51 protein-coding genes and 2 pseudogenes are annotated in these 53634 nt (G+C 70.6%); 26 read left to right on the top strand and 27 right to left on the bottom strand.

What is annotated here, in order from left to right; translation table 11 throughout:
- The first annotated feature begins 618 nt into the window (after positions 1 to 618).
- From IF54_RS0136415 to IF54_RS0136425, 3 genes are all read left to right on the top strand, one after another.
- A complete protein-coding gene (locus IF54_RS0136415) occupies positions 619 to 1770 on the top strand; it encodes an inositol-3-phosphate synthase (RefSeq protein ID WP_030326775.1) in 1152 nt (383 codons plus the stop codon).
- A 315-nt stretch (positions 1771 to 2085) separates the two neighbouring features.
- Entirely contained in the window at positions 2086 to 3249 is a 1164-nt protein-coding gene (locus IF54_RS0136420) for a sugar phosphate isomerase/epimerase family protein (RefSeq protein WP_030326777.1), read from the top strand.
- Positions 3250 to 3458: 209 nt separating this feature from the next.
- Entirely contained in the window at positions 3459 to 5579 is a 2121-nt protein-coding gene (locus tag IF54_RS0136425) for a PQQ-dependent sugar dehydrogenase (RefSeq protein ID WP_030326779.1), read from the top strand.
- 70 nt (positions 5580 to 5649) lie between these two features.
- Here IF54_RS0136425 and IF54_RS0136430 read toward each other — a convergent pair whose 3' ends face one another.
- From IF54_RS0136430 to IF54_RS0136440, 3 genes are all read right to left on the bottom strand, one after another.
- Positions 5650 to 6102 carry a DUF1569 domain-containing protein gene (locus IF54_RS0136430; protein WP_030326781.1) on the bottom strand — a complete coding sequence of 151 codons (453 nt, stop codon included), beginning with the start codon at positions 6100 to 6102 and terminating at the stop codon, positions 5650 to 5652.
- Between the two features lie 260 nt (positions 6103 to 6362).
- Complete coding sequence (locus tag IF54_RS0136435) at positions 6363 to 6920, bottom strand: hypothetical protein (RefSeq protein ID WP_030326783.1); 558 nt, start codon at positions 6918 to 6920, stop codon at positions 6363 to 6365.
- Between the two features lie 130 nt (positions 6921 to 7050).
- Positions 7051 to 8694, bottom strand: a complete 1644-nt coding sequence (locus tag IF54_RS0136440; RefSeq protein ID WP_030326784.1) for a serine hydrolase — start codon at positions 8692 to 8694, stop codon at positions 7051 to 7053.
- Positions 8695 to 8997: 303 nt separating this feature from the next.
- On the opposite strand from IF54_RS0136440, the gene IF54_RS0136445 reads away from it, so the two are divergent.
- On the top strand, positions 8998 to 9660 hold the full coding sequence (locus IF54_RS0136445; RefSeq protein ID WP_030326785.1) for a hypothetical protein: 663 nt from the start codon (positions 8998 to 9000) through the stop codon (positions 9658 to 9660).
- Between the two features lie 86 nt (positions 9661 to 9746).
- On the opposite strand, the gene IF54_RS43735 is transcribed toward IF54_RS0136445, so the two are convergent.
- From IF54_RS43735 to IF54_RS0136475, 6 genes are all read right to left on the bottom strand, one after another.
- On the bottom strand, positions 9747 to 9965 hold the full coding sequence (locus IF54_RS43735; RefSeq protein ID WP_030326786.1) for a hypothetical protein: 219 nt from the start codon (positions 9963 to 9965) through the stop codon (positions 9747 to 9749).
- Positions 9966 to 10426: 461 nt separating this feature from the next.
- Positions 10427 to 11593 (bottom strand): homoserine O-acetyltransferase MetX, encoded by a 1167-nt coding sequence (metX, locus tag IF54_RS0136455; protein WP_199821292.1) that lies wholly within the window; start codon positions 11591 to 11593, stop codon positions 10427 to 10429.
- Positions 11590 to 12951: a bifunctional o-acetylhomoserine/o-acetylserine sulfhydrylase gene (locus IF54_RS0136460; protein WP_078852237.1), complete on the bottom strand. Its 1362-nt coding sequence runs from the start codon at positions 12949 to 12951 to the stop codon at positions 11590 to 11592. The genes metX and IF54_RS0136460 overlap by 4 nt, the downstream gene beginning before the upstream one ends.
- Positions 12952 to 13316: 365 nt before the next feature.
- Positions 13317 to 15563 (bottom strand): protein translocase subunit SecD, encoded by a 2247-nt coding sequence (secD, locus tag IF54_RS0136465; protein WP_030326793.1) that lies wholly within the window; start codon positions 15561 to 15563, stop codon positions 13317 to 13319.
- Positions 15564 to 16098: 535 nt separating this feature from the next.
- On the bottom strand, positions 16099 to 16764 hold the full coding sequence (locus IF54_RS0136470; RefSeq protein ID WP_030326796.1) for a response regulator: 666 nt from the start codon (positions 16762 to 16764) through the stop codon (positions 16099 to 16101).
- A complete protein-coding gene (locus IF54_RS0136475; protein ID WP_030326798.1) occupies positions 16761 to 17711 on the bottom strand; it encodes a HAMP domain-containing sensor histidine kinase in 951 nt (316 codons plus the stop codon). Before IF54_RS0136475 ends, IF54_RS0136470 begins: the two co-directional genes overlap by 4 nt.
- Before the next feature lie 339 nt (positions 17712 to 18050).
- Between IF54_RS0136475 and IF54_RS0136480 the strand changes: the two genes are divergently transcribed.
- The 4 genes from IF54_RS0136480 (at position 18051) to IF54_RS0136495 (ending at position 20436) form a co-directional block, all read left to right on the top strand.
- Positions 18051 to 18377, top strand: a complete 327-nt coding sequence (locus IF54_RS0136480) for a TraR/DksA family transcriptional regulator (RefSeq protein ID WP_030326800.1) — start codon at positions 18051 to 18053, stop codon at positions 18375 to 18377.
- A 166-nt stretch (positions 18378 to 18543) separates the two neighbouring features.
- Positions 18544 to 18918: a TraR/DksA family transcriptional regulator gene (locus tag IF54_RS0136485; protein WP_030326801.1), complete on the top strand. Its 375-nt coding sequence runs from the start codon at positions 18544 to 18546 to the stop codon at positions 18916 to 18918.
- Positions 18915 to 19763, top strand: a complete 849-nt coding sequence (locus IF54_RS0136490; protein WP_037821092.1) for a hypothetical protein — start codon at positions 18915 to 18917, stop codon at positions 19761 to 19763. Before IF54_RS0136485 ends, IF54_RS0136490 begins: the two co-directional genes overlap by 4 nt.
- Positions 19764 to 19815: 52 nt before the next feature.
- Positions 19816 to 20436: a hypothetical protein gene (locus IF54_RS0136495; RefSeq protein ID WP_030326804.1), complete on the top strand. Its 621-nt coding sequence runs from the start codon at positions 19816 to 19818 to the stop codon at positions 20434 to 20436.
- 120 nt (positions 20437 to 20556) lie between these two features.
- On the opposite strand, the gene IF54_RS0136500 is transcribed toward IF54_RS0136495, so the two are convergent.
- Positions 20557 to 21117 (bottom strand): DUF3291 domain-containing protein, encoded by a 561-nt coding sequence (locus IF54_RS0136500; protein WP_030326805.1) that lies wholly within the window; start codon positions 21115 to 21117, stop codon positions 20557 to 20559.
- Positions 21118 to 21330: 213 nt separating this feature from the next.
- Between IF54_RS0136500 and IF54_RS40030 the strand changes: the two genes are divergently transcribed.
- From IF54_RS40030 to IF54_RS43740, 3 genes and pseudogenes are all read left to right on the top strand, one after another.
- A complete protein-coding gene (locus tag IF54_RS40030; RefSeq protein ID WP_030326808.1) occupies positions 21331 to 22128 on the top strand; it encodes an SGNH/GDSL hydrolase family protein in 798 nt (265 codons plus the stop codon).
- A gap of 124 nt (positions 22129 to 22252) precedes the next feature.
- Entirely contained in the window at positions 22253 to 23104 is an 852-nt protein-coding gene (locus IF54_RS0136510) for an RCC1 domain-containing protein (RefSeq protein ID WP_030326810.1), read from the top strand.
- Positions 23105 to 23215: 111 nt separating this feature from the next.
- Positions 23216 to 23397: pseudogene (locus IF54_RS43740) on the top strand (protocatechuate dioxygenase); the annotation flags it as partial.
- Between the two features lie 257 nt (positions 23398 to 23654).
- Here IF54_RS43740 and IF54_RS0136515 read toward each other — a convergent pair.
- Entirely contained in the window at positions 23655 to 24728 is a 1074-nt protein-coding gene (locus IF54_RS0136515; RefSeq protein WP_051735676.1) for a medium chain dehydrogenase/reductase family protein, read from the bottom strand.
- 150 nt (positions 24729 to 24878) lie between these two features.
- Between IF54_RS0136515 and IF54_RS0136520 the strand changes: the two genes are divergently transcribed.
- Positions 24879 to 25580: a TetR/AcrR family transcriptional regulator gene (locus IF54_RS0136520; protein ID WP_030326814.1), complete on the top strand. Its 702-nt coding sequence runs from the start codon at positions 24879 to 24881 to the stop codon at positions 25578 to 25580.
- 280 nt (positions 25581 to 25860) lie between these two features.
- Here the strand turns inward: IF54_RS0136520 and IF54_RS0136525 are convergent, their stop codons facing one another.
- The gene (locus tag IF54_RS0136525) at positions 25861 to 26691 is read right to left on the bottom strand and encodes an oxidoreductase (RefSeq protein ID WP_030326816.1); all 831 of its coding nucleotides are present in this window, start codon (positions 26689 to 26691) and stop codon (positions 25861 to 25863) included.
- A 91-nt stretch (positions 26692 to 26782) separates the two neighbouring features.
- On the opposite strand from IF54_RS0136525, the gene IF54_RS0136530 reads away from it, so the two are divergent.
- Complete coding sequence (locus IF54_RS0136530) at positions 26783 to 27343, top strand: TetR/AcrR family transcriptional regulator (RefSeq protein ID WP_030326818.1); 561 nt, start codon at positions 26783 to 26785, stop codon at positions 27341 to 27343.
- Positions 27344 to 27437: 94 nt separating this feature from the next.
- Positions 27438 to 27965, top strand: coding sequence for a DUF6584 family protein (locus tag IF54_RS0136535; RefSeq protein WP_030326820.1), 528 nt, complete (start codon positions 27438 to 27440; stop codon positions 27963 to 27965).
- A 92-nt stretch (positions 27966 to 28057) separates the two neighbouring features.
- Here IF54_RS0136535 and IF54_RS0136540 read toward each other — a convergent pair whose 3' ends face one another.
- The gene (locus IF54_RS0136540) at positions 28058 to 29527 is read right to left on the bottom strand and encodes a non-reducing end alpha-L-arabinofuranosidase family hydrolase (RefSeq protein WP_030326822.1); all 1470 of its coding nucleotides are present in this window, start codon (positions 29525 to 29527) and stop codon (positions 28058 to 28060) included.
- A 468-nt stretch (positions 29528 to 29995) separates the two neighbouring features.
- Between IF54_RS0136540 and IF54_RS0136545 the strand changes: the two genes are divergently transcribed.
- Positions 29996 to 31432 carry an endo-1,4-beta-xylanase gene (locus IF54_RS0136545; RefSeq protein WP_030326823.1) on the top strand — a complete coding sequence of 479 codons (1437 nt, stop codon included), beginning with the start codon at positions 29996 to 29998 and terminating at the stop codon, positions 31430 to 31432.
- A gap of 76 nt (positions 31433 to 31508) precedes the next feature.
- Here IF54_RS0136545 and IF54_RS0136550 read toward each other — a convergent pair whose 3' ends face one another.
- The 4 genes from IF54_RS0136550 to IF54_RS0136565 all read right to left on the bottom strand — a co-directional run bounded on the left by IF54_RS0136550 (position 31509) and on the right by IF54_RS0136565 (position 35289).
- Entirely contained in the window at positions 31509 to 32153 is a 645-nt protein-coding gene (locus IF54_RS0136550) for a TetR/AcrR family transcriptional regulator (protein WP_030326824.1), read from the bottom strand.
- 28 nt (positions 32154 to 32181) lie between these two features.
- Positions 32182 to 32586, bottom strand: coding sequence for a PaaI family thioesterase (locus IF54_RS0136555; RefSeq protein ID WP_030326826.1), 405 nt, complete (start codon positions 32584 to 32586; stop codon positions 32182 to 32184).
- A 143-nt stretch (positions 32587 to 32729) separates the two neighbouring features.
- The gene (locus tag IF54_RS0136560) at positions 32730 to 34466 is read right to left on the bottom strand and encodes a GAF domain-containing sensor histidine kinase (protein WP_030326828.1); all 1737 of its coding nucleotides are present in this window, start codon (positions 34464 to 34466) and stop codon (positions 32730 to 32732) included.
- Positions 34467 to 34839: 373 nt separating this feature from the next.
- The gene (locus IF54_RS0136565) at positions 34840 to 35289 is read right to left on the bottom strand and encodes a pyridoxamine 5'-phosphate oxidase family protein (RefSeq protein ID WP_030326831.1); all 450 of its coding nucleotides are present in this window, start codon (positions 35287 to 35289) and stop codon (positions 34840 to 34842) included.
- Between the two features lie 347 nt (positions 35290 to 35636).
- On the opposite strand from IF54_RS0136565, the gene IF54_RS0136570 reads away from it, so the two are divergent.
- From IF54_RS0136570 to IF54_RS40035, 3 genes are all read left to right on the top strand, one after another.
- Positions 35637 to 36023 (top strand): STAS domain-containing protein, encoded by a 387-nt coding sequence (locus IF54_RS0136570; protein ID WP_030326833.1) that lies wholly within the window; start codon positions 35637 to 35639, stop codon positions 36021 to 36023.
- Between the two features lie 133 nt (positions 36024 to 36156).
- The gene (locus IF54_RS0136575; protein WP_030326834.1) at positions 36157 to 36738 is read left to right on the top strand and encodes a hypothetical protein; all 582 of its coding nucleotides are present in this window, start codon (positions 36157 to 36159) and stop codon (positions 36736 to 36738) included.
- A gap of 80 nt (positions 36739 to 36818) precedes the next feature.
- Positions 36819 to 37460, top strand: coding sequence for a universal stress protein (locus IF54_RS40035; RefSeq protein WP_078852238.1), 642 nt, complete (start codon positions 36819 to 36821; stop codon positions 37458 to 37460).
- A gap of 60 nt (positions 37461 to 37520) precedes the next feature.
- Here the strand turns inward: IF54_RS40035 and IF54_RS42855 are convergent, their stop codons facing one another.
- Positions 37521 to 37661 carry a hypothetical protein gene (locus tag IF54_RS42855; protein WP_159002283.1) on the bottom strand — a complete coding sequence of 47 codons (141 nt, stop codon included), beginning with the start codon at positions 37659 to 37661 and terminating at the stop codon, positions 37521 to 37523.
- Between the two features lie 41 nt (positions 37662 to 37702).
- On the opposite strand from IF54_RS42855, the gene ppk2 reads away from it, so the two are divergent.
- Positions 37703 to 38506, top strand: coding sequence for a polyphosphate kinase 2 (ppk2, locus tag IF54_RS0136590; protein ID WP_030326838.1), 804 nt, complete (start codon positions 37703 to 37705; stop codon positions 38504 to 38506).
- Positions 38507 to 38537: 31 nt separating this feature from the next.
- Here ppk2 and IF54_RS0136595 read toward each other — a convergent pair whose 3' ends face one another.
- Genes IF54_RS0136595 through IF54_RS0136605 form a run of 3 tightly spaced genes read right to left on the bottom strand, consistent with a single transcriptional unit; the run spans position 38538 to position 41343 of the window.
- The gene (locus tag IF54_RS0136595) at positions 38538 to 39395 is read right to left on the bottom strand and encodes a universal stress protein (RefSeq protein ID WP_030326840.1); all 858 of its coding nucleotides are present in this window, start codon (positions 39393 to 39395) and stop codon (positions 38538 to 38540) included.
- Positions 39396 to 39400: 5 nt separating this feature from the next.
- A complete protein-coding gene (locus IF54_RS0136600; RefSeq protein ID WP_030326842.1) occupies positions 39401 to 40423 on the bottom strand; it encodes a zinc-dependent alcohol dehydrogenase in 1023 nt (340 codons plus the stop codon).
- A 14-nt stretch (positions 40424 to 40437) separates the two neighbouring features.
- Positions 40438 to 41343, bottom strand: a complete 906-nt coding sequence (locus tag IF54_RS0136605; protein ID WP_030326843.1) for a universal stress protein — start codon at positions 41341 to 41343, stop codon at positions 40438 to 40440.
- Positions 41344 to 41596: 253 nt separating this feature from the next.
- On the opposite strand from IF54_RS0136605, the gene IF54_RS0136610 reads away from it, so the two are divergent.
- The 4 genes from IF54_RS0136610 to IF54_RS0136625 all read left to right on the top strand — a co-directional run bounded on the left by IF54_RS0136610 (position 41597) and on the right by IF54_RS0136625 (position 45468).
- Positions 41597 to 43315, top strand: coding sequence for a SulP family inorganic anion transporter (locus IF54_RS0136610; protein ID WP_037821093.1), 1719 nt, complete (start codon positions 41597 to 41599; stop codon positions 43313 to 43315).
- Positions 43316 to 43514: 199 nt separating this feature from the next.
- Positions 43515 to 43979 carry a Crp/Fnr family transcriptional regulator gene (locus IF54_RS0136615; RefSeq protein ID WP_030326848.1) on the top strand — a complete coding sequence of 155 codons (465 nt, stop codon included), beginning with the start codon at positions 43515 to 43517 and terminating at the stop codon, positions 43977 to 43979.
- A gap of 16 nt (positions 43980 to 43995) precedes the next feature.
- Complete coding sequence (locus IF54_RS0136620; RefSeq protein ID WP_030326849.1) at positions 43996 to 44691, top strand: CBS domain-containing protein; 696 nt, start codon at positions 43996 to 43998, stop codon at positions 44689 to 44691.
- A gap of 75 nt (positions 44692 to 44766) precedes the next feature.
- Entirely contained in the window at positions 44767 to 45468 is a 702-nt protein-coding gene (locus IF54_RS0136625; RefSeq protein ID WP_030326851.1) for a response regulator, read from the top strand.
- 110 nt (positions 45469 to 45578) lie between these two features.
- On the opposite strand, the gene IF54_RS0136630 is transcribed toward IF54_RS0136625, so the two are convergent.
- The 4 genes from IF54_RS0136630 to IF54_RS0136645 all read right to left on the bottom strand — a co-directional run bounded on the left by IF54_RS0136630 (position 45579) and on the right by IF54_RS0136645 (position 49048).
- Positions 45579 to 46199: a hypothetical protein gene (locus IF54_RS0136630; RefSeq protein WP_030326853.1), complete on the bottom strand. Its 621-nt coding sequence runs from the start codon at positions 46197 to 46199 to the stop codon at positions 45579 to 45581.
- 42 nt (positions 46200 to 46241) lie between these two features.
- Positions 46242 to 46709 carry a hypothetical protein gene (locus IF54_RS0136635; protein ID WP_234439150.1) on the bottom strand — a complete coding sequence of 156 codons (468 nt, stop codon included), beginning with the start codon at positions 46707 to 46709 and terminating at the stop codon, positions 46242 to 46244.
- A 151-nt stretch (positions 46710 to 46860) separates the two neighbouring features.
- Entirely contained in the window at positions 46861 to 47985 is a 1125-nt protein-coding gene (locus IF54_RS0136640) for a fatty acid desaturase family protein (RefSeq protein WP_030326858.1), read from the bottom strand.
- Positions 47986 to 47992: 7 nt separating this feature from the next.
- Positions 47993 to 49048: a ferredoxin reductase gene (locus tag IF54_RS0136645; RefSeq protein WP_030326860.1), complete on the bottom strand. Its 1056-nt coding sequence runs from the start codon at positions 49046 to 49048 to the stop codon at positions 47993 to 47995.
- Between the two features lie 87 nt (positions 49049 to 49135).
- On the opposite strand from IF54_RS0136645, the gene IF54_RS0136650 reads away from it, so the two are divergent.
- Both IF54_RS0136650 and IF54_RS0136655 read left to right on the top strand, forming a co-directional pair.
- Complete coding sequence (locus IF54_RS0136650) at positions 49136 to 50275, top strand: PucR family transcriptional regulator (protein ID WP_030326862.1); 1140 nt, start codon at positions 49136 to 49138, stop codon at positions 50273 to 50275.
- Between the two features lie 311 nt (positions 50276 to 50586).
- Entirely contained in the window at positions 50587 to 51075 is a 489-nt protein-coding gene (locus tag IF54_RS0136655) for a GNAT family N-acetyltransferase (protein ID WP_030326864.1), read from the top strand.
- A 145-nt stretch (positions 51076 to 51220) separates the two neighbouring features.
- Here the strand turns inward: IF54_RS0136655 and IF54_RS0136660 are convergent, their stop codons facing one another.
- Both IF54_RS0136660 and IF54_RS0136665 read right to left on the bottom strand, forming a co-directional pair.
- Positions 51221 to 52153, bottom strand: a complete 933-nt coding sequence (locus tag IF54_RS0136660; protein WP_030326866.1) for an aldo/keto reductase — start codon at positions 52151 to 52153, stop codon at positions 51221 to 51223.
- A 403-nt stretch (positions 52154 to 52556) separates the two neighbouring features.
- Entirely contained in the window at positions 52557 to 53138 is a 582-nt protein-coding gene (locus IF54_RS0136665; protein WP_030326868.1) for a snapalysin family zinc-dependent metalloprotease, read from the bottom strand.
- Positions 53139 to 53561: 423 nt separating this feature from the next.
- On the opposite strand from IF54_RS0136665, the pseudogene IF54_RS42465 reads away from it, so the two are divergent.
- Positions 53562 to 53634: pseudogene (locus IF54_RS42465) on the top strand (50S ribosomal protein L33); the annotation flags it as partial.

The following is a 53634-nucleotide window of genomic DNA, read 5'->3' on the forward strand; positions in this document are numbered from 1 at the left end:
GACCGGCTCCAGGGCGCGCCGGAGGCGTTGAAGAGCCTCAAGCGGTACGACTTCGAGGCCCCGTCGGCCTCCTTCGACGCAGCATTCGGAGGCGGCGAGAACTGGGCCGCCCATCTCAGGAACGTGAACCGGGCGTGCTGCTGACAAACCGTTACAACGCGGTCACCGGGTCGATTCGGGCTGCCTCGCCTGGCCTTTGTCCTGATTCTGGAAGAAGTTCGCCGTTTCGCTGCGCAAGGGGTTCCGGCCAAGGACGAACGGGGCTACGGTCCCTTCGAGCACAGGAACCACACGGTGGTTCGCACCTGACGACGCGTTGAGGCCGTACGGCGCACCCTCGTTCGACCGACCCACGAAGAACGACCCCGCCAGACCCCGCAGACCCCGCACACCCGCAGACCTCGCACAGCACAGGGCCAACAGCCCCAAGGCACCCGCATCTCGGACCGGCGGCTCCTCGCCGCCCCGTACACCGCAGCCGCGTCCACCACCACGGAGCAGCCCTCCGCACCGCGGCCGAAGCCGTCCCCATGCCGACGGTGGGCGAGAGGCCCCGACGAGCCCTCGCCGACCGTCCTCCAACCGCACCGGACCATCGACATGGCAGGGAGGCAGCCCGTGAACAACGACGGGAACGCATCGAAGCCCGGGACCGCCGGGACCACCGCACGTACCGGTGTCTGGTTCGTCGGAGCCCGCGGATCGGTCGCCACCACCGCCGTCGCCGGATGCGCGGCCGTCGCCGCCGGACTGCACCCGCCGACAGGCATGGTCACCGAGACCGCGCCCTTCGACGGCGCCGGCCTGCCGCCCCTGACCTCACTCGTCTTCGGCGGCCACGACACCGTCCACTCCCCGCTGCCCAAGCGGGCCGAACACCTCACCGAAGCGGGCGTCCTGCCGCACGGACTCGCTCCCGCCGTTCGCGCCGAACTCCAGGCCGCGGACGAGGAGATACGGCTCGGCGGCCCGCTTCCCGACGACCCGCGAAGCGACGAGGAACTCATCGCGGACTTCGCGGCCGACCTCACCTCGTTCCGTGGGCGCAACGCACTGGCCCGGGTGGTCGTCGTCAACGTCTCCTCCACCGAGCCGCTCCCGGCGCCGAACGCCGTACGGCTGCCGCCCAGCTCCCTGTACGCGGCCGCCGCCGTGCGAGCCGGCTGCCCCTACGTCAACTTCACGCCGTCCACCGGGCTGCGCACCCCGGCCCTCACGGAAGCCGCCGCAGCCCGGGCGCTGCCGCACGCCGGCCGGGACGGCAAGACCGGCCAGACCCTGCTGCGCGCCGTGCTCGCCCCGATGTTCGTCCAGCGGGCCCTCGACGTCCGCGCCTGGTCCGGCACCAACCTGCTGGGTGGCGGTGACGGGGCCGCCCTGGCCGACCCGGCCGCCGCGGCGGCGAAGAACGCCGGGAAGGAACGCGTCCTGGCCGACACGCTCGGCCACACACCTCAGGGCGAGGTGCACATCGACGACGTACCCGCGCTCGGTGACTGGAAGACCGCCTGGGACCACATCGCCTTCGACGGCTTCCTCGGTACGCGGATGATCCTCCAGACCACCTGGCAGGGCTGCGACTCGGCCCTGGCCGCGCCCCTCGTGCTCGACCTGGCCCGCCTCGTCGCCCGCGCCCACGAAGCGGGCCTGTCCGGCCCGCTGCCGCAACTGGGCTTCTACTTCAAGGATCCCGACGGGGGACCGGCGGGTCTCTCGGAGCAGTTCACCGCCCTGCTGTCCTTCGCCGACCGCCTGCGGGAGGCACCGTGACGCGCCCCTTCCGGCCACCGGCCGCCCCGCGACAAGCGCCGACTGCATCGCCGTAGAGCGATGGTCCCCCTCGGTCCACCACCTCTTCGGCCATCACCTCCCCGGCCCGTCACTCCTCGATGCGGCCTCCCCTCCCGAGCGACGACCGCTGTCCGCTCGCCTGTTCTCCACCCCCCTTCTCCACCCGCGCAGTACCAGGCCGTGCAGCGGCCACCGAAGTGAAGTCACTTCTCCCGCGGCTCGCCGGCCCCGCCCGAGGCGGAGACGGGAGCCGCGAGGCACCCGCAGCAACGCGACGACGAAAGTGAGAACCCTGTGACCGCGTTCAACGACGAAGCCGTCACCGGCGACGCCCTGCGCCGCACCCTCGGCGTCAGCCGCCGCCGCTTCCTCAGCACCTGCACGGCCGTCACCGGGGCGGCGATCGCGGCCCCGGTCTTCGGCGCCGGCCCCGCCCTGGCGCAGGACAGAGCACAGGCCGGCGGCCACGACCACGGCCGTTCCGCCCTGGTCCCGCCGCACAAGCGCGGCATCATCCTCTACACCGTCAGGGACGCGATAGCCCGGGACCCGCTCACCACGGACCTGCCCTCCGGCTTCCGCGAGGTGTTCAAGCAACTGTCGCGCTTCGGCTACCGCCAAGTGGAGTTCGCCGGATACGGCCAGCACGCCAACGCAGCCGGTGGCGCCGACCTGGGCACGGTCCAGGGCGCGAAGCTCCTGCGCTCCTGGCTCGACGAGTACGGCCTTCGGGCACAGGGCAGCCACGGCTACATCCCGCCGTCGTGGCCCCTCACGGCGGCGGACCGGGACACCTTCAAGCAGTGGCTGGAGATCGCCAACATCATCGGTATGGACCACATGGGGACCGGCGCCGACCCCACCAACACGGCCTACCGGGCGGACTGGGACGTCGCCGCGGAGAAGTGGAACACGCTGGGCGCCATCGCCTGCCGTGAGGGCATCAAACTCTACACCCACAACCACGACGCCGCCTACGACTTCCTGCTCGACGGCGGCCCGCTCGACGCTCAGGGACGGCCGACGCGCAGTTCCGGCATCCGCAAGCTGGAGTACTTCCTGAAGGTGACCGACCGCAAGAGCGTCTACCTGGAGCTGGACGTCTTCTGGGCGCACGTGGCCCAGTACAAGTTCCACACCTACACCGCCCACGACGGCTCCCAGCGCGAGAACGTCTTCGACCCGGCCGCGCTCGTCCAGCGCAACAGCGCCCGTTTCCCGCTCTTCCACGCCAAGGACGGTGTCGTCAACCCGCAGAGCGGTATGGGCTACGACATGGTGCCGTTCGGCACGGGTGACATCGACTACCGGCGCTTCTTCACCCGGGTGGGAGCGAAGAACTACCGCAACCCGATGGTCGAGCAGGACAACGCGCCCAGCACGACCGTGCCCGGCCAGTCCCTGGACTTCGCCCGCATCGGCTACCAGAACCTGGCGGCCCTGCGAGCCCGCCCCTGACGAAGCACCCTTCTTCCACCGCTCCCTGACGAAGCGTCACGCGGTGGTCCGTCGCTGACGCAGGGTCATGCGACCACTCACCAGGCGCGCTTGGCCGTCCGACGTGCAGAGCGCGCCTGGCTCTTGATCCGCCTCCAACCCGCAGCGGCCGGCCGGCCCTGCGAACCCGCTTCGCGGCCGGCCGGCAGACCAGACCGAAGGAGTTCTGAGTGCGCACCAGACGGATCGTCACCCTCCTAGGGGCCGCCACCCTGGCCGGAGCCGTCGGGCTCCTGCCGCTCACCCCGGCGCAGGCCGCCAAACCGGACCCCGCTCCGCCGGCCGCGTCGGACTTCCAGAAGGTCACCCTCAACGACCGCCCCGGCGAGCCCATGGCCCTCGCCGTTCTCCCCGACCGCCGGGTGCTGCACACGGCACGCACCGGTGAGGTCCGCATCCACGACCCCAAGAGCGGCGTGAACTTCCTCGCCGCCGACATGAAGAAGAGCCCGGCGGGGCTCTACCAGCACGACGAAGAGGGTGTGCAGGGCATCGCCGTGGACCCCGGCTTCGCCAAGAACCACTGGGTGTACCTCTACTACTCGCCCCGCCTCGACACCCCCATGGACGACCCGGCCACCCCGGGGGTCAACGAAGGGGATGCACCTCAGTTCGGCACGGACGCGGACTTCGCGAAGTACAAGGGCGTCACCCGCCTGTCGCGGTTCAAACTCGTGGGCAACAAGCTCGACTTCGCCACCGAGCAGAAGGTCATCGACGTACCGGCCGACCGCGGCATCTGCTGTCACGTCGGCGGAAAGATCGACTTCGACCGCAAGGGCACCCTGTTCCTGTCGACCGGCGACGACTCCAACCCGTTCTCCTCCGACGGCTACGCCCCGCTCGACGACCGCGCCGACCGCAACCCGGCCTACGACGCCCGGCGCACCGCGGGCAACACCAACGACCTGCGCGGCAAGGTCCTGCGTATCCAGGTCAAGCCCGGCGGCGGATACCGGATACCGCACGGCAACCTCTTCGCCCCGGGCACCCCGAAGACCCGTCCCGAGATCTACGCCATGGGCCTGCGCAACCCGTTCCGTTTCGGAGTGGACGAGAAGACCGGCGAGGTCTATGTGGGCGACTACTCGCCCGACGCCAACGCCGCCAACCCGAACCGCGGTCCCGCCGGCCAGGGCCGCTGGATGGTCATCGACCGCCCCGCCAACTACGGCTGGCCCTTCTGCGTGACCCAGGACCAGCCCTACCAGGACTACGACTTCGCCACCCAGACCTCCAGCGGCGCCTTCAACTGCGCGAAGCCGGTCAACGACTCGCGCCACAACACCGGCCGTAGCGAGCTGCCTCCGGTCGAGAACGCGGAGATCGTCTACGGCTACGGCGCCACCCCGGACTTCCCCGAACTCGGCACGGGCGGCATCGGCCCCATGGGCGGCCCGGTCTACCAGTACGACAAGGGCAACAAGGCCCAGAACCGGTGGCCCCAGTACTTCGACGGCAAGCCGCTCTTCTACGAGTGGACCCGCGACCAGATGAAGGCCATCACCCTCGGCAAGAAGAACGAGGTCCTCAAGATCGAGGACGCGATCCCCACGATCAAGACGGACGGCCCGATCGACGCCGAGTTCGGCCCCGACGGCGCCCTGTACGTCCTCGAATACGGCACCGGCTACTTCGCGGAACTGCCCGAGGCCCAGCTCTCCCGCATCGACTTCACGCGCGGAAACCGCACCCCGGAGCCCAAGGTGGCAGCCGACGTGGTCAACGGCACCACCCCGCTGACCGTCCAGTTCTCCAGCGCCGGCACGACGGACGCCGACGGCGACGCCCTGCGCTACGCCTGGGACTTCGACGCGAACGGCACGGTCGACTCCAGGGAGGCGAACCCGAAGCACACGTTCACCGAGAACGCCGTCTACGACGCCACGCTGAAGGTCACCGACAGCACCGGGCGTTCGGCCTCCGCGTCGGTTCCGGTCGTGGTCGGCAACAAGGCACCGGTCGTCGCGCTCACCACCGACCCGGCCCCGCACGGCGGCACCCCGTTCCACTGGGGTGACACGGTCACCTGGCAGGTCACCGTCACCGACGACCAGCCGGTGGACTGTGCGAAGGTCAGCGTGTCGTTCATCCTCGGCCACGACACGCACGGGCACCCGCTGTCGACGAGCAACGGCTGCTCCGGGTCGTTCAAGACCTTCGTGGACGGCGGTCACTCCGGTTCGGACAACCTCAAGGCGGTCTTCAACGCCACCTACACCGACACACCCCCGGCCGGCCTGCCGTCCCTCTCGGGCAGTGCCGAGGTCGCTCTGACCCCGGCCGACTGACCGGCGACGACGACACCAGACGGGGCGCCGCTGGGGGGCGCCCCGTCTGTCGTACGTCCGTGGCCTGCTGTCAGCTCTTCGCCAGTCCGGGCAGGTGCTCGGCCAGGTGCATGGCGTGGAGCTGCGCGAACTCCTCGTGCGTGCAGTCTCCGTAGGCGGGATGGGTGGCGTGCGCTCCGGTGTGGCCGGAGAACAGGGCCACCGCCTCGGCGAGACCGGCTGCCGCGTCGGACACCGGTAGATCCTGGTCCAGCGGCGGCGCCCCCTCGATCTCCGCACCGAGCGGATGCTTCATGGCACCTCTGCGCAGGAAGACCTGCTTGGCGAGTCGCCCTGCGGTGGCCCGGAACAGCGCGGGCTTGAGCACGGGGTATCCGGTCACGGAGTAACGGATGGTCTGGGCGCAGTGCTGAACCGTCTGGGAAAGGTTCCAGGTGCTGCCGGGCGCCAGGATCTCGCGTTCGGAGCGGGCGTCGTGCTGGGAGAGCGGCTTTATCAGCTGCTCGAGGTCGGGGGAGTGCATGGCGGGAGCTTACGCGGCGGTGATCGAACGGACGGCCCGTGCCGTGGCGGTGATCGAGGCCGTCGTCCGGCTTGAGGGCTTGGTCGCGGGGCCGACGTTGACACCGTGCCCATCTCTCCATCTGCCGATTGGCGTTCATGCCCCTTCACCCGAACTGAACGGTCTCGTTCGGTAAGCGCGGCGACGTGCGGGCCGCACTCGTGCAGATCACCCGGACCGGCCGGACGGCGATCCGTCAGGCGACCCTGGGCCCACTCGGCTCAGTGGACGCAGATCCGCTCCACGGCGTCGTCGATGGCCGCGGTCTGGGCCGCGGTGGGTACGACCGGAGCCCGTCCCTCTCGGCGGGCGTTGCGTACGGTCACGAACAGCAGCGGCGTCTCAGGCGGCGGGAGAGGCAGCTGGCAGTAGACGTTGAGACGCGTGTGCAGGACGAGGGCGCGACCCGGCGGCAGAACGGCGACCGGGACGGGCCGGATCTGGAGGAAGCCGTCGTAGCCCTGTCTCGATCCCGTGAGCGTCACGGCGGAGGCTGATGCGATGCGGATGGTGACGCCGAAATCGAGGCTGGAGCCCTGCGGCATCTGCACGCCCGTGATCCGGACGGTGGTGGCGGCGACCGGGTCGGGCGGTGGGGGCGGGGGGCGCGTGGCCGCGACGTAGCCGAGGACCGCGCCCAGGGCGACAGCGCAGGACGCCACCGCGATCGTCACCTGGGTGCGGCGCGACAACGCCCGCCAGCGCTCCCCGAGCAGCGGACGGTCCGCGCCGACGTTCTCGACGACGTCCCTGCCCTGGTCCTCGGGCTGAGTCACCATGTCCGGAGCGTAAAGGTGCCGCCGGGTGATGGGTACCGGTCGGACAGTCCCGTCTCAGCTCGGCGCTTGGGGAGCTGCCTGACCGCCCGAGTCGAGCGCATGGCCCACCGGTGTCTCGTCTTCGGCGACCTCAGTCGCTCCTGGTGAAAGTGCCGAGGCCGGTCGTGTTGAGGTTCTCGACCCGGACCTTGTCGGCGCGTCCGCCGGAGCCGACGGTGAACGTCACGCCGGACAGGCCGACGGCGTTTTCGCCGGTGGTGCGGTAGCTGAAGGTGTCGCCGTCGTAGTGGGTCAGGACGAACCGTTGCTTCTTGGGCCCGAGCTGCATGGTGAGTTTGTTGCCCTGGGCGATGACGGTCAACGGGCCGTAGTACTCATTGGCGTATGTCCCGGTGTAGGCGCTGTTCGCCCTGGCGGGTGCGGGCGAGGCCGGCGGCTTGCTGTAGTCGACCTTCGAGCGTTCGCCCTGGAGGGTCTGCTGGAAGATCGACCCGAGGAACTTCAGCCAGTCGACGGTCGGGCCGCCCGTCTGCGCGGTGTCGAGGAAGGTGGTGGAGATCGCCTCGGGCACACCGATCGGCTCGCCGTTGGTCAGGACGACGATGCCGAGCTTCTCCGAGGGCAGCAAGGCGACGTTGGTGGCCGCCCCCAGCGCGAAGCCGCCGGAGTGGCCGAGCTTCAGCCTGCCCTGGTCGTCGTAGCTCACGTTCCAGCCGAGCCCGTAGAACCCTGCGCGGCCCGCGGGCGAGTGCGGCGGCTCCGAGACGATGTGCGGCAGGTGCGTCTCCTCCAGGGCGTCGGCGTCGACGACCTTGCGCCCCTCGAACTTTCCGTTGCCCAATTGCAGGCGCAGCCACTTCGTCATGTCCCGGACCGTGGAGCTGGCCCCGCCCGCCGGACTCTGGGCGTCCGGTTGGCGCACGTACGTGGCCTGCCAGGTGCCGTCGGTCTTCACGTGCAGGACGGCCTTGTCGCTCGCCTTCTCGTAGTCGGCGAACGAGGAGCTGGTGGAGTTCATCCCCAGCGGCCGGTACACCTTGTCGGCGGACAGCTTCTCCCAGCTGGTCCCCGCCGCCCGCGCGGTGGCGACGGCGGCTTCGGTCAGCCCGAAGTTGGTGTACGCGTAGTGGGCCCGGAAGGGGGCCAGCGGTTCGTAGCGCAGGTGGTCCAGGATGTAGGAGCGGTCGTAGCCGAGGTCTTCCAGGAGGTCTCCGGCGTGGTCGGGCAGTCCGCTGCGATGCGAGAACAGGTCGGCCAGCGTGACGTGGCGGCTGACCCACGGGTCCTTCAGCGCGAAGCCGGGGGTGTACTTGACGACCGGGTCGTCCCAGCCGACGGTCTTCTCACCCACGGCCGCGGCGACCACGGTGGAGGCGAGGGGCTTGGAGACCGAGGCGAGCTGGAAGACCGTGTCCGCTCCGACCCGGTCCTTCGTGCCCACCTTCCGCGTGCCGAACCCCTTGAGGTACATCACCTTGTCGTCGTACACCACGCCCACGGCCACTCCGGGCACACCGGTGCGGCGCATGGCGTCCTGTACGACGCCGTCCAGTTGGTTCACCGCGGTCTCGACCTTGGCCCGGGTGAGCTGTGACGGTGGCTGGGCGGGTGGGACCGTGGGCAGCGGCGACTTGGTGGCGGCCGCGCGGGCGACGGCGGCGGTGTCGGCATCGGCCTGAGTGCAGCCGACGGCCAGCGCCGCCACCAGGCCCAGTGCCGCGGCGGAGCGAAGGGGCCGGTGGCATGCGCTGTCGAGTGGGGACATGACGTCCATGAGATCCCCCTCGCCGACACCTGTCGCGGCTGGGCGGACCGTTCGGGGGATCAGGTGTACGCCGTCACGCCGCCCGCTGAAGTGCGAGAACGCCGTCTCCGGCGGCCGTTTCCTTCTGGGGCCGACGGACTCGAGGTCAGGAAGCCAGGATCGGGAGCCGGTCCTTCTTGAGTGCTCTCCGGGGTGGTGGTCCACCCGGTGACCCGCCTGGGGGCGCAGGCGATGGCCCACCCATCCCGCACGCGATCATGACCGGTGCGGCACAATCGCGCTTCACTGGCGGGCGACGGAGAGGGTGGGGACGTGGGGCGTCTTGGCTGGTGGTCCCGGCGTAAGGGCATAAAGAACGAACCGGCACTCCTGGCCGCGGCCGCCGAGAACCCTGGAGGCAGCGTCGCCGAGATCGACCAGGCGTACGTCGACGACCCGAACGGCTACGTGCCTCCCGAGGCGATCCGCGGCGTGTGGGTGGTGGACGACAACGGGAAACTGACGGGTGAGTACCGGGCGAATCCCCGTCACGGGGCACCCCAGGACGACTTCGGCAAGCTCACGGATCCTGATCACTGGCTGGGCTGGCTCGGCGACGACCCGGCGACCGCCGTCCGCAAGGGCGTCGAGGAGTCCCTGCGTGCTCAGGTGGCGGACGCGGTGGTCGAGTGGGTCAAGATCACTGAGACGCCCCGGTTTCTCACGGGCGGGCGTCGGCATTCCGAGGACGCAGAGCTCATGCTGGTCACCCGCGCGGCACTCGCGGCACCGTTCGCGTTGTCCGTGCGCACCGCACAGCACGGCCGCTCCGTCCTCCTGGGAGTGTTCTCCTGGGCGGCGGTGAACCTCTCAGCGTCCGGCGACCGCAAGGACCGGCACTGGTTCGACCTGGATGTCGACCTGGACTGGGCTGGTGAGCGTCTTCAGGAACGGATCTATGAGATCGACGGCGAGGGCAGCGCTCCCGGGCGATAGAACACCGAGACCCGGAGCGGGTGGCCAAGCTGAGGGAGCACCCGCGGCGATGGGACGTCAGCCCATCGAGCCGGGCGCCCAACCGTTCACGCGTCCCACAGACGGACCACGCCCTCGGCGAGCTCAAGGAACTGCCTGGTCCTCGCGTGATGGTGGGTGGGGGAGATCCCGGGGACAGCCCCCAGGAGTTCCCCCTGTTCCGGATCCCAGATCGACAGACTGCTCGCCCCGCTGCTGAAGAGCCGCGTGCCGTCGCTGAAGAACGGGCCGACCGGGCCCTCGAACGCGTGGAGTTCCACGGCCATCCGGTGCTCGCCGGGCGGAGTCGATCCAGGTCGCGGAGTGAATCAGTAGTACGTACGGTCGCACACGTCGAGCCGGCTCTGGCCGTCCTCGGACATGGTGGTAGCCGTCGTTCTCCAGGCCCAGCATGATCTCACCGGTCCGCAGATCGAGCAGCTCTCCGAACCGGCCGGAGTCGTTGACCACCGCGGCGAACCTGCCGTCGTGCGAGGCGTGCAGGTGCCTGCGCAGCTGACGGCCGTCGAATGGGTCGTGGTCGGGTTCATCCGGGACGGTGGTGCTCGCGACTGCCGGTCGCCACGTCCCGACGGCCGATCGTGCCGTCATGCGATTCCGCGCCCCATCTCGCATGGTTGGACACACAGTCATCGTCTGCAAGGGCGAGCTCGCCGTGCACGCCGGTCAATGGGCCGCGGGGTCGCGGGGCCGACCGGCGTGTCCCCGTGCAAGGTGGTCCGGTGCATCAGGCGCTGCCGGCCACCGTCGTTGTAAGCAACTCCCTTATGAGCGAAGCGACTTGCTCCACCTCGATCAGGAAGCCGTCATGGCCGTAGGGGGATTCGATCAGGCGGAGATCGTCGGCTGAGGGGATGCCCGCGGCCAACTGCGCCTGCTGCGACGGCGGATAGAGGCGGTCGGAGTCGACGCCGGCCACCAGCGTGGGGGCCGTCACCCGGCGCAGCGCGGCGCGCAGGCCGCCGCGGTCCCTGCCGGCGTCGTGACTGTTCATGGCCTCGGACAGGACGACGTAGCTGCCGGCGTCGAAGCGGCGCACCAACTTGGTTGCGTGATGGTCGAGATAGGACTCGACCTGGTACCGGCCGCCCCTCCAGGGTTCCTCCGTGGCCTGGGGCGTGCGGCCGAAGCGGGCGGCGAGTTCCGGCTCGCTGCGGTAGCTGACGTGCGCCAGCCGTCGGGCCAGGCCGAGCCCTGTGTGGGGCCCGCGGCCGGTGTCGTGGTAGTCGCCGCCCTGCCAGTGCGGATCGGAACGGATGGCGTGCACCTGGATGCCGGACAGGGCGATCTGCTCGGCGCTCGCCGCAGCCGTCGTCGCGAGCAGCAGGAGAGCACCCGTGCGCTGCGGGTGCGCCACGGCCCACTCCAGTGCCCGCATCCCGCCCATCGAGCCGCCCACCACCAGCGCCCAACGGTCGATCCCCAGCGCGTCGGCCAGGCCGGTCTCGGCCGCGACCTGGTCGCGCTGGGTCAGGAAGGGGAAGCCGCCGCCCCAGGGGCGGCCGCCCGCGGCGAGGGAGGACGGCCCGGTACTGCCCTGGCAGCCGCCGAGAACGTTCGGTGCCACGACGAACCAGCGGTCCGTGTCCAGCGCCCGCCCCGGCCCGATGAGACCGTCCCACCAGCCGGGCGTCGGGTGCCCCGGACCGGCGGGGCCGGCGACGTGGCTGTCCCCGGTGAGGGCGTGCAGGACGAGAACGGCGTTGGAGGCGTCCGGCAACAGCCGTCCCCACGTCTCGAACGCCAGCCGTACGGCGGGCAGTTCACCACCGGCCTCCAAGGAGAGCGGCTTCTCGCCGGCGTACCACTGGCGCCGCCCGGGCGGGTCCCCCTCCCGCCAGGCCCCGGTGGCCGGCGGGAGGGGGACCTCGGAAGGCGTCAGTACGGTGTTCAGGACGCGCCCTTGGCCGCGCGGAACCCCGCCTCAAGGTCGGCCTTGAGGTCGGCGAGGTTCTCGATGCCGACCGACAGCCGAACCAGCCCGGGGGAGGTGCCGGTGGCCGCCAACTGCGCCTCGTCGAGCTGGCTGTGGGTGGTGGACGCCGGATGGATGATGAGGCTGCGGACGTCGCCGATGTTGGCGAGATGGCTGAACAGCTCGACGGCGTCCACGAACCGCCTGCCCGCCTCGACACCGTCCCGCAGCTCGAACGAGACGATGGCACCGGCACCGCGCGGCAGGTACTTCTGCCCCGCCTCGTACCAGCGGCTGGACTCAAGTCCCGGATAGTGGACGGCCGCGACCTCGTCCCGCTGCTCCAGCCACTGGGCCAGCGCCAGGGCGTTCGAGGAGTGCCGCTCGATGCGCAGGCTCAGCGTCTCCACGCCCTGGAGCAGCAGGAACGCGGAGTGCGGGGAGAGCGCCGGGCCGAGGTCACGCAGCAGCTGTACCCGGAGCTTGATGGCGAAGGCGCCGGGCCCGAGGGCGGGCCAGTACTGGAGGCCGTGGTAGCTGGGGTCGGGCTCGGTGAAGTCGGGGAAGCGGTCGGCGTGGGCGCCGAAGTCGAAGGTGCCGCCGTCCACCACGACACCCGCGATCGCGGTGCCGTGACCGCCGAGGAACTTGGTCGCCGAGTGCACGACGACGTCGGCCCCGTGCTCAAGGGGCCGCAGCAGGTACGGGGTCGGGACCGTGTTGTCCACGATCAGCGGCACCCCGGCCTCGTGCGCCACGTCCGCGACCGCCCGCACGTCGAGCACGTTGCCGCGCGGGTTGCCCAGCGTCTCGGCGAACAGCGCCTTGGTGTTCGGCCGGATCGCCGCCCGCCAGGCGTCGGAGTCGTCGGGGTCGTCGACGAAGGACACCTCGATGCCGAACTTGGGCAGCGTGTGCCGGAACAGGTTGTAGGTGCCGCCGTACAGGGAGGTGCTGGAGACGACGTGGTCACCCGCGCTCGCGAGCGTCAGGATCGCGAGGGTCTCCGCGGCCTGCCCGGAGGAGAGCGCGACGGCTGCGACTCCGCCTTCCAGGGCGGCGATCCGCTGCTCGAAGACATCCTGCGTGGGGTTGTGGATGCGGGTGTAGATGTTGCCGGGCTCGGCCAGCGAGAACAGGTCGGCGGCGTGCTGGGTGTCGCGGAAGACGAACGAGGTCGTCTGGTAGATGGGCGTGGCACGGGCGCCGGTCGTCGGATCGGGTGCCGCTCCGGCGTGGATCTGCTTGGTCTCGAACGACCAGGCGGAGGTGTCGGGTCCTGCGGGTGTCTCGTCGGGGGTGTGGCCGGCGGTGACGGAGTCGAGGGGCTGGCTCATCGTGTTGCTCCCGGTGCAGAGGGTGAGGGTGCGACGGCGTGAGGGAACCGCGGCGTGGCGGACCGCGCCCAAGAAGTGGGCTGCGGTCAGCGCGAAACGGAGAGAGTGAGAAAGATGCTGCTCAGAAGCCGGAGCGCGGCGTCAGCTCGCGGCGTGACAACCCGTGGTGGTGACACGCACGTAGTCCACGTGGCGGCGGGTCACAAGCACGGTCATGGAGCCAGGTAACCACAACGACGGTTGCGTGGCAGCGGCATGAGCAGGATGTCTCACGTCGTGGGACGGGTCGAGAGATGGTTCGCCGAACTCCTGGGAGCCGGAGCCACGTTCGGGCCGGTTCCCAGCAGTCCTGCGCTCGGGGACGATCATCGCGACTGTGGGGACGCGGGGGGTTGCGAGGATGTCCGCCGGTGCAGTTCCACGGCCAGGGGTGTGGCGGTGAACATCGAGGAGCAGGTGCCCACCGCGAGACCGATGAGGAGTGCCAGGGCGAAGTCGGTCAGGGTGTCGCCGCCCAAAACGGCCAGCGAGGTGAGGATGAACGCGGCGCCCATTCCGGTGTTGACGGTGCGGGGCAAGGTCTGGAGCAATGCCAGGTTGGCGACACGGGCGAAGGGCAGTCCCCGGTCCCCGCGGCCGAGTTCCCTGATGCGGTCGAAGACGACGACGGAGTCGTTGACCGAGTAGCCGATGACGGTCAGCAGCGCGGCCAGGAAGACGCCGTCGATGCTCTTGCCGAGCCAGGCGAAGACACCGACGAGGATCACGACGTCGTGGGCCAGGGCGGCGACCGCGGAGGTTCCCAGCAGCCAGCGGAAACGGGCCGCGAGGTAGACGAGCTGGGCGCCGAGGGCGACGGCCAGGGCCACGACGGCGCCTCGGCGCAGTTCCTCGCCGAGGCTGGGACCGATGGCTTCGTCACGGACCTTGTCGGCTCGCTCCGTCAGATTGGCGACGGTCTCGGTGACAGCGGCCGCCTGCGTGTTGTCCAGGTGGTGCGTGCGGACGGTGAGCCGGTTCTCGCCGGAGGTCTGGACGACGGCCTGCGGGAATCCCGCGTCGGCGAGCGCGGTGCGGGCCCGGCCGGGGTCGACGGGCGTGTCCGTGCTGTATTCGATGAGCCGGCCGCCGGTGAACTCGACGCCGAAGTCGAGACCTCGTGCGGCGATGCCGGAGGCGGCCAGGACGAGCGCGGCCGCGGAGACGGCCAGCCAGCGGCGCGGGTGCCGCATCAGGTCCGGGTTCCTACGGCTGAGACGGTCGCGGACGGCGCCGGTGTGCGCGATGCCCGTCAGCCGGGGACGCCGGCGCAGTCGAGGACCGGCGACGCTGAACTCGGCCAGGGCACGCGTGATGACCAGCGCGCTCACCATGGACGCCAGGACGCCTATGCCCAGCGTGACGCCGAACCCGCGCACGGGCCCGGAGGCCAGGAAGAAGAGCAGACCGGCCGCGATGAGGGTGGTGATGTTGGAGTCGGCGATCGCGCTGAACGCCTTGCGGAATCCTGCGTTCAGCGACGACCGCGGGGTGCGGCGGGGCCCCGAGGCGTACTCCTCACGGGCACGTTCGAACACGAGCACGTTGGCGTCGACGGCCATACCGATGGCCAGCACGAATCCGGCGAGGCCGGGCAGCGTGAGGGTGGCTCCGAGGGCGGCGAGGGCGGCGTACGAGATGAGGCCGTAGGAGAGGAGTGCCACGGTCGCCAGGAACCCCACGAGCCGGTAGACGCCGATGATGAACAGCGCGGTCAGCGCGGTGCCGATGACGGCCGCCCATGCGCTGGCGGTGATGGCTTCGGAGCCCAGGGTGGGGCCGACGGTGCGCTGCTCGATCGTCTCCACCGGCACCGGTAGTGCGCCGCCGCTGATGAGCAGGGCGAGCTCCTTGGCTTCGCTGTCGTCGAATGAACCGGTGATCTGTGTGGAGCCGCCGGCGATGCCGGAGCGGCAGGCGACGGAGGGGTCGACCTGTGGGGAAGAGATGATCTTGTCGTCGAGGACGATGGCGACCCGGCGACCCGGGTCCCCCGCAGGGTGGCAGGCCGCCTCGCCGGTCAGCCGGGCCCACCCCTTCTCGCCCGCGCCCTTGAAGTCGACGGTGACGTGCCATCCGCCGCCCTGGGGATCGAAGCGGGCGGCTGCCTTCTCGACGTCCTTGCCGGTCAGCGCGGCCGGCTCGAGGTGCAGCGACTGCCCGGACTCGTCCGGCAGCTCCTTCCCGCGGGGGCGTTTGGGCAGTTGTTCGGGGGAGTCGTCGGTGCCGCGTACCGGGTGGAAGGCGAGCTGGGCGGTGCGGCCGAGGACGTCGGCCGCCTTGCGGGGATCCTGGAGTCCGGGGAGTTCGACGATGATCCGGTCGCTGCCGGAGCGGGTGATCGAGGGTTCGGCGACACCCAGGGCGTCGACCCGGCCGCGCAGCACCTCCACCGTGCGGTCCGTGGCCTCGCCGTCCGCCTCGCCGGCGGTCGTGGGTCGGGTCTCCAGCACGATCTGGGTGCCGCCTCGCAGATCGAGTCCGAGGTGGACGGGCACGGTGAGCGCGACGTACAGGGAAAGGGCGACAGCGGCGAGGGCGATCAGTCCTCTGACGCGTGTGGGTCGGTTCACAGGGGCCTCCGGCGAGCACACCGCGGCCGGGACGGTGGCCGCGGGCGGGGAAGGAAAGGACAGATTTCAGATGCCGGAGGGGGAGGGCGGCGCCCGTCCGTCGTGAGGGAATGCCTCAAGTGCGGGCGGGCCCGCCGTTGTTGCCATGGGCCGCGTGGGCTGGAGCAGAAGGGGGGCCGCAAGGGGCGTCGGACACGGGGCGGACGCCGGGGGTGCATGGCGTTCGCCGGTGACATCCCCCTGACCGCGCACGGCGGGGGAGACCGCTGGTTCTGCGGCTTCCACACGGGCTTGGACGGAGGCTGGTTCGGCTCCGGCCGCGAGCACCGGGCTGCTTGCTGTACGGCTGTGCGCATCGCCCGGGAGGGCCGGGCCGAGCAGGGTGAGGGCGGCGGCGAGCAGGACGGCCCATACGGCAGCAGCCGCCCCCGGGTTCCGCGTGCGCGAAACGCCGTACGCGGAACGGGCCATCCCTGCTCCTCCCTCCCTGTCCGAGGTGTCGTAGTGGTAGAACTGCCCCTGCCGTCCGGCCTGTTCAGGCCTCGATGAGTCCGGCGCGGATCGCATAGCGGGTGAGTTGCAGACGGTCGCGCATGCCGAGCTTGTGCAGCAGGTTCTCCCGGTGCCGGTGGACGGTCTTGATGCTGATGAAGAGCAGCTCGGCGATCTCCTTGGAGGAGTGGCCCTCGGCCACCAGCTTGAGGACCTCCTCCTCGCGCGGGGTCAGCACCTGCTCGGGCGGTTCCTCGCCGTCGCGGACCCGGTCGAGGTAGGTGCGGATCAGGGCGGTGACCGCGCCCGGATACAGGAAGGGCTCGTCGCGCATGGCAGCTCGACAGGCCGCCACCAGATCGCGGTCGGCCACCGACTTCAGCACGTATCCGTCGGCTCCGGCCCTGAGCGCCTGGAAGAAGTACTGCTCGTTGTCGTGCATCGTCAGCATCAGTACGCGCAGGCCGGGGTTGCGTGCGACGAGTTCGCGGGTGGCCTGGAGACCGGTCATCCGGGGCATGGCGATGTCCAGCACCGCCAGGTCGATCTCGTGGGTGCGGGCCAGTTCGACGGCCTCGGCCCCGTCGCCCGCCTCGGCGACGACCTCGAGGTCGGGTTCCCGGTCGAGGATGAGCCGCACACCGCGTCGTACCAGAGCGTGGTCGTCGGCGAGGAGGATGCGGATCACGGGGGTGTGGGGCGTGGTCATGGCTGCTTCCTGAGGGGCACGGCGAGCCGGACCTCGGTACCGGCCCGCGGCTGGGAGGTGACGTCGAGCGTGGCTCCGACGAGCAGAGCCCGCTCCCGCATGCCGCGCATACCGGCGCCTTCGGGGGCGGCCTGGGTACCGCGGCCGTCGTCCGAGACGGTCAGCACCACCGTCTCGCCGCTGTGCCGCAGGCTCACCTCGACCTTGTCGGCCCCGGCGTGGCGAGCCGCGTTGGTCAGGGCCTCCTGGGCGACGCGGTAGAGCACGAGTTCCGTCTGCTGGTCCAGCGCGGGCAGACCGGTGTCGAAGCGGCGCACCACACGCAACGCCACGTGCGTGGCGAACTCACCGGTCAGCGCGGTCAGGGCGCTGACCAGGCCGAGGTCCTCGAGCACGCCCGGCCGTAGCCGGCGCACCAGACGCCGCACCTCGTCCAGACTGCCCCGGGTGATCTCCTGCATCTGCCGCAGCTCACCGCGCAACGGCTCGTCCGCCTCGTCGGCGGCCCGCTCCAGCGACAGCAGGACCGCCGTCATGCTCTGGCCCACCTCGTCGTGCAGTTCCTGCGCGATGCGACGCCGTTCCGCCTCCTGGGCGGAGAGGGCGCGGGCGCTGCTGGACGCACGTTCGTGTTCGAGGCGTTCGAGCATGGCGTTGAAGGTGCGGATCAGTTCGGCGGTCTGACCGTGGCCGCCCTCCGGCAGACGCTGCCCGGGCCGCAGCAGATCGACCGTGGCCATGAGCCGCGTGAGCCGGTCGAGCGGGGCCAGGCCGATCCGCAGCAGGGCCGCGTTGGCGACCAGCATGACGACCAGACCGCCCACGAGGATGACCGCCTCGGTGAGCAGCACCGGCACGGAGACGGTGACCGGAGCCCACAGCAGCAGCGCGGTGGCGCTTCCGAGCACGACCGCGTTGAGGGCGAAGATCCGCCAGAACAGGGACACCGCGACGTCGCCTTTCTCCGTGTGACGCGGTCTGTCCGCACCGTCGGTCACCGCATGATCCGGGCGTGAGCTGTGTCAGCTGTTTCCTGCCCGGCCAACTGCCCAGGCTGCCCGCTGCCGCTCCGGCTGTCGATGGGTGCCAGTCCCCATTTCCCGGGCCCCGACCCGCCCCCGTGCCGATGGACCCCGTGCCGGGCCAGAGATGGGTATCGCGCCCGATGGGCTTCACGCGGCGTCTCGGCCACGGTGGAGACACGAACTCGGCGCCCCGAAGGAGCGAGCAGGGCGCCCGGACGGCGCCGCCCTTCGGCTGCCTCCCCACGGAAAGAAGGATCTGCCATGTCCCTCGACGTGCCCCGTGCCGAAACCCGTCGTGAGCGGTTGACGGCCCACGAGGTTCTTCAGCGCCTCGAACACGAACGCACCTCCCGGCTCACCCAGCTGCGGGTGATCGAGGAGAGCCGGGCCGGCGCGGAGGACCAGGTGACCGCCGCGCAGAGGGACACCGTCCGGCGGGTCCTCGCAGAGGTGGAGGCGGCCGTCGCCCGCCTCGGCGACGGCAGCTACGGCGTCTGCGGCGGCTGTTCCCGGCCGATCCCCGTGGAGCGCCTGGAGATCCTGCCCTACACGCGGTTCTGCGTGCCCTGCCAGCGGAAGGCCGGCTGACGAGGGGCCGTCGGACCCGCCGAACCCCAACGTGCCCTGTCCGTGGGCCCCTTGGGCTTGCCCGGTCCGTCGGACCCGTCGGACTTCCCTACCGGTCGGACCCGCTGGACTTTCCTGTCCGTCGGACCCGCTGGACTTTCCTGTTCCGTTCCGCACAGGGGGTGACTTGGTGAACCACCGGATCATCGACGACCAGAACACCGAGCTGTCGGCCGAGGACCTCGCCGCACTCCGCGAGAACCTGCACGAGCAACGCCGGTTCCGCCAGGAGCAACTGCACCAGCTCTCGGCCGCCGCCGCGTCCCGTGCCGACGCGCTGCCCGCCCGCCGCTCCGCCGCCCAGCTCGAAGTGAGTGTCAAGCTCGCGGCCTCCGCGCGTCTGGTCCTGGCCGACGTGGAGGCCGCCCTCACCCGCATGGACCTGGGTCACTACGGCACCTGCCACCTGTGCCGCGGGCCGATCGCCCGAGTACGACTGCTGATCGTGCCGCAGGCCCGCTTCTGCGCGCGCTGCCAACAGGTCAAGGAGGCAGGCCGATGAGCACCCTGGCCAAGCGCCGACCCACACCGCCCCGGCACCGCTCATGGCCCTGGTGCCGACACTGTTCCGGCATCGCCCTCGACCTGGGCAGCACCCGCACCCGCGTCTGGACGTCCGGACGGCGCACGATCCTCGACGTGCCCACGGTCACCTTTCCGGCATCACCGGGCGAGGGCGCCACCTGCCCCATCCAGCGCGGGACCATCGTGGACACGCCCGGAACGGCCCGGCTCCTCGACCGGCTGCTCGCCCCACGCCTGCCCCGCCACGGCCGTCCCCTGCTCATCCTGACCACGCCCGTCCTCGGCGGCGTCACCTACCGTGCCGAGGCCCGCACCGCGGTCGAGGTGCTGCGTCCCCGCACCGTCCTGACCGTCCCCACCCCACGTGCGGTGGCCGTGGCCGCGGAAGCCGACCTGGCCCGCCCGCTGCTCGTCGTGGACCTCGGCGCCCACCTCACCGAGGTGACGCTTCTCGTCGACGGCGCGGTGACCGACGCTCGCCGCACCGCCCTGGGCACCAGCGACCTGGACGACCTCACCCCGCCCACCCGGATCACCGAAGCGGTGGTCGCCATGGTGACCGGCATGCTGGACCAGGACCACACTCCCCACACACTGCGCGCCCTGCGCCGAGGGACACTTCTCGCCGGAGGGGGTGCCCTGCGAGCAGACATCACCCGTCCTCTCGCCGAAGGGCTTCGGGCTCCGGTCCAGCCGGTCCGCGCCCCCCACACCGCGGCAGTCCGCGGTGCCGCGAGACTCCTGCAAGCGGCGCACGCCCACCCCTCCTCCATCCAAGCCTCCGACGCCCCGCAGCACCGCCGCCTTCACGGGGCGCTGTAAGCACACGGCGAGGTCGGCGCGCGCTTGCGCCGAGGACGAAAGGAGAAACACCGTGGCTCGCGCCACACCTCCAGAACACCCTGCCGAGGATCTCCCTCGGGTCCTGCTGTGGCGATGGCGGCGCAACCCCCTGCGCCGGGGCACGGATCTCGCCCAGGCCTGGATCGGTCTCGGCCTCTTCCTGGCCGTGCTGGCAGCCCTTCCGGCCGCCATGATCCTGGTCGGCGACACGGCTCACACCCACTGGACGAAAACCGCCCGGCACGAGATGGCGACGCGGTACGACATCCCCGCAGTCCTGGTTCACGATGCCCCCCGTCACCCGGAGCCGGGTTCGGACGAGGCGGAGAAGGCCCTGTACCCGGCCACCGTCCGCTTCACCGACCCCCGAGGACACACCCGCACGGCCGAGACCGACGTCCAACCCGGTCTCACCGCGGGGAGTGCCGTCCGCGTGTGGGTCACCGCCGGGGGAGAGTTCACGGACGCTCCCCTGAGCACCGAACAGGTCCGCGATCGCGCCGTGGGCTGCGCCGTCCTGGCAGCCCTGTCCGTGGGCCTCCTCGGCGCGGCCGCCTACGCGTACGCCGACCACCGGCTGGAACGGCACAACCTGGCGCGGTGGGACGCGGCTTGGGCACGGATCGCGCCGCGGTGGACTGCGTCCCGCTGACGCGGTGGACTGCGTCCCGCTGACGCGGTGGACTGCGTCCCGCTGACGCGGTGGACTGCGTCCGGCTGGCGCGGTGGACCGGGAGATCGTCGGAACGTACGCGGGTGTGGTGCTGTGGAGTCACGCCGCCGGAGGTACGGGCTGGCGCCCGCTGCCCTCGCTCCCGCCGGGCGTTCCGTCCGGCGCGAAGGCGTGCGGGTAGGCGAAGCCGTGCGACGCGGAACCGTGCTCGTGGAGGTGTTCCAGCCTGGAGACCCCGTCCTGCCAGGTAGGTGTCACCTCGCCGGAGACCCACCAGAACACGTGACTCGGATGCCCCGTCCTGTCGAACCAGTTGTGACGCCGGTTCAGCGCCGCGCGGTGCAGGCCGCTGTAGATGGCGTCGCAGGCGGACCGCAGGTCGGTCCAGAGCGAGAGCGTCGCGGCCAGGGCGATGTCCTCCACGGTACGGCCCTTGCTGTACCAGTTCGGTACGACGAACTCTCCCCACACACCCCAGTCCAGGTCGAAGTGCGAGCCGGTTCCGCCTTCAGTGACTTCGGCGTGCGCCAGATATCCAGGGTGCTGACTGATCTGCTGGTAGACGGGCCCGGCGCTGTCGTGGAACTCGCGGGTGAGCGGTGCGGGATCAGCCAGGGGTGACTTCAGGACACCGAATGTGTACAGCGCAAGATGGGGCATGCGTCTCTCCCTGATCAGGGTGTCATCGCGGGTGGCTCAGCCGGAAGGAACTCCTGTGCGACCGTGGGCGATCGCCGAGGACCAGGTGAAGCTAGCCGCTCCGGCAGACCATGTCCAAGTTGCGTTTTTCGTGCTCAAGTGGCCTCCCACTACCGGCGGTTGCGCTGCTGGGGGAGGACAGATCACCTCAGCTGGTAGAAGGAGGCACTCAAGGTGACGGACACACCGATCCGGCGGATCGCGGCGCTGGGAAGCTCGTACGCCGCGGGTCCCGGCATCGAACCGGTCGCCGACCGCCGGGCGAACCGTTCGGCACGGAACTACCCGCAGCTGCTGGCCGAACGGCTCGGTGCCGACCTCACGGACCTCACCGTGAGCGGAGCGACCACGGACACGATCACCACCACGCCCCAACGTGCGCTGCTCCACACCTTTCCGCCCCAGGTGGCCGGCCTCCCGGAAGACGCCGACCTGGTCACGATCACCGCGGGCGGCAACGACCTCGGCTGCATCGGCAGCATGGTCCGGCTCGGTGTGGCGGGTCGGCTTTCGTCCCATGCATTTACCCGGCCGTTGGGCACCGCCTTGCAGCGCACGGGTGTGCCGCGACCCTCGCAGGCCGATGTCGACCGGGCGGCGGCCGGTCTCGCCCGGGTCGTGGAGGAGACGCGCCGCAGAGCCTTGCACGCGCGGGTGCTCTTGGTCGACTACCTCACGGTCGTCGGACCCGACACACATGACAGCCGCGCGACGCCCTTCGACGCGGCGACCCTGGAGGATTTCCGCAGGCTGGGCGACCAGGTCGCCGATGTCTTCACCCGAGCCGCCGCCCGCTCCGGCGCGGAACTCGTCGCGATGCGGCAGCGCAGCCGCGAGCACGGTCTCGGCTCGCCCGAACCATGGGTGACCGGCCTCCCCGAGCGACTTCGCCCTTCCTCCGTCACCGGAGCCTTCCATCCCAACGGCGCGGGAATGAGCGCCGTGGCGGACGCGATCGCCGAGCACCTGTAGCGGCCGTCTGCTCGAACGTCCCGCGGCCTCCACCCCGCCGGGGACGACAGAGAATCAGCCGATTCCAGGCCGGCATAGGGTGGATTCCCATCCGTCAGACGCGCCTGAGCAGAAGGAGGCGCCCTTGCTCGCCAATTCGTCGGTTCTGGCCGCCGGAAGGCGTCATTCGGTCGCACGGCGCTCGGACGGGTCCGTTCTCGCCGTGGGCAGGACGACAGCCGGCGAAGGTGGTGTCGAGCGCTGGGAGGACGTCGTCGCGGTGGCAGCCGGCAATGTCCATACGGCGTCGAACACGGGTAGGTCCCATACGGTGGGACTCCGGTCGGACGGCACGGTGTTGGCGTCGGGGTGGAACGGCGACGGCCAGTGTGAGGTCGGCGGATGGCGAGACGTCACGGCTGTGGCGGCAGGCTGGCGCCGCACGCTCGGGTTGCTGGCGAACGGCCGCGTTCTGGCAGTCGGCCGGGGCTCCGAAGGACAGTGCGAGGTGCAGTCCTGGCGCGAGATGGTTGCCCTCTCGTGTGGTGACTGGCACTCGGTGGGCGTCCGCTCGGACGGTTCCGCGCCGGCCTCGGGGAACAACCGGCGAGGCCAGTGCGACGTGGACGGCTGGCGCGACTTGGTCGCGATCTCGGCCGGTTGTCTCCATACCGTCGGTCTCAGAGCCGACGGGCGGGCCGTGGCGACCGGAGAGCGGGCAACCGGGGCGTGTGAGGTCGGCGCGTGGGAGGACGTCGTGGCGTTGGACGCAGGCAGCTACCACACCGTCGGAGTCACGGCGTCCGGACGGGTCCTCGCGGTGGGAGACAACACCCACGGGCAGTGCGACGTCGGCGATTGGCGCGATGTCGTCGCGGTGGCCGCCGGTTCCACGCACACCCTGGGCCTGCGGGGCGACGGCACAGTCGTGGCTGCCGGGAACAATGCCGACGGCCAGTGCGAGGTCGGAGCCTGGTCCGGAATCCAGCTTCCGTAGACCGACACCTCCCTCCACCGCTACTTCTCCAGGCTGACTTCCGGTCCGATCCCGCCTTGTCCTGCCGACCGCTTGACGAGCATCGTGTCTTCCTGACCACCGGAGCCACACCGCGAGATGACCGAGGGGCCCTACTACCTGGATCGGCAGTACGTCCGCTCCGACATCACCGAAGGCAAGACCGGCGTTCCGCTGAAGCCGAACTCACCGTCGTCGACGCCGACAGCTGCGCACCGCTCCGGAAGGCCCTGGCGAGGGTCTGGCAGGCGGACGTACTCGGTGAGTACTGCGGCAGCTTCAAGAAACCGACGCCGTGGACCTCCGGGTGACCACGACGGGGGGATCCGTGGCCGTCCGCGGACGGGTGCGTCGGGCTGCCGTCGGCACCGCGCACCGGCGAGACCACTTTGCTTTCGCCGGATGGCTCAGAAGAATGCCGCCGCTTGCGAAGCGCTCTGGCTCATGGGCATCGAGCCTGCCGTTCCCCCACACCCGCTTCGTCAGGAGTTCTGACTGGACCAGGGACCAGATCGATGTCCACCCTCGTCCGTCACGGTGTGAGGATGATCTTGCCGGGGGCCGTGCGAGCGGATGATTCGGCCATTTCCAGTGCCGCGGCGGCCTCCGCCAACGGGAAGCGGGCGGCGATCTGGGCGGTGAGCACGCTGTCGCGCAGCAGGTTGAGGACGTGGGTGAGGTCGGTGCGTGTCCGTGCGCGGAATGCCTCGCGCTTGGCCGAGTCCGGCTTGCCGGCGCCTGCCCAGATGTCGTAGAAACTCGCGTGCCTGCGCGTGGGCAGGTGGTTCCAGAACGCCAGCTTGGCCAGTAGTGGCAGGAAGTCGAGCAGGACCGGGCGAGTGCCGTCGAGTGCGGCCGCGATGCTGTAAGAGACCAGCGTGCCGGTGCGGTTGAGCAGTCGGTAGGAGCGGGTGACGCTCGCGCCGCCGAGGTGGTCGAACACGGCGTCCACGCCGTCGGGGGCCAGGGTGCGGACGCGGGCGGCCACATGGGGATCGCGGTAGTCGATCGGCTCCACGCCGAGTGCGCGCAGCGCCTCGTGATGGCGCGGGCTCGCCGTGCCGATCACCGTGGCTCCTGTGTGGCGGGCGAGCTGGACCAGAATCGAGCCCACACCTCCAGCCGCGCCCGTCACGAGGACGGTCTGTCCGGCCTGCACCTTCGCCTTCGCGTGGAGCATCTGGTACGCGGTCAGACCGTTGACGATCAATGTCTCCGCGTCGTCCGGTTCGATTCCGTCGGGCACCTCGACCAGGTCGGCGGCGGTCAGCAGCACGGCCGTGGCCCAGCCGCCGGTCTTGGTCAGCGCGGCGACGCGGCGACCGATGAGGTTCAGGTCCCCGCCGGGGCCGACGGCCTCGACGACGCCGACGAGGTCGTATCCGGGCACGAACGGGAACGCGGGCTGGCCGTAGTAGCGGCCTCGACGCATCGCGCTCTCCGCGAAGGACACCGCGGTCGACTCGACCCGGACCAGCGCCTGGCCGACCGCGGGTGGTGGCAGTGTCCGCCGCACCAGTTGCAGGCCGTTCGGGGCGACCTTGCCCGGCAGCACCATCTCAGTGGCGGTCGTGGTGCCCTCTGCGGTGGCGTCCAACTCGGTCATGGTCGACTCCTCAAGCAGCTGCGACTCTGCGTCGCTCAGTTAATGACCGTAACTATGTGTCGGCCCATCTGCCTTGTCAAGCGAAAGTGCTACGGCTCGTAACAAAAGCTATGGGCGGCACGAATTCCGTCGGTCCCTTACGATGCGTCCATGACTAACGCACCGCAGACCATGAGCCGGCGCGAGCGACTTCGGGCGCAGACCCTCCAGGAGATCGAGGACACCTCGTTCGCGATCATCGACGCGGACGGCATCCACGCCCTGTCGATCGCTGCGCTGGCCCGGGGCATGGCGATGTCCGCACCGGCGGTCTACCGCTACTTCCCGTCGCGCGACGCGCTGGTGGCCCACCTGGTGACGCTTTCTTATCAGCAGCTCGTGGCGGCGATGAGCCAGGCGGTGGAAGGGAGCAGGCGGGCGCCTCGCGCGCGACTGCGGGAGCTGGTCGGCGCATACCGTGACTGGGCCCTGCGGTACCGGCGTCGTTACGGGATGCTGTTCGGTGAGCAGGCCGGCGATCTGCCCGGCGATGTCACCGGGCAGACTCCGTTGGACCAGGCGATGGCGCTGCTCATCGACCTCCTGACGGCCGTGCAGGGAACCCCGTCGGCCGACAGCGGCAGCGGCGACCGCACCCTCGACGGGCAGTTGCGGCAGTGGGCACGTGCACAACAGCGGCCGGACACCCCGCCGCGCGCCGCCCGCGCCGCCATTCTGATCTGGTCGCGGGTGCACGGGATCGTGAGCCTCGAACTCACCGGCGTCTTCAACAACCGTTCCCTGGAGGCGCAGCGGCTCATCGATGCGGAGATCGACAACGCCGTCAGGTCGCTGGAGCCGGACGGTTCCTGAGGGGCGTACGGCCCGCTCCACCGCATTCCGTGCGGGAGGATGGTGCGCCTGGGTAACTGGGTACCGTACTGCGGGCGTTGCGAACCGGCTGGATCCCGCGGCAGGGGGGGTGCGCACGGCGCGCCCCGGCGGGTCCCCGTTCCCTTAGCCGGTCCGGTCCTGTATCTCTCGGTCGTGGCGACAGTCGGTACCCCGGCCGCCAACCAGTACGGTCCGAACCCCGAAGCCGTCGGTCGAACGGTCGGCCGGCCGGCAGGAAAAGGATCCCGGCACGGCACCCTCAGCGCGCGAGCCCGACCGCCCGGGAGATGACCGCGTCGAAGGCGCGGTCGGGCAGGACCCGGCGCAGGGTCATCAGCGGGCGGGCGGCGAAGCCTTTGGCGTAACGGGTCCTGGGGCGGCGGGCGGTGACGGCCTTGCCGATGGCGTCGGCGATGACGGAGGGCGGGGACATGCGCCTGGCGTTGGCCTCGGAGCGCAGGGAGGAGGCGACTGCGCCGGCCTGGGCGGCGTAGGCGCCGTCGGTGGAGGACTTCTCCAGCTTGTCGGCGGCGATACCGCCCCACTCGGTGGCGATGCCGCCCGGCTCGATGACGACGACGTCGATTCCGAAGGGTTTGGCCTCCACGCGCAGGCAGTCGCTCAGGGCTTCGAGGGCGAACTTGGTGCCGTGGTACCAGCCGCCGAGCGGGGTGTGGATCTTGCCGCCCATCGAGGTGATGTTCACGACGGTTCCGGAACGCTGGGCGCGCATGTGGGGCAGGGCGAGCTGGGCCAGGCGGATCGCGCCGAAGACGTTGACCTCGAACTGGTAGCGGGCCTCCTCCAGCGGAACGTCCTCGAGGGCACCGTAGGAGCCGTAACCGGCGTTGTTGACGAGTACGTCGATACGACCGGTCTCGGTGACGATCTTCTCGATCCCGGCCTGCATGGAGGCGTCGTCGGTCACGTCCATGGCCAGGGGGCGGATGCCGCGGTCGGTGAGGCTGTGCAGGCGGTCGGTGCGACGGGCGGCCCCGTAGACGGTGTAGCCGAGTTCCTGGAGCTTGAGGGCTGTGGCTTCGCCGATGCCCGACGAGGCTCCGGTGACGAGGGCGGTCTTGGCGGGCATGGCGGTTCCTCCGCTAGTAAGATGAACTTCGGTTCAGCATCTATCCTGAACCGTGGTTCACGTTAATGCAAGTGGAGAGGAAGGCAGGCCCGTGCCTCAGGCCAGGGCGCCGCGCGCCGACGCGGTCCGCAACCGGAAGAAGATCCTCGCCGCGGCCGGTGAGCAGATCGCCACGCACGGGCCCGAGGTCGGGATGGACGAGATCGCCGCCGCGGCCGGCGTCGCGGTCGGCACGCTGTACCGGCACTTCCCCACCAAGACCGACCTGGTCGCGGCCGTCGTCGCCGAGCACATCACGCGGATGGCAGGCGACGCGGAAGAGACCCTTGGGCGGGTTGCCGCCGGCGCCCGCGCGGTGGACGAGCTGACGGCCCTCCTGGGCCGCCTCGTCGAGGCGTCCGTGACCGACCGGGCGATCAAGGCGGCCGCACAGACCCTGGGCGCGGAGCCCGGCGACCGCACCGACGAAGAGCGCGCCGGGGCAGCGGTCACCGCCCTCATCCGCGCGGGACAGGCCGCCGGTGACATCCATCCCGATGTCACCGTCGACGACATCTACCTGCTGTTCTCCACAGCTCCCACCGACCAGCCGCCGGCGGCCCGCGCCCGCTGGCTCACCCTCGTCATCACGGGTCTGACCACCGCCCGGTGAGCGACCACGGTCGGCAGGCGGCGCCCGCCGACCGCGGGCGTGGTCGCGGAAAACCTGGTCGACGTCGATCGGCGCCGTACCCGATCATGCGTTCATGCCCCCGAGAGAGACCCTCGCCCGAGTCGACGCGGACCTGGCTGCCGGCCGGGTGCCGGTCGCGCGCCAGCGGCTGCGCGGTCTTGTGTCGTCCTTTCCCTGCGATCTGACGCTCCGTCGGCGTCTGGCCGAGGTGTACCGGCTCTACGGCGACGCCGCCGAGGCCGGACGCTGGATGTTCCTCGAAGAGGACCGCACCGCCGACGAGACCGCCGCCTTCGAGGCGCGGTACGGGACTTCCGGCCGGCGGATGAAGGCCCTCGCATGGCGCGGCCCGGAGGCGTTGGCAGCCACCTCCTTCGCGGAGCGGCAGCTGGCCGCTCTGCGGACCGCCTGTGCCGAGGAGTTGGGACGGTCCGTCGACTGGGACGACCCCGCGACCTACGGGGAGGGCCGGGAGCGGAACGAGGACGAGCCCTCCGTGCCATGGACGGTCGGCGGCGTGCTAGCGGGCGCCGGCTGCCTGGTCGCCGTGCTCGCGTTTCTCGCGATCTGGGTGAACGGATTGGTCGACCTGTTCGACTGACTGACGCGGAAACCACCAGGTCCGCACACCTCTGGGACAGGGATGGGGCGGGCTCGGCGCCGTGCCGAGCCCGCCCCGTTCTTGTCGTGCCGTCAGCGTTGCAGTGTCAGCAGTCCGGGACGGTAGGGGAGGAGGCCGTAGTCGCCGCCCGAGTTGGGGCTGCGCCCCTGGTAGAGGAGTTGGAGGTTGCAGGGGTCGACGGTCATGGTCTGGTCGGCGCTGGTGCGGATCAGTTCGCCGTGGCTGATGTCGTTGGTCCAGGTGGCGCCGCTGTTGGCCTTGCCCGCGAAGGGGTTGCTCTCGGTGGCGGCCTGCGGGGTCCACGAGCCGTTCAGGCTGGTGGCCGTGAACGAACGGAAGAAGCGCTGCTCACTGGCGCCCCGGGCCTCGACGATCATGAGGTAACGGTTCTGGCCCTGGAGCTTGTAGACCTGCGGTGCCTCGAACAGGTTCTTCTCCGTGTCGCTCATGACCGTCGTGTACGACGAGCCGAAGTTGCCCGGGAAGTTCCCGATCGGCATGCTGGCCCGGTAGATCTTGCCGTTGTCACCGGCGAAGAACAGGTACATGTTCTGACTGTCACCGATGAGCGTCTGGTCGATGGGCCCTGTGCCGGAGCCGGAGATGCTTCCGGTGAACAGCGCCTGCGGAGCCGACCAGCCGTTCGGGTTGGTGGGATTGGTCGACGTCCGGTAGGAGAAGGCGCTCCCGCCCCACTGGTAGGTGAGCACCCAGATGTTCTTCGGCGCGAAGTAGAAGAGCGAGGGCGCGACGGCGGCGTTGGACATCGCGTTCTGGCCGGCCGAGGCCATGTCCGACCAGTTGGTGAACAGGTTGAAGTTCATCGAACCCCAAGTCGACCCGTTGTCGTGCGTCGTCGCGTAGACGAGCTGCTTGCCCTGGTAGGGGGCGACGGTGAAGTCCTTGAGCGAGACCCACCCGGACTTGGGCTGCGCCAGCGCGCCCGTCGAGGTCCAGCGGTAGGACGACGGAAGATCACACGCTCCGGGGGTGTCGGCGCCGACCTTGACGAGCTGCCACTGCTGGTTGGTGCCGCCCCAGTCGTCGTACTGGACGACGTTCGCGTTGTCGGCGGTGGAGGCGCCCTGCACTTCGAGGGCCTTGCCGCTGTGGCGCGAGATGAGCCTCACGTAGCCGTCGGCGCTGTCGGCCAGCCGCCACTGCTGGTTGGTGCCGTTCAGGTCGGCCCACTGGACGATGGAGCCGCCATTGACGGTGGACTGGTTGTAGATGTCCAGAACCTTGCCCGAGAGACGGGACTTGATGCGGTAGTAGCCGTCGCCGGAATCGACGAACTGCCATTGCTGCTGACTCTGGTCGTTCCTGGTCCACTGGGTGATGCGGGCGCCGTCGGTGGTGGCCAGGTTGTAGACGTCGAGTGCTTTGCCGCTGTTGCGGTTGACCAGCACGTACGAGGCGTTGGTGTCGACGGTCGCCGCGCTGGCGGGCTGCGCGCCGAGGAAAGCGGCCACCAGCAGCAGGGGTGCCAGGACGGCGAACAGGCGTCTGAGCGGGACCGTGGACGGGGAGCGTAACCGCATGTGGGGGCCTCCTTGGGGACGGGGCGGGGCAGTGCGGTGCGAGGTGGCGCTGCGTCGGTGGACCGTGGAACGGCCCGGTGGGGGGCTGGTTGTTTCTTCGAAACATTCGACGCTGTCCACGGATACTTCGACGCCACAAGTTAGAAATACAGGCCCCATTGGTCAAGGTCTTTGGCTGTTCTGTCTGCAAACGGTTCATCTGAAGGGGCCTTGGGCTTCGAATGTTTCGAAGCAGAATTGGAAACTTTCTTCGCGGATGTATTGACGAGCCACCGTCAACGCCTCAATCATCCTTCTCCGAGGGGCGACCAGGCTTCGGGGACTTCCCGGCCGAGCTGAGCCGAGCCCCTCCTCCGGTCTCCCCGTGCTGCCCGGGGCCCGGCCCGTCCCGCCTGCCGTCGCGGGGGAGCGGCCGGGGTTTCAGCCTGCGCTCCAGCCAGTCCGTGACGTCCATTTGGAGGTACGCCCATGGGTTCGTACGCCCTACCCAGATCCGGTGTCGGCCGGAGGATCCGCGGTTCCCTGCTCGCACTGATCATCGGCGGCCTGGGCGCAACCACCGCGCTGGCCGCGTCACCCCCCGCACACGCCGCCGAAAGCACCCTCGGTGCGGCCGCGGCCCAGAGCGGCCGCTACTTCGGCACCGCCATCGCCTCGGGCAGACTGGGCGACTCGGCGTACACCTCGATCGCGAACCGTGAGTTCAACATGGTCACGCCCGAGAACGAAATGAAGATCGACGCCACCGAACCGCAGCGTGGCCAGTTCAACTTCAGCGCCGGCGACCGCGTATACAACTGGGCCGTGCAGAACGGCAAGAAGGTCCGCGGGCACACCCTGGCCTGGCACTCCCAGCAGCCCGGCTGGATGCAGAGCCTCAGCGGCAGCAGCCTGCGCCAGGCGATGATCGACCACATCAACGGCGTGATGGCCCACTACAAGGGCAAGATCGCCCAGTGGGACGTCGTGAACGAGGCCTTCGCCGACGGCAACTCGGGCGCCCGGCGCGACTCCAACCTCCAGCGCACCGGCAACGACTGGATCGAGGTCGCCTTCCGCACCGCGCGCGCCGCCGACCCCGCCGCCAAGCTCTGCTACAACGACTACAACACCGACAACTGGACCTGGGCCAAGACCCAGGCCGTGTACAACATGGTCAAGGACTTCAAGCAGCGCGGTGTACCGATCGACTGCGTCGGCTTCCAGTCGCACTTCAACAACGACAGCCCGTACAACAGCAACTACCGCACCACCTTGCAGAGTTTCGCCGCTCTCGGCGTCGACGTGGCCGTCACCGAGCTCGACATCCAGGGCGCCTCGCCCACGACGTACGCCAACGTGGTGAACGACTGCCTGGCCGTCTCGCGCTGCCTCGGTGTCACCGTCTGGGGCGTGCGCGACAGCGACTCCTGGCGATCGGAGCAGACGCCGCTGCTGTTCAACGGCGACGGCAGCAAGAAGGCCGCCTACACCTCCGTCCTCAACGCGCTCAACGGCGGCACCACCACGCCGCCTCCGTCGGGCGGCGGCGGACAGATCAAGGGCGTCGGTTCGGGCCGTTGCGTGGACGTTCCCAACGCCGGCACGGCCGACGGCACCCAGGTCCAGCTGTGGGACTGCAACAACGCCACCAACCAGCAGTGGACGTCCACCAGCGCCGGTGAGCTCAGGGTCTACGGCAACAAGTGCCTGGACGCCGCCGGCACCGGCAACGGCGCCAAGGTTCAGATCTACAGCTGCTGGGGCGGCGCCAACCAGCAGTGGCGCCTCAACTCCGACGGATCCATCGTCGGAGTCCAGTCCGGTCTCTGCCTCGACGCCGTCGGGAACGGTACCGCGAACGGCACCCAGATCCAATTGTACAGCTGCTCGGGCGGCAGCAACCAGCGCTGGACCCGCACCTGACTCCTCCGGGAGCACCGTGCAGGCCTCCCCGGGGCACCGTCATGCCGACGGTGCCCCGGGGAGGCCATCGCGCGGTTCAGTCCGGCCGTGTCACCGCGGACATCGACGGTAGGGGAGTGCGAGAGGCGGTGAGCAGGGCACCGTGGACGGCTGAGGACGCGGCGCGGGCCGTGTAACGGGCGGTGTCCGAAGGCCAGGTGTCACGTTCCTGGTGGATGAGGAGGGACACCGCGCCGTGCACGGCGGAACACAGCACTCTGGTCGTCTCGGTCGGGCTCTCCACCGGCACGCCGGCCTCGCGGCAGGCGGTGACCTTGTCCCTGAAGTAGCGGAAACACGCGTCCTCGTTGTGGCGGCTCGCCTCGGTGGCTTCGCCGTCCATTACCAGCCGGTACTGGGCGGGATGGCGAAGCCCGAAGGCGATGTAGGCGACGCAGGTCTCGTGGAGCGCCGTCACCGGGTCCGCAATGCCCTCGGACACCGCTTCCAGTTCGACGAACAGGGAACTCCACACCCGCAGACACGTGGCGTGGATGAGTTCCTGCTTCGAGGAGAAGTGGAGATACACAGCCGGTGGTGTGACTCCTGCGCTGGTCGCCACCGCGCGGATCGTCAGTGCGTCGGCGCCTCCGTCTTCGAGCAACCGGCCGGCGATGTCGAGCAGTTGGTCGCGCAGCAGGCCGCCCTGCCCTTTGGCGGCCCGGGTCCGGGAGGCGGTCACGGAGGCGAGCCCTGGAGAGACGCCGCCATCAGGAGGCCTTCTGGCCGACGGCGGTGACCACCTGCGTCACCCTGGCGCACAACTCGCCCTCGGCGTCGTGCACATCGACCTCGACGACGGTGTTGCGCCCCACCCGCAGGGGACGCGCCGTCGCGACCACGTCCGTGCGGGCCGGCCGGAGGAAGTGCGTCGTCGACTCCACGGTGGCCGGAGCGGCACCGACCGGACCGTTGAGCGCGGCGCACACGGCACCGCACACGTCGGCGAGCCCCATCAACGCTCCGCCGTGCAGACCACCGCCCACCGTGGAGAGCGAGGGATCGTGCGCCAGCGTGGCTCGGACGCCGGCGGCGGTCATCTCGTCGAACACGACGCCCAGCGTCTTGGCGTACGGTGCGAGGGCGTAGACGTCATCGGCTGCGAGTGAGGTCACGGCTGCTCCCGTTCAGGTTAGTGCCGTTAAGTTATCGACGTTAACTCAGGTCGTCAATGAGCGATTCCGAGGGAGGCCGGAGCAGCCGACTCCGGCGTGCTCGGGGCAGGACACGGTCACGGTCGCCGCGGCCCGCACCCGCGCTAGGCCGACGCGACAGGCACCCGCCACGTCACGGTGGTCCCGCCGCCTTCAGGACTCCCCAGTTCCAGATCGCCGCCCAACTGCCGAGCCCGCTCGGCCATGTTGCGCAGCCCGCTGCGGCGGCCGTCGGCCTGGATGCCGACGCCGTCGTCGGTGACCGTGAGCCGCACCTGGCCGGAGCCGACGACGAGAGCGACGTCCGCGCGGTCGGCGTGCGCGTGGCGGGCGATGTTGGTGAGGGCCTCGGCCAGGACGGCGGCGACATGGTCGGCCGTCTCGCGGGGGACATCGGTGTCGATCAGGCCCTCCATCCGCACGCTGGGCGCGAAACCCAGCACCGGCGCCGCCTCACCGGCGATCCGCACCACGCGCGCCCGCAGCCCGGTCCCGTCGGCACCGTCGCGCGAACGAAGGCCGAAAATCGTCGACCTGATGATCTTGATGGTCTCATCGAGGTCGTCCACCGCGCGCACCACCCGCTCGGCAGCCTCGGGGTGCTCGATGAAGCGGCCCGCGCTCTGCAAGGTCATGCCCGTGGCGAAGAGCCGCTGGATGGCTAGATCGTGCAGGTCACGGGCGATACGGTCGCGGTCCTGGAGCACGGCGACCTCCTCGGCGTCCGCGCGCCTCTCCGCCAGCTCTATGGCGACCGCCGCCTGCGCCGCGAAGCCCTTCAGCGGTTCGATCTCCTTGCCGGAGAAGGCCGTGGCGCCGGCCTCCCGGACCAGCAGGACGACGCCCCGGACCGCACCGGGTGCCGTGCCGATGGGGACCGCCACCGCCGGGCCCAGTCCCGCGAACCGGGCCGGCTCGACTGACACGCGCTCGTCGTGGGAAACGTCCCCGCTGGTGACAGGGCTGCCGGAAGCCAAGGCCGCACCGATGAGGCTGCCTTCCTCCGGCACCACCAGACCCCGGTGCGCCTCCGCGTCCTTCCCCACGGCGAGTTCCATGACGAGCGAGCCGGTGTGCGCCATCGGCACGGCGACCACGGCCAGCGCCGCCCCCATGATCTCCCGGGCACGGCCCGCGATCAGCCCGAGGACCTCCCCTGGAGTGCCACCGGCCATCAGGGTGTGGGTGATCTCCGCGTTCGCCCGCAGCCAGCGCTCCCGCAGCCGGGACTCCTCGTAGAGCCGGGCGTTGTCGATGGCGACCCCCGCCGCCACCGCCAGGGTCGACGTCACCGAGACGTCCTCCTCGTCGAACTGCGCCCCTCCCCGCTTCTCGGTGAGGTACAGGTTGCCGAAGACCTGCTCGCGCACCCTGATGGGCACCCCGAGGAAGGTGTTCATCGGCGGGTGGTTGGGCGGGAAGCCGTACGACGCCGGGTGTTCCGAGAGCTTCGCGAGCCGCAGCGGTTCGGGGCGGCGGATCAGTTCGCCGAGGATCCCGTGGCCCTCGGGGAAGGGGCCGATCCTCGCGATCTGCTCCTTGTCGACGCCGACCGTGTGGAAGGCGGACAGCCGTCGGCCGTCGGGGCCGATCACGCCGAGGGCGGCGTACTCGGCGTCGACGAGCACCGCGGCGGCCTCGACGATGCCGCGCAGAGCCTGCTCCAGATCGAGCTCCCGGCCGACGGACAGCACGGCCTCCAGCAGGCTGTGCACCCGGTCGCGGGTACCCCGGGCGGCGTCCAGACGCGCCTGGAGCTCCTCCAGCAGCTCGTCCAGCCGCAGCTGCGGCAGCCCGACCCGGGCCTGCTGCACGTCCTGGGGCTCGTCGGGGCTTCCCACCAGCTTCTCCTCGGTCTCTCGGGCGGGCTGACACCGGCCCCTCCGGTCAGTCATCACGCTACCGGCCTGCGGTGCGGCACGGTACGGGATCGGAACGGTTCGCCAGGCGGCGACGCCGGCGCCCCAAGCGGAGGAGCCTACGAGGCCGACCGGAACGGAGGAGGACCGAGACCTGCGGAAGCGGCGGCGGATCAGGGCGGTGCGCCGCTCCCGCTCACCCTTTCCGGTGCCGGTGCCGGTGCCGGTGCCGGTGCCACGGCCGGAGGCCGGGCGGGAGGCTCTGCCCCTGACCCCGGAGCAGAACAAGGCTCTGCCCGGGACCCGGAGCGGAACAGCAACGGACGACTCACGGGGCTGCGGCAGGGCGATCGGATCAGGCCCCGATGCCGAGGCAGCCGTACCGGTCGGAGCCGTATCCGCCGACGAGTTCGCGTCCCGCCACCAGCTCGGGTGCGACACGCACGAAGACCTTCTCGGGCGCGGGCGCCCAGGAGGGCGGCCCGGTGCGGACCAGGCGGGCGTGCTCGGCGGGGTCGGTGACGACGGTCGCCGTACCGGTGACGACGACGCTCCAGCCGCAGCGTCGGGCCGCGTCGACGGCGTCGGCCTCGAAGGCGACGACCGTGCCGTCGACCGCGCGCACCAGCTCCGAGGCCGCCGAGGTGCACAGCACCACCGCTCCCTCCTCGTCGAGGGCGAAGTTCACCGGCAGTACCGCGGGCAGGGCTCCGCGGGTGTGCACGATGCGGCCGATCGGTGCCTGGGCCAGCAGCCGCAGGCACTCGGCCCGTCCGATCTCCCGGAATCCGTCGTTGGCGTACATCGGCCGTTCAACCGCCCACGGCCTCGTGACCCGGCACGATTCCATCCTTCACGGCCGGGTCAGGGACGTCCTCCCAAGCGGATCGTCCGGCACCGTGGTACACGAAGGCTGTCATGGCGCTCCTCACTCCTGTTCGTTCCGCGGTGGAATCGACTCCAGTTCGTTCCGCAGCGAATTCGCCCGGCCTCCAGCCTGGCCTTCGCGCGCAGCCGTCGCTTGGGCCCATCGGGCCTCCTCGGAAGCTGGGCGGGGGCCCCTGCCACCGCCGGCCCAGGGCCGACCGGACCGGGGTGAAGGGGACCGTTCGGCCCTTCCGGACCGTCTGCCGCCCCGGCTTGGATCGGATCATGTCCGACAAGCTCACGAGGCCTGTAGCACCCCACACGGTCCGCACGGTCGACGGAACGACCGTGGTGATGCCGTACGGCGAGATCGACCTCGTGACGGCGGTACCGCTGATGTCACTCCTCGACTCACTGACGTGCCGCCCGGACCCGGACCTGGTGGTCGATCTGACCGAGGTCACCTTCATCGACTGCGCGGGACTGGCGGCCCTGTGCCGGGTGCGCAACCGGGTGCTGGCCCGCCGCGGACGGCTGCGCCTGGTCAACGGCGACGGGGGCTTCTTGAGGCTCCTGCGCGCCGCGGGGCTCGGAGAGGCCTTCGAGATTCACCCCGTCTTCGACGTCCACCCGGGGCTGTCCGGGGTTCTCCGCAGTTCTCCGGCCATCTAGGCCGTTCGGCCCCATGTCCTGGCGCCGACAGGTGCTGCCCGGCCCCATGACGGCACCCGGTCGGCCCGCGCCCGGCACCCGGCGGTCCTGGGACCTTCGAGGCGGGATTACTGACCGGAGGAGGTGCGGAACCATGGGACGTCGGCGGCAGGGGATAAGGCGGTTCTGGCGCTGGCGGAGCAATCCGCTGCGCCGACGCGACGACATCGCCGAGGCCTGGGTCGTACTGGCCGTGTGGGTCCTGGTCGTGGTGGGCGGCACGGCCGTGGGCCTGGTCGCGGCACAAGCCACCGTGAGCACACTCGATCGGCAACGCGCGGACCGGCACTCCGTGCATGCCGTCCTCCTCTCCGACGTACCGAGGCCTGCGTCGGGGAAGTGGTCGTCGGGTGAGAAGGACCTCGCGAAGGTGCGCTGGCGGGCTCCCGACGGCTCAGCGCGCGTGGATCGCACTCTGGTCACCGTCGGTCTGAGGGCAGGCACCCGTGTCGTGGTGTGGGAGGACGGCCGGGGCACGCTGGTCACCGAACCGCCGAACGCTGCGGAGACCACTCTCGAGGCGGCCGTGATGGGCGGCTTCGCGGCGCTGGCCCTCGCCGGTTCCGTGTGTGCGGCCGGCGCCCTCGTCCGCCGGCGGCTCGACCAGCGGCGCATGGCGGGCTGGGACCGGGAGTGGGACCTGGTCGGGCCGACCTGGGGACACCGCACGGGCTGAGGTCCGAGGGGTACTTCCGTACTGCGTACGTGGCTCAAGCTTCGGCTGATCCGGCCGGAAGCAGGAGGAAGGCAGATCGCATGGAACGTGTCATCGTCGTTCACGTCGGCTGCGCGGACTGCGAGGCAGCCGCCCGCTGGGCCTCCTGGGAAGCGGCCCGACGCGGGCTCCCGCTCCAGCTGCACCGTGACGGGACCCCGCCCGCCTCCGAGGAGACGGAGCTGGTCGTGGCCTGCGCGCGGGACTTGGACGACCTGTCCCGGTCCTCGTGTCCGTGCGTGCTGGTCCCCGAGAGGGTCGGGGAGCCCGTCGCCGCAGAGACCGTCCTCGGAGTGGACGCGCGCAACCCCGGGGCGGAGGCCGTCGCCTTCGCCTTCGACACCGCCCGACGCTGGGGCGTACGGCTGCGGGCCGTGCACGCCTGGCGGCTTCCCGCCGACGCCGCCGAACTGCGCTTCGGGATACCGGAGGAGGACCGCGCCATCTGGGAGGACCACGAGGTGCACCTGCTCTCCGGCGCGCTGCGGCCGTGGCGGGAGAAGTACCCGGAGGTGGACGTACTGGAGGACGTCCGGCTGCTGAGCCCCGTCCAGGCCCTGGTGCGACAGTCCGCGCACGCCGGCCTGGTGGTCGTCGGCAGGAGCGCGCGGGCCGCCTCCTCGGCAACGGTGCGCGGACTCGTGACCAGGTCCCGGTGCCCCGTCGCCGTGGTGCCCTCCTAGCCGGAGGACGCTCTGCCGACGAGGCCATGTGTTGTCAACTCCGTTTGCAGCGAAGGGTGTTCAGCTGCGGGCGTTCGCCGTCTGCCGGGGTGCGGCGGCGGGACGTACGGCGAGGCCGGGCGGGACCCGCGAGCGGGCGTCCAGGGTGCGCAGTTCGTCGTCGGAAAGTACGGTGGCGTCCAGGTGTTCGACCTCGGACATGGGTGTGCTCCCTGAATAGGTCATCGGTGGGTGGAGGCGGCATGGCCGGCAAGGACGCGGCGAAGCTGCCGCGCAAGGTGTACGAGAACGAACTGCTGCGTCTTCAGACGGAGTTGGTGAAGCTTCAGGAGTGGGTGCGGGCGGAGGGCACCCGGCTCGTGGTGGTCTTCGAGGGCCGGGACGCGGCGGGCAAGGGCGGCACCATCAAGCGGGTCGCCGAACACCTCAACCCCCGGATCGCCCGGATCGCGGCGCTCCCGAAGCCGACCGAGCGCGAGCGCACGCAGTGGTACTTCCAGAGGTACGTCGAGCATCTGCCGGCGGCCGGGGAGATCGTGCTGTTCGACCGGTCCTGGTACAACAGGGCCGGGGTCGAGCACGTGATGGGTTTCTGCACGCAGGAGGAGTACCGGCTGTTCCTGCGCCAGTGCCCGATCTTCGAGCGGATGCTCGTCGAGGCCGGGATCGTGCTGCGCAAGTACTGGTTCTCGGTGAGCGACACCGAGCAGCAGGAGCGGTTCCGGCGGCGTCTGGAGGATCCGTTGCGACGCTGGAAGCTGTCCCCGATGGACCTGGAGTCGATCAGCCGCTGGGAGGCGTACTCCCGCGCCAAGGACGAGATGCTGGTGCACACCGACATCTCCGAGGCTCCCTGGTACGTCGTGGAGAGCGACGACAAGCGGCGGGCCCGCCTGAACATGATCGCGCACCTGCTGGATTCGGTGCCCTACGACGACGTTCCGCCGCCGGTACTGGAACTGCCCGCGCGCCCGCCCTCCACCGGCTACCAGCGCCCGCCCCGCGATCTTCAGACCTACGTCCCCGACCACGCGGCGAGCCTCTGAGCAGCTGGTCATCTGGTCATCTGGTCATCGGTCACACCGGCTCGGGCACGATGACGACCGGGCAGGCGGCCCGGTGCAGCACGCCGTGGGCGACCCGACCGAGCTGGAGCCCGAAGTGCCGCTGCCCGCGGCGGGCCCCGAGGACCAGGAGATCGGCGTCCCGCGAGGCGTCCACCAGGACGGTCCGGGCGTGCCCCTCGACCGTACGGCGGTGCACCTCGACATCGGCGGGGACGTCCAGGAGCGCCTTCTCCAGCGCCTCCGACGCCTGCTGCTCGTGCAGCCGGGCGGGCTCACCGGTGAGCAGCGGGTGGTCGGTGCTCTCGTGCGCCGGGCACCGCCAGGCCCGTACGGCCTCCAACGCGGCACCTCGCTGCCGCGCCTCCTCGGCGGCGAAGCGCACGGCCGCCTGCTGCTCGCCCACCCCGACGACCACACGGGCGCGGACCGGGGGTGCGGCAGGCCCGCGGACGACGACCACCGGACAGTGGGCGTGCCCGGCCACGAGCAGGCTCACCGAACCCAGCAGCGCCTCGGCGAGACCGCCCCGGCCACGGGTCCCGGTGACCAGGAGGGAGGCGCTGCGGCTCTCCCGTATCAGCGCGTACTCGGGTTCCTCCGGCTGCACGTCGGTGGAGACGAGCACGCCGGGCCGCCGGTCCGTGGCGCGTCGGGCGGCGCTCGCCACGATGTCCTCGGCCCGCGCCTGCTCCGACGGCTTGCCGGGATCCTTCGTGAGCTGCGTGCCCTCGTACCGCTCCCACAGCGACGCGTACACCAGCCGCAGCGGCAGCTCGCGCCGGGCGGCCTCGTCCGCCGCCCAGTCCACGGCCCGCAGAGCGGGCTCGCCACCGTCGACGCCGACGACGATCGGCAGGTCGGCCGTCATCGCGCTCACCTCCCCGTGCCCAGGTCGAAGACGATGCGGGCTTTGACCTGGCCGCGCAGCACCTCGTCGATCGACTCGTTCACCGAGGCCAGCGGGCGCGTCTCGCTCACGACCCGGGTGCGCCCTGCCGCGTGCAGCTGGAACACCTCGGCGAGGTCCTGCCGGGTGCCGACGATCGAGCCGATCACGCTCGTCCCGTTGAGGACGGTGTCGAAGATCGGCACCTGGATCGTGCCGTGCGCGGGCAGGGCGACCATCACGAGCTTGCCGCCGCGCCGCAGCCCGGAGTTGACGGCGGCGAAGGCGTCCTCGTTCACCGCCAGGGCGATCGCCGCGTGCGCCCCGCCGGACCGCTTCAGGACGGCGCCGACGTCGTCCTTGCGGGCGTCGATGACCAGGTCCGCGCCGAGTTCGGCGGCGAGTTCGAGCTTGTCGTCAGTGACGTCGATCGCGGCCACCCGGGCGCCGGCGATCTTCGCGTACTGCACGGCCAGATGACCGAGCCCGCCGATCCCGGAGACGGCGACGAGCTGGGCGGGCCGCACACCGGCGACCTTGAGCGCCTTGTACGTCGTCACGCCCGCACAGGTCAGCGGGGCCGCGTCGAGGGCGCTGACGCCGTCCGGCACGGCCTGCGCGAAGTCGGCCCAGGCCAGCATCTTCTCGGCGTACCCGCCGTCGCAGCCGTAGCCGGTGTTGACCTGCTGCTCGCACAGGGTCTCCCAGCCGGACAGGCAGTGCTCGCACCGCCCGCAGGCCTTGCCGAGCCAGGGCACGGCGACCCGCTGCCCGATGCTGAGGTGTGTGACGCCTTCCCCGAGCTTCTCGACCAGGCCGACGCCTTCGTGACCGGGCACGAAGGGTGGGTTCGGCTTGACGGGCCAGTCACCGCGGGCGGCGTGGATGTCGGTGTGGCACAGCCCGGACGCCTCGACACGGATCCGGACCTGGCCCGGGCCCGGCTCGGGATCGGGACGTTCCTCGAGGACCAGGGGCTCGCCGAAGGCTCGTACGACTGCTGCCTGCATGGTTGCTGCTCTCCTCACGGATGGGGGACGACGGCGACAGGGGCGACGGAGTGGTGCAGGACTGCGTGAGTGACGGTTCCGATGTGGGCGCCGAAGGGGCTTCGGCGGATCCGGCGGCCCACCACAACCAACGAGGCATCGCGGGAGGCGTCGGCGAGGTGGTTGCCGGGGGCGCCGTAGGAGGACTCCTCGGTGACCTCGATGTCCGGGTGCTTCTCGCGCCACGGGCGCAGGAGTTCGGTCAGGGCCACGGTCTCGCGGCGGGAGAGGGCGGCGTGGAGTTCGAGGTCGGTGGCGAGGCCGTAGGCGTAGTACGGGGGCGGGTTCCAGCCGTGCACGACCCGCAGCGACGTGGAGCGGCGGGCCGCTGCCGCGAAGGCGAACTCGATCAGCGTCTCGTCCGGGCTCTCGATGTCGAGGCCGAGCACGACGGGCCGGAACGGGGTCGCGGAGGACGGGATACCGGCCGGGTCCATCTCGTGCTCGTCGGCGGCCTGTTCCCCGGCCCGGACCAGGACGACCGGCTGCTCGGCGTGCGCCACGACGGACAGCGCGACCGAGCCGACCAGGAACCCGCCGATCCCGCTCAGGGCGCGCGAGCCCACCACCAGAAGCTCGGCGTCCTTCGCCGCGTCCGTCAGGACGTCGGCGGGGCGGCCGGACTGTTGTTCGGCGGCCACCTCGAGGCCCGGGTGGCGCAGCCGGATGCCTTCGGCCGCCTCGCGGGGAACGCGTTCGGTCCAGTGCTGCTGCGTCTCCGCGCCGAGGAGGGGGGCCTGGGCCATGGGTGCGGGGACCGGCTCCCAGACGTGCACCAGCTTCAGCGGCAGACCGAGCAGTGCGGCCTCGCGTGCCGCCCATTCGGCGGCAGCCCGGCTTTCGCTCGAACCGTCGAGGCCGACGGTGATGCTGCGAGTCATGATCTCCACCTCTTGGATCGGGGGTTCCTCTATGAGGCTCGTCTGTGGACGGGGCCCCTGGCAGGGGCCGCAGTTCCCTGCGGGTGGGGCCGATCGGCCCCACCCGCAGGTGTTCGGGAGGGGCCGCCCACCGGCCCGGTCAGCCGCCCCTCCCGCGGCCGGCGCGGGCCTGTCGGGTGGCCCGTCGCCCCGTCCCGCGGTCGGAGTGCCGCGAACGGTGGTGCATCCTGAGCCCGGACGAAAGGGGCGGCTCATGGCACGCGACACAGCCGGACACGGATCGGGGCGACGGGCCCTGGTCCCCGGAGTCGTCGTCCTCCTCGGCTATCGGCGTGCCTGGCTGCGCGGCGACCTGCTGGCCGGCCTCACCGTGGCGGCGTATCTGGTGCCGCAGGTCATGGCGTACGCGGGCGTGGCCGGACTGCCGCCGGTCGCCGGACTGTGGGCGATCCTGCCCGCCCTCGCCCTGTACGCGCTGTTCGGCTCCTCACGTCTGCTGTCGGTGGGCCCCGAGTCCACCACCGCCCTGATGACGGCCACCGTGGTCGCTCCGCTCGCCGCCGGGCACCCCGGCCGCTACGCCACCCTCGCGGCCACGCTCGCGGTCACCGTGGGCCTGCTGTGCCTGGTCGCCCGCGCCGTACGCCTGGGCTTCCTCGCGGACCTGCTCTCCCGCCCCGTACTGACCGGCTACCTGGCGGGCGTGGCACTGATCATGGTGGTGGACCAGCTGCCCCGACTCACCGGCGTCGGGACGACCGAGACGCGGTTCTTCCCTCAACTGTGGTCCTTCGCAAGGGGCCTGCCCGACGCCCACCCGGCCACCGTCGTCCTCTCCGCTGCCGTGCTCGCCCTGCTCTTCGCGATCGCGAGATACCTCCGTGCCGTGCCCGGACCGCTGCTCGCGGTCGTCCTCGCCACCCTCGCCGTGGTGGTCCTCGACCTCGACGGCCGGTACGGCGTCAAAGTGATCGGGGAGGTCCCCTCGGGTCTCCCCGCCCTGGCCTGGCCGGACTTCGGCGAGGTGCCGCGTCTCGTCCTCCCCGCCCTCGGCGTGCTCCTGGTCGCGTACACGGACTTCATCCTCACGGCACGGGCGTTCGCCCCGTCCGACGGCCAGGGCCCCGCGCTCGACGCCGACCAGGAGTTTCTCGCCCTGGGCGCCGCCAACATCGGCGCGGGTGTCCTGCACGGCTTCCCCGTCAGCAGCAGCGCCAGCCGGACCGCCCTCGCCGCCTCGGCCGGCGCCCGCAGCCAGGCGTACTCCCTGGTCGCCGGGGCCGCGGTGCTCGCCGTCCTGCTCCTCCTCAGCCCCCTGCTCACGCGCATGCCCTCCGCGGTCCTCGGCGCGCTCGTCGTCTACGCCGCCGTCCGCATGATCGACCTGGCGGGCTTCGGCCGCCTGGCCGCCTTCCGCCGCCGCGAGTTGCTGCTCGCGCTCGGCTGTCTGGCCGGGGTGCTGGCCCTGGACATCCTCTACGGCGTCCTCGTCGCCGTCGGCCTGTCGGTCGCCGAGCTGCTGAGCCGGGTGGCCCGCCCGCACGACGCGATCGAGGGCCTGGTCCCGGGCGTGGCCGGCATGCACGACGTCGACGACTACCCGGCGGCCCGCACGATCCCCGGGCTGCTCGTCTACCGCTACGACTCCCCGCTGTTCTTCGCCAACGCGGAGGACTTCCACCGGCGTGCCCTGGCCGCGGTCGACATGCAGACCGAGCCCGTGCGGTGGTTCCTCCTCAACACCGAGGCCAATGTGGAGGTCGACATCACCGCCCTTGACGCCGTGGACGCGCTGCGCCGCGAACTCACGGCCCGCGGAGTCACGTTCGCCCTGGCCAGGGTGAAACAGGACCTGCTGGACGACCTCAGGGCGTACGGCCTCGCGGACTCGGTGGGCACGGACCGGATCTTTCCGACGCTCCCGAGCGCGGTGGCCGCCTACCGGCACTGGTCCCGGGCGGACGCCGAATAGACCTGGTCCCCGTCGAGTGGCGAGGCCCGACGGGGGCGCCAGGCCGTCGCCACGGGGAGGACGGTGGGCCGGGGATGGCGACGACCGGCTTCCCGGGAGCCGAGCGGCCCGGTCGAGGGGCCGGGTGGCCCATGGTCCGCCGCCTGGCCTCAGGCACATGCTGGCCCTGGCAGGTCCCCCGTTCCGCAGGAGGCGCGTCATGGCCGGCACTCCCACCCCCAGCATGCTGCGAGCCCTGCCTGTCGAGCACCGGGAGCGCCTCATGCACGTCGCCCGCGAGGTGTCCATCCCTCAGGGGACGCGGCTGTTCGAGGAGGGCGGCAGGGCAGACCGTTTCTGGATCGTCCGCACCGGCACGGTCGAACTCGACATGCACGTGCCCGGCCGCCGAGCCGCCGTCATCGAGATCCTCCGGCACAACGAACTCGTCGGCTGGTCCTGGTTGTTCACTCCGCACGTCTGGCATCTGGGCGCCGAGGCGACGACACCGGTGCGGGCCTACGAGTTCGACGCCACGGCCGTCCGCCTGATGTGCCAGGACGACCCCGCGATGGGCTGCGCCGTGGCCCAGTGGGTCGGCGACGTGCTCGCCCACCGCCTCCGCTCCGCCCGGACCCGGCTGCTGGACCTGTACGCGCCCTACGGCGCGGGCAGCCCCGTGTGAACCCGGAGGAGCGGTCATGCACGGCACCCCGCACATCGTCAGCGACGTCATGACCCGCACGGTCACCGCGGTCGGCCGCGGGACCACCTTCAAGGAGATCGTGCGGATCATGCAGGACCGGAACGTCAGCGCGCTGCCCGTCCTCAAGGGCGACGGCCGCGTCGTCGGCGTCGTCTCCGAGGCCGACCTGCTGCCCAAGGAGGAGTTCCGCGACGGCGACCCCGACCGGTACACCCAGCTGCGTCGCCTGACCGACCTCGCCAAGGCCGGCGGCGTGACGGCGGAGGAGCTGATGACCGCCCCGGCCCTCACCACCGCCCCCGGTGCCACCCTCGCCGAAGCCGCCCGCACCATGGCCCGCGCCAAGGTCAAGCGGCTGCCGGTGGTCGACGAGCGGGGCCTGCTGAAGGGCGTCGTCAGCCGCTCCGACCTCCTCAAGGTCTTCCTGCGCGACGACGAGGACCTCGCGGAGGAGATCCGCCGCGAGATCGTGTCCTACCTCTTCCCGCTCCCCGCCTCAGCGGTCCACGTGCAGGTCCACGACGGCGTGGTGAAGCTGAGCGGTCGGGTACGGGACACGTCCCTGCTCCCGGTGGCGGCCCGCCTGGTGCGCGCCGTGGAGGGGGTGGTCGACGTGGATTTCGAACGGGACCGCAGCTGCCACGAGCCCTGGCGGCCACGGCAGTCCCCGAGTAGGGCCGGTCGGCCCTAGTGCATCCGGCCCCGGCGAGCGATGATCGTCGTGACGGGCGGCCCGCAGCCCGTACGCCGCCGGGGACGAGGGGTCATGACCGAGACACGCACCTTCACGGAGCAGAATCCGATCCGTGTGTTCCTTCTGGACGACCACGAGGTCGTACGACGCGGGATCACCGACCTCCTCGACGCCGAACCCGGCATCTCCGTCGTCGGCGACGCCGACACCGTCGAGCACGCGCTCGTCCGCGCTCCGGCGCTGCGCCCCGATGTCGCCGTGCTCGACGTACGCCTCCCCGACGGCGACGGCATCACGGTCTGCCGGGAGCTGCGCAGCAGGATGCCCGAGCTGGCCTGCCTCATGCTGACGTCGTTCGACGACGAGGACGCCTTGCTGGACGCCATCATGGCCGGAGCCTCCGGATACGTCCTCAAGCAGATCAGAGGCTCGGACCTGGTCTCGGCGGTGCGCACGGTCGCCTCCGGCCAGTCGATGCTCGACCCTGCGACCACGGCCCGTCTGATGCGCTCCCTGCGTGCCGACCCGGCCGACACCCCGACCATGTCGCCCGAGCTGGCCGGACTGTCTCCCCGCGAGCGGGACATCCTCGCCCTCATCGGCGACGGTCTCACCAACCGCGAGATCGGCAAGAAGCTCTACCTCTCCGAGAAGACGGTCAAGAACCACATCTCCCGCCTGCTGGCCAAGCTCGGCGTCCAGCGCCGCGTCCAGGCGGCGGTCCTCGCCTCCCAGCTGGAGCGACCGGACACGGGGGAACGCCCCGTCAGGTGAGCGATGGCCGGGCGTCTGGGCGGTGGCCGGGGGACGGGGCATGGGGCAGAGCGGTGCCCGCGCCGGACCGCGCGCTCGCGGGCCGTCCGATCTCATCGGAGCTCAGGTCCTCATGCGCGACCCGGATCGACACCCCGGGGGAACCCGTGGATCCCGGGCTCGGTGACGGACGCGTCGTCGATGAGTGCCGGGCAGACACTCCAGTCGGCGGCTATCCGCATCACCTCGTGTTCCGTCGGCATCGCCGTGTGCCAGGCGTCCCATTCGGCCTCTCCCCACTCCGGCCGGACCTCTTCCCGCCCGACCAGACCGACACCGAGTTCCCGCTCGACGGCGGTGGGTTCACCCCGGCGCAGCGGAACCTCCCCGCTCATGCCGATGTAGCAGTAGGCGCGGGTCAGTTCACCGGACTCGACCCTGGCCCAGACGTGGTAGTCGCTGACGCGCTCGTTGCGGAAGTACTGGAGGTCCCCGACACGAGAGGCCAGCGACCGCAGCCAGGCGGGGAACTCCGGATCCGCCGGTTCCGTCGGGTGCGTCAGATGCATCCTGCCGTGGGCGAGCGTCCACCCCGGGACCGGCCTGGCGACGAAGACACCCTGCGAGTAGGCGAGTTCGGTGCCAGTCTCCCAGTCCATCCGCTGTCGGAGCCGTAGACCGAGGGCATCGGCCACCTCTTCCGGCCCGGCGTCACGCACGGCCAGCCAGGACGTCTTGAAGCCGAAGGACATGAACCCTCCACTCTGGTGTCCCGTCACGCGAGGTCAAGAACGTTACTGAGCAGGAACATCCGACCGCACCAACCGGATTCGCGCAGCCGGTATGCGCTCGGACAGGTGGAAGAAGCCGTTGCCGTTGTCGAGGAGCGACGCCCCGTCGACGTCGTCCACGGCCCAGCCGTCAACCGGGCCACCGGTGTTGTTGATCTGGAGGAAGAACGACACGTCCTCGTCCCGGCAGACGAAAATCCCCTCCACCTCGGGGCGGCGGCTGCCCGTGATGCCCCGTGCGGCGCCCATCCGGGTCCAGTCCAGGCCATGCCGTGTGATCGACTGCCGGTTGACCACGGACGAGACGTGGAAGTGGCGCGGGGTGTTCAGCACGCCAGGAGTAATAGGCAGCAGTGAGGTTTCCGCCTCGGTCAACCGCGGGGTGAGGACGGCTGCGGAGCGCCGGGCCAGCGCACGGGATGACCCTCGGCGCTGTCCGTTGACGACCGTCGGCAGCGGCGCTGGAATCATCTGCTGAGGCTAATCCCCAGGTACGGGCGACCTGTTCGAGGGGTACGGCGGCCGAGGCGGCCACCCGTCACGTCGATCGGCCGATGGAGCACGGCGGCACATCACGCATCTCGGCCCGCCACCGCGCTCGCATCTCCACCGATGCCGGACGTCAGGCCGCGACGAGTTCCTTCTCGCGCTCCGGCACCTCGACCACGGGCTGCTTCTTCTTGTTCGGCAGGGAGAGCCGGAAGACCTTGCGCCATGCCGAGAAGACCTGCACGGGCAGCGGACCGGTGACGTACTCCAGCTCGTACTTCTCGAACAGCGCGCGCACCTTCACGGCGACCTCGGCGTACCGGTTGCTCGGCAGGTCCGGGAACAGGTGGTGCTCGATCTGGTGGGACAGGTTGCCGGTCATGAAGTGCATGGCCTTGCTGCCGCTGATGTTCGCCGAACCCATCATCTGACGCAGGTACCACTGGCCGCGCGTCTCGCCCTTGATCGACCGGCGCTCGAAGACCTGGACACCCTCCGGGAAGTGGCCGCACATGATCACCGAGTGGGACCAGATGTTGCGGACCAGGTTCGCGGTGAACGTGGCGGCGAGCGTGGGAAGGAAGGACGGGCCGGACAGCAGCGGATGGATCACGTAGTCCTTGAGGACCTGCTTGCGGATCTTGCGGCCCACGGCCCTGGCCCGCGCCCGGAACTCCGGGTTCTTGCGGCGGCGCTTGTGCAGGTTCTTGCCGAGCTCCAGGTCGTAGGCGGCGATGCCGTACTCGAAGAAGCAGGCGTTGATGAAGTTCCACAGCGGCTGGCCGAGGTGGAAGGGGTGCCACTTCTGGTCCTCGTCGACGCGCATGATGCCGTAGCCGAGGTCGTTGTCCTTGCCGATCACGTTCGTGTACGTGTGGTGCAGCTCGTTGTGCGAGTGCTTCCACTGGTCGGCCGGCGAGACGTGGTCCCACTCCCAGGTGGTGGAGTGGATCTTCGGGTCCCGCATCCAGTCCCACTGGCCGTGGAGGATGTTGTGGCCGATCTCCATGTTGTCCATGATCTTCGCCACGGACAGACCGGCGGTGCCGAGCACCCACGCCGGCGGGAACATCGAGAACAGGAGCACGCCCCGGCTGACCAGCTCGAGCGTGCGCTGCGCCGAGATGACCTTGCGGATGTAGGCGGCGTCCTTCTCGCCGCGGCCGGCGATCACCTCGTCGCGGATCGCGTCCAGCTCGCGGCCGAGCTCCTCGATCTGCTCCGCGGTCAGGTGGGCGGTGGGGTCGATGGCGGTCAAAGTGCTCCTACTGTTCGATGTCACAGGGGCCCGCGGCGGCGGACACGCAGGTCTGGATGAGGACGCCCGGCTCTGCCTCGGTGATCTCACCGGTGCGCAGGTCGCGGACGGCGCCCGCCTTGAGCGGCGAGACGCAGCCGAAGCAGATGCCCATGCGGCACCCGGACGGCATGAGCACACCGGCCTCCTCGCCGACGTCCAGCAACGGCGTGGCGCCGTCCGCGTCGACGGTCTTCCCGGAGGTGCTGAACGTGACCTGGCCACCGTCGCCGGTGGCGATCACGGTGGGGCGGAAGCGTTCGGTGTGCAGGCGCTCCGGTACGCCGTGCTCGCTCCAGTGCTTCTCGGCGGCGTCGAGCAGGCCCGTGGGCCCGCACGCCCAGGTCTCGCGCTCGGCCCAGTCGGGCACGAGTTCGTCGAGACGGGCGATGTCGAGCATGCCGTCCGTGGCGGTGTGCACCTCGGTGAGCCGCAGCTTCTTGCCCGCGACCAGGTCGTGCAGCTCCTTGCGGAAGATCACGTCCTGCGGCTGGGGCGCGGAGTGGACCATGACGACGTCGTCGAACTCGGTGTCGCGCAGCATGCCCATCACGGGGGTGATGCCGCTGCCGGCCGTCAGGTAGAGCACCTTGGCGGGCTTGGCCTGCGGCAGCACGAAGTCGCCGGTCGGGTGGTCGAGCTGGATCAGGGTGCCCGGCTTCGCTCTGCGGACCAGGTGATTGCTGACCTTGCCGTCGGGGATCGCCTTCACAGTGATCGTGAGGCGGCCGTCCCGGCGGTCGGTCGGTGAGGTGATGGAGTAGGCACGCCACAGGCGCACCCCGTCGACATCGACCCCGACGCGGACGTACTGACCGGCCGTGTGGCCCCGCCAGCCCCGCCCGGGCCTGATCACGACCGTGGCGGCGTCGCTCGTCTCGGGGTGCACGGCCTCGATGCGGCCGCGCAGGTCAGCGCCCGCGCGCAGCGGACTGACCAGGTCGAGGTAGTCCGACGGCAGTAGCGGCGTCGTGACCATCTCGAGCAGTTTCCACGCCCTGCTGCGGAGGGCTGTACTCGTCATGATTCCAGCTTGCTGCGCCTCAGGGCGTAAAGTCCTGACCGCAGGATGTGAATCTGGTGGGTTGAATTGTTCGCAGGGAACAAAAACGTGAGCCATGCAATCCGTAGGGCGAGTGAACTGGCCCTCAATGAGACAACGGTCACCGCACTGCGGGCCGAGCTGAGGAGCACCGCCGACGAGGTCGTCCAGGCCATCATCGACGAGGTGCCTCCGTACGCCAACGCCCTGTCGGGCAGCATGGGCGGCACCATCCGCCGGGCCGTCCGCACCGCGCTGGGGCACTACCTGGACCTCGCGAGCGGGAACGCCACGGGCGGCGACGCCGGGGACGCGGCCTACGAGCTGGGCCGCGGCGAGGTGCGCGACGGCCGGTCGATGGACGCCCTGCTCAGCGCCTACCGGGTCGGTGCCCGCGTGGCCTGGCGGTGCCTGGCGGCGGGTGCCGTACCCGCGGGGCTGCCCGCCGCCGAGGTCGCCAAGTTCGCCGAGCTGACCTTCGCCTACATCGACGAGCTCTCCGCGGCGAGCGCCGCCGGCCACGCCGACGAACTGGCCGCCCGGGGCCGGGCCCAGGAGCGCCATCTGGAGCACCTGGCCCGTGACCTCCTCGCCGGCGCGAGCCCGGACGTGCTGCTGGCCTCCGCTCAGCGGGCCGGCTGGCAGCCGCCGGTCTCACTGACCGCGGTCCTGCTGCCCGCCGACCAGGCCCGGCCCGCCTACCGCGCCCTCGACCCGAGCACCCTCGTCCTCGACGATCTGCCGGACGCCACCGGAGTGCTGTTCGTCCCCGACGCCGACCGACCGCATCTCCTGCGGCAGCTGACCGACCGGACCGCCGTGGTCGGCCCGGTCCGGCCATGGACACGAGCGTCCGCGTCCTACGGCCGGGCCCTGCGCGCCCGCTCCCTCTCCTCCGGCATCCGCGACACCGAGGAACATCTGCCCGAGCTGGTGCTCACCGCCGACATGGACGCGTTCGCCGACCTGCGTGCCCGCGCGCTCGCACCGTTGCAGGCCTTGCCCGACGCGACCGCGCGGCGGCTGGAGGAGACCTTGCGGGCGTGGCTGCTGCATCAGGGCAGGCGGGACGAGGTGGCGGCGGCGTTGTTCGTCCACCCCCAGACGGTCCGGTACCGGATGTCCCAGCTGCGGGAGCTGTTCCCGGATCTCGCGTCGCCGGACCGGGTCCTTGAACTGACGCTGGCGGTCGGCCTTCGGGCGGACTGAGGCGTACAGCGTTCACGAAGGCGCCTCAAGAACTGCCACGGTTGGTTGGTGCCTCCGTTGCAGGTCCACAGGTCCACGAGGACGCCGTTCGTCTTGGTGGAGCGGGGGTCGTCGAGGCACAGTCCCGAGGCCGGCGAGCGGCTGCGCCGGCTCGGTTCGAGGGGTTTGCTGCCGATTACCGTTGTACGGACAAGGCGGCGCCCGTCGATGGGCCTGTCTGCGAACCCACCAGCAGCCCCCGCCTGCTGCGCATGACCGACAGCAGCCGACCCGGCGTCGGCAGGCACTCCGCGGTGCGGTTTACTCTTCGGATGAGTTCCCGCACTTCCCCGACCAGTCGGCCGATCACGATTCGGAGGGCGGTCGCGAGGGATGCGAAACGCCTCACCCGGCTCGTGCGAGGCTCGGGCGCCTACGCGGGCAAGTACGCAGCGGCGGTCGCGGGCTACCGGGTCGGTCCCGACTACATCGAAGCCCACCGGACCTTCGTGGCCGTGGGCGCCGACGAAAACGGCGGCCGGATCCTGGGGTTCTACTCGCTCGTCCTCGCTCCACCGGAACTCGACCTGTTGTTCGTCGCCGACGAAGCGCAAGGACGGGGGCTCGGACGGCTGCTCGTCGCGCACATGTCGTCGGAGGCGAGGGCTGCCGGGCTCGACCGTGTCGAGGTCGTGTCACACGTGCCCTCGCAGGACTTCTACCACCGCGTCGGTGCGGTGCGGACCGGGACCGCGCTCGCGAACCCGCCCGCCGTGCCGTGGGACCGTCCCACGTTCGAGTTCCGCATTTCTTCGGAGTGACGTGGTGCGCCTCCCTGCGCCGGGGCGCGGCGTCGCCGGAGCCCCGCGAAAGTGCCCCGACCACTGGTGGCCACGGCATTCCCCGGGACTGCGGCGCTTTCGGACCTGACAACCGGACGGAAAGGTCGTCCGGAAGGGGCAGAGGCTACGGCACCTTGTACCCGGCGGCGCGGAACAGTTCGTACCACTCGGGGCGGGTCAGCGGGAGGTCGGAACCGAGCGCGGCGGCGGTGACGCGTTCGGGCGTCGTCGTGCCGAGGACGACCTGCATCTGCGCGGGATGACGAGTGATCCAGGCGACCGCGATCGCCTCGGCCGGCACGCCGTATTTGTCACTGAGCCGGTTGATCACCGCGTTCAACTCGGGGAAGCGGTCGGAACCGATGAACGGCCCGTCGAAGAATCCGGCTTGGAAAGGCGACCACGCTTGAATGGTGATGTCGTGCAGGCGGCAGTAGTCGACGATTCCGTCGTCGCGGACGACCGACTGGTCGAGGTCCTGCATATTCGCGGCGACGCCCTGCGCGATCATCGGCGCGTGAGTGATCGACAGCTGGAGCTGGTTCGCCACGATGGGTTGCGTCACGTGCTTGCGCAGCAGGTCGAGTTGGCGGGGGGTCTGGTTGGAGACGCCGAAGGCACGTACCTTGCCTGCCGCGGCCAGCTCGTCGAAGGCCCGGGCCACCTCCTCCGGCTCCACGAGAGCGTCGGGGCGGTGCAGCAGCAGGATGTCGAGATAGTCGGTGTCCAGTGCCCGCAGTGAACCGTTCACGGACTCGACGATGTGCTGATGAGAGAAGTCGAAATAGGGCCCGTCCTTGACGATGCCGGCCTTCGACTGAATGACGAACTGCTCACGCTCCGACGAACTGAGCTTCATGGCCTCAGCGAACCGACGCTCGCAACCGTGGTCGTCCGTGCCGTAGACGTCGGCGTGGTCGAGGAACGTGATGCCGGCGTCGCGTGCAGTGTTGACGAGCGTGCGTACCGCCTCGTCGCTCATGTCCTGGATGCGCATCAGGCCCAGGACGACGTTGGGGACCACCATGTCGGTGCCGGGCAGGGTGTAGGTCTTCATGGGGGCTCTTTCGCTGTGACGTGAACGTTTCAGGCGGAGGGGCCTGCGGACTGGTCGTCAGGGACGACGCCGAGACCGCTGCGGCTGCGCATTCTGGTTCCGGTCATCGTCACTACATCCTCGTCGGGCAACCCCCGTATTGCGCGATGCAGTGAGATGCTGCGGTCTCACTCTAGAAATGGTCGATCCAGAAATCCAACAACTGCTGGTTCTGCAATTGAGAACTGTGGGATGTGAATCCATCCACGCCCTGCTCGAGTCGGCTCGGGTGCTGTAGCAGTTGCCGGGGCGTTGGCCAGGAGCCGTCGTTGCCCTGACCGCACCGCCGTCGCCGGTCCCGGCTCACTGGTCATGTCCCGGGGACCTCGTCAAGAGATCCCCGGGCCGTCCGACAGCTGGGCCGTCAGGGTGCGTCGACGAGGATCCGGCCCTGGGCCGGCGTGAGCGTGGCGATCGCGCTCGCGTAGGCGGACTGCACTCGGGAGCGCTCGGTGGCGTTGGGTGTGGCGTTGGTGCAGGCCGTACCGGCGCTCGATCCCGACATCAACTGTGAGCAGGGGCCGGGCTTGGTGTCCGGCAGGCCGAGGCTGTGGCCCATTTCGTGAGCGGCGATGCGGGTCTTGTTGTAGCCCTGGTCCACGGCCTGGCTGCCGAGTTCCACGCGCACCTGACGGCCCGGGCGAACGGGGCCGAGCGTGGCCTGCGGCCAGCCGGTGGTCGCGATGATGACGATCTCGGCCGCGGTTCCGGGCGCCGCTTCCACCAGGTGGACGTTGCTCACGTTCGCGTTCCACGTGGCTACAGCGGCCGCGACCGCGCTCTCCCAGCCTGCGGCGCGGCTGTCGTCGTAGCGAAGGGTCACCGCCGCGGCCTGGGCGGCGGACGGTTCAGCGGCGGGAGCGGGGACCGCGGTCGCGGTGCCCGCAGTGGCGAGGACAAGCGCTGCGGCGGACGTGCCTGCCTTGAGCCAAGTGCCGAGGGGCATTGCTGCTCCTTCATCCGTGGGGGGGGGAGTCCGGCCCCGGCGGGACCGGGAGCGCGAAGGAGCGGTACGGGTGGTCCGGCAGGGGCCGGGCACGCCGTCGACCACCCCTCCGGGGCGTCGCGATCGTATGCCCTGCCACCCTCTTACGTCATGTACCTGCCAGGATGATCATCCGTCAGAATCCGGTAGTCAGCGGAAGTTGTCCTGCCGATCTCGGGGCGCCTGGGAGTGTTGTGTCCATTCGGCCGGTCGTCGCGTAGCGGCCGCTCTGCCGGCGCCGCGGAATGCTGCTCGGCGTGTCCTGGCCGGGGCCGACTCCGGAGCTGCTGATCGCCGTCGGGAATGATGCGCCGGCCGGCCGCGTTGACACGACTGCATGACATGACCGAGTCAAAGCGCTCGGTGGTGGTGGAAGGAGTCCTCATGGCACGCAGCACCACGCGTCCCGTCGTCACGCTCAGGTCGACGGCGGGCACCGGCTTCACGTACGTGACGC

The sequence above is a fragment of the Streptomyces sp. NRRL B-3229 genome (assembly GCF_000719505.1).
GTDB classification, from domain to species: domain Bacteria; phylum Actinomycetota; class Actinomycetes; order Streptomycetales; family Streptomycetaceae; genus Streptomyces; species Streptomyces griseorubiginosus.

Excerpts from the sequence above, each read along its gene's own strand:
- IF54_RS0136660 (WP_030326866.1), bottom strand. The coding sequence starts at position 52,153 with ATGAAGACCTACACCCTGCCCGGCACCGACATGGTGGTCCCCAACGTC.
- IF54_RS0136570 (WP_030326833.1), top strand. The coding sequence starts at position 35,637 with ATGTCCGACAAGCTCACGAGGCCTGTAGCACCCCACACGGTCCGCACG.
- IF54_RS0136575 (WP_030326834.1), top strand. The coding sequence starts at position 36,157 with ATGGGACGTCGGCGGCAGGGGATAAGGCGGTTCTGGCGCTGGCGGAGC.
- IF54_RS0136635 (WP_234439150.1), bottom strand. The coding sequence starts at position 46,709 with ATGATTCCAGCGCCGCTGCCGACGGTCGTCAACGGACAGCGCCGAGGG.
- IF54_RS0136440 (WP_030326784.1), bottom strand. The coding sequence starts at position 8,694 with ATGGACGTCATGTCCCCACTCGACAGCGCATGCCACCGGCCCCTTCGC.
- IF54_RS0136545 (WP_030326823.1), top strand. The coding sequence starts at position 29,996 with ATGGGTTCGTACGCCCTACCCAGATCCGGTGTCGGCCGGAGGATCCGC.
- IF54_RS43735 (WP_030326786.1), bottom strand. The coding sequence starts at position 9,965 with ATGGCCGTGGAACTCCACGCGTTCGAGGGCCCGGTCGGCCCGTTCTTC.
- IF54_RS0136460 (WP_078852237.1), bottom strand. The coding sequence starts at position 12,951 with ATGAGCCAGCCCCTCGACTCCGTCACCGCCGGCCACACCCCCGACGAG.
- IF54_RS0136565 (WP_030326831.1), bottom strand. The coding sequence starts at position 35,289 with ATGTACGCCAACGACGGATTCCGGGAGATCGGACGGGCCGAGTGCCTG.
- IF54_RS0136515 (WP_051735676.1), bottom strand. The coding sequence starts at position 24,728 with ATGACCGAGTTGGACGCCACCGCAGAGGGCACCACGACCGCCACTGAG.
- IF54_RS0136435 (WP_030326783.1), bottom strand. The coding sequence starts at position 6,920 with ATGGTGACTCAGCCCGAGGACCAGGGCAGGGACGTCGTCGAGAACGTC.
- IF54_RS40035 (WP_078852238.1), top strand. The coding sequence starts at position 36,819 with ATGGAACGTGTCATCGTCGTTCACGTCGGCTGCGCGGACTGCGAGGCA.
- IF54_RS0136525 (WP_030326816.1), bottom strand. The coding sequence starts at position 26,691 with ATGCCCGCCAAGACCGCCCTCGTCACCGGAGCCTCGTCGGGCATCGGC.
- IF54_RS0136480 (WP_030326800.1), top strand. The coding sequence starts at position 18,051 with ATGTCCCTCGACGTGCCCCGTGCCGAAACCCGTCGTGAGCGGTTGACG.
- ppk2 (WP_030326838.1), top strand. The coding sequence starts at position 37,703 with ATGGCCGGCAAGGACGCGGCGAAGCTGCCGCGCAAGGTGTACGAGAAC.
- IF54_RS0136540 (WP_030326822.1), bottom strand. The coding sequence starts at position 29,527 with ATGCGGTTACGCTCCCCGTCCACGGTCCCGCTCAGACGCCTGTTCGCC.
- IF54_RS0136470 (WP_030326796.1), bottom strand. The coding sequence starts at position 16,764 with ATGACCACGCCCCACACCCCCGTGATCCGCATCCTCCTCGCCGACGAC.
- IF54_RS0136615 (WP_030326848.1), top strand. The coding sequence starts at position 43,515 with ATGGCCGGCACTCCCACCCCCAGCATGCTGCGAGCCCTGCCTGTCGAG.
- IF54_RS0136625 (WP_030326851.1), top strand. The coding sequence starts at position 44,767 with ATGACCGAGACACGCACCTTCACGGAGCAGAATCCGATCCGTGTGTTC.
- IF54_RS0136630 (WP_030326853.1), bottom strand. The coding sequence starts at position 46,199 with ATGTCCTTCGGCTTCAAGACGTCCTGGCTGGCCGTGCGTGACGCCGGG.
- IF54_RS0136430 (WP_030326781.1), bottom strand. The coding sequence starts at position 6,102 with ATGCACTCCCCCGACCTCGAGCAGCTGATAAAGCCGCTCTCCCAGCAC.
- IF54_RS0136500 (WP_030326805.1), bottom strand. The coding sequence starts at position 21,117 with ATGCCCCATCTTGCGCTGTACACATTCGGTGTCCTGAAGTCACCCCTG.
- IF54_RS0136520 (WP_030326814.1), top strand. The coding sequence starts at position 24,879 with ATGACTAACGCACCGCAGACCATGAGCCGGCGCGAGCGACTTCGGGCG.
- IF54_RS0136600 (WP_030326842.1), bottom strand. The coding sequence starts at position 40,423 with ATGCAGGCAGCAGTCGTACGAGCCTTCGGCGAGCCCCTGGTCCTCGAG.
- IF54_RS0136490 (WP_037821092.1), top strand. The coding sequence starts at position 18,915 with ATGAGCACCCTGGCCAAGCGCCGACCCACACCGCCCCGGCACCGCTCA.
- IF54_RS0136605 (WP_030326843.1), bottom strand. The coding sequence starts at position 41,343 with ATGACTCGCAGCATCACCGTCGGCCTCGACGGTTCGAGCGAAAGCCGG.
- IF54_RS0136620 (WP_030326849.1), top strand. The coding sequence starts at position 43,996 with ATGCACGGCACCCCGCACATCGTCAGCGACGTCATGACCCGCACGGTC.
- IF54_RS0136535 (WP_030326820.1), top strand. The coding sequence starts at position 27,438 with ATGCCCCCGAGAGAGACCCTCGCCCGAGTCGACGCGGACCTGGCTGCC.
- IF54_RS0136655 (WP_030326864.1), top strand. The coding sequence starts at position 50,587 with ATGAGTTCCCGCACTTCCCCGACCAGTCGGCCGATCACGATTCGGAGG.
- IF54_RS42855 (WP_159002283.1), bottom strand. The coding sequence starts at position 37,661 with ATGTCCGAGGTCGAACACCTGGACGCCACCGTACTTTCCGACGACGAA.
- IF54_RS0136610 (WP_037821093.1), top strand. The coding sequence starts at position 41,597 with ATGGCACGCGACACAGCCGGACACGGATCGGGGCGACGGGCCCTGGTC.
- IF54_RS0136645 (WP_030326860.1), bottom strand. The coding sequence starts at position 49,048 with ATGACGAGTACAGCCCTCCGCAGCAGGGCGTGGAAACTGCTCGAGATG.
- IF54_RS0136595 (WP_030326840.1), bottom strand. The coding sequence starts at position 39,395 with ATGACGGCCGACCTGCCGATCGTCGTCGGCGTCGACGGTGGCGAGCCC.
- IF54_RS0136665 (WP_030326868.1), bottom strand. The coding sequence starts at position 53,138 with ATGCCCCTCGGCACTTGGCTCAAGGCAGGCACGTCCGCCGCAGCGCTT.